Source organism: Candidatus Eisenbacteria bacterium (assembly GCA_005893305.1).
Classification (GTDB): domain Bacteria; phylum Eisenbacteria; class RBG-16-71-46; order SZUA-252; family SZUA-252; genus WS-9.
In genome coordinates this window covers 55,303-112,973 of sequence record VBOZ01000009.1, presented here as the reverse complement: position 1 = coordinate 112,973, position 57,671 = coordinate 55,303, and the positions used below count along the sequence as shown (strand labels likewise).

At 64.6% G+C, this 57,671-nt stretch carries 45 protein-coding genes (1 of these 45 running past the window's edge); 29 read left to right on the top strand and 16 right to left on the bottom strand.

Features of this window, described 5'->3' with window-relative positions; genetic code table 11:
- Nucleotides 1-42 carry the final stretch of a hypothetical protein gene (locus E6K79_02930; protein TMQ66323.1) on the top strand. Its footprint begins 366 nt before the window's first position, so only the last 42 of its 408 coding nucleotides appear in the window; its start codon lies beyond the left edge, outside the window; the stop codon is at nt 40-42.
- A gap of 94 nt (nt 43-136) precedes the next feature.
- Here the strand turns inward: E6K79_02930 and E6K79_02925 are convergent, their stop codons facing one another.
- The gene (locus tag E6K79_02925) at nt 137-814 is read right to left on the bottom strand and encodes a hypothetical protein (protein TMQ66322.1); all 678 of its coding nucleotides are present in this window, start codon (nt 812-814) and stop codon (nt 137-139) included.
- 632 nt (nt 815-1,446) lie between these two features.
- On the opposite strand from E6K79_02925, the gene E6K79_02920 reads away from it, so the two are divergent.
- Nucleotides 1,447-2,721 carry a redoxin domain-containing protein gene (locus tag E6K79_02920; protein TMQ66321.1) on the top strand — a complete coding sequence of 425 codons (1,275 nt, stop codon included), beginning with the start codon at nt 1,447-1,449 and terminating at the stop codon, nt 2,719-2,721.
- Nucleotides 2,722-2,728: 7 nt separating this feature from the next.
- Here the strand turns inward: E6K79_02920 and E6K79_02915 are convergent, their stop codons facing one another.
- On the bottom strand, nt 2,729-4,735 hold the full coding sequence (locus tag E6K79_02915) for an oligopeptide transporter, OPT family (protein ID TMQ66320.1): 2,007 nt from the start codon (nt 4,733-4,735) through the stop codon (nt 2,729-2,731).
- Nucleotides 4,736-4,894: 159 nt separating this feature from the next.
- Between E6K79_02915 and proC the strand changes: the two genes are divergently transcribed.
- Nucleotides 4,895-5,716 (top strand): pyrroline-5-carboxylate reductase, encoded by an 822-nt coding sequence (gene proC / locus E6K79_02910; GenBank protein TMQ66319.1) that lies wholly within the window; start codon nt 4,895-4,897, stop codon nt 5,714-5,716.
- 5 nt (nt 5,717-5,721) lie between these two features.
- Here proC and E6K79_02905 read toward each other — a convergent pair whose 3' ends face one another.
- Complete coding sequence (locus E6K79_02905) at nt 5,722-6,072, bottom strand: hypothetical protein (GenBank protein ID TMQ66318.1); 351 nt, start codon at nt 6,070-6,072, stop codon at nt 5,722-5,724.
- 179 nt (nt 6,073-6,251) lie between these two features.
- Between E6K79_02905 and E6K79_02900 the strand changes: the two genes are divergently transcribed.
- Nucleotides 6,252-6,725, top strand: a complete 474-nt coding sequence (locus E6K79_02900; GenBank protein ID TMQ66317.1) for a GNAT family N-acetyltransferase — start codon at nt 6,252-6,254, stop codon at nt 6,723-6,725.
- Nucleotides 6,726-6,732: 7 nt separating this feature from the next.
- On the opposite strand, the gene E6K79_02895 is transcribed toward E6K79_02900, so the two are convergent.
- The gene (locus E6K79_02895; protein ID TMQ66316.1) at nt 6,733-8,772 is read right to left on the bottom strand and encodes a M13 family metallopeptidase; all 2,040 of its coding nucleotides are present in this window, start codon (nt 8,770-8,772) and stop codon (nt 6,733-6,735) included.
- 98 nt (nt 8,773-8,870) lie between these two features.
- Here E6K79_02895 and E6K79_02890 point away from each other — a divergent pair, with 98 nt between their 5' ends.
- Complete coding sequence (locus E6K79_02890) at nt 8,871-9,755, top strand: hypothetical protein (protein TMQ66315.1); 885 nt, start codon at nt 8,871-8,873, stop codon at nt 9,753-9,755.
- Nucleotides 9,756-9,904: 149 nt separating this feature from the next.
- A complete protein-coding gene (locus tag E6K79_02885; GenBank protein ID TMQ66314.1) occupies nt 9,905-12,076 on the top strand; it encodes a hypothetical protein in 2,172 nt (723 codons plus the stop codon).
- Nucleotides 12,077-12,190: 114 nt separating this feature from the next.
- Here E6K79_02885 and E6K79_02880 read toward each other — a convergent pair whose 3' ends face one another.
- Complete coding sequence (locus E6K79_02880) at nt 12,191-13,798, bottom strand: T9SS type A sorting domain-containing protein (protein TMQ66313.1); 1,608 nt, start codon at nt 13,796-13,798, stop codon at nt 12,191-12,193.
- A 154-nt stretch (nt 13,799-13,952) separates the two neighbouring features.
- On the opposite strand from E6K79_02880, the gene E6K79_02875 reads away from it, so the two are divergent.
- Nucleotides 13,953-14,477: a hypothetical protein gene (locus E6K79_02875; GenBank protein TMQ66312.1), complete on the top strand. Its 525-nt coding sequence runs from the start codon at nt 13,953-13,955 to the stop codon at nt 14,475-14,477.
- 13 nt (nt 14,478-14,490) lie between these two features.
- Here E6K79_02875 and E6K79_02870 read toward each other — a convergent pair whose 3' ends face one another.
- Nucleotides 14,491-16,296, bottom strand: coding sequence for an MFS transporter (locus E6K79_02870; GenBank protein TMQ66311.1), 1,806 nt, complete (start codon nt 16,294-16,296; stop codon nt 14,491-14,493).
- Between E6K79_02870 and E6K79_02865 the strand changes: the two genes are divergently transcribed.
- The 7 genes from E6K79_02865 (at nt 16,086) to E6K79_02835 (ending at nt 26,039) form a co-directional block, all read left to right on the top strand.
- Nucleotides 16,086-18,203 carry a TonB-dependent receptor gene (locus E6K79_02865; GenBank protein TMQ66310.1) on the top strand — a complete coding sequence of 706 codons (2,118 nt, stop codon included), beginning with the start codon at nt 16,086-16,088 and terminating at the stop codon, nt 18,201-18,203. The genes E6K79_02870 and E6K79_02865 overlap by 211 nt on opposite strands.
- A complete protein-coding gene (locus tag E6K79_02860) occupies nt 18,065-18,751 on the top strand; it encodes a YfiR family protein (GenBank protein ID TMQ66309.1) in 687 nt (228 codons plus the stop codon). Before E6K79_02865 ends, E6K79_02860 begins: the two co-directional genes overlap by 139 nt.
- Nucleotides 18,748-20,184 (top strand): HAMP domain-containing protein, encoded by a 1,437-nt coding sequence (locus E6K79_02855; protein TMQ66308.1) that lies wholly within the window; start codon nt 18,748-18,750, stop codon nt 20,182-20,184. Before E6K79_02860 ends, E6K79_02855 begins: the two co-directional genes overlap by 4 nt.
- 15 nt (nt 20,185-20,199) lie before the next feature.
- Entirely contained in the window at nt 20,200-20,661 is a 462-nt protein-coding gene (locus E6K79_02850; protein ID TMQ66307.1) for a response regulator, read from the top strand.
- Between the two features lie 36 nt (nt 20,662-20,697).
- Nucleotides 20,698-22,710: a response regulator gene (locus E6K79_02845; protein ID TMQ66306.1), complete on the top strand. Its 2,013-nt coding sequence runs from the start codon at nt 20,698-20,700 to the stop codon at nt 22,708-22,710.
- Between the two features lie 45 nt (nt 22,711-22,755).
- The gene (locus tag E6K79_02840; GenBank protein TMQ66305.1) at nt 22,756-24,996 is read left to right on the top strand and encodes a tetratricopeptide repeat protein; all 2,241 of its coding nucleotides are present in this window, start codon (nt 22,756-22,758) and stop codon (nt 24,994-24,996) included.
- A gap of 200 nt (nt 24,997-25,196) precedes the next feature.
- Nucleotides 25,197-26,039 (top strand): YncE family protein, encoded by an 843-nt coding sequence (locus E6K79_02835; protein TMQ66376.1) that lies wholly within the window; start codon nt 25,197-25,199, stop codon nt 26,037-26,039.
- A 419-nt stretch (nt 26,040-26,458) separates the two neighbouring features.
- On the opposite strand, the gene E6K79_02830 is transcribed toward E6K79_02835, so the two are convergent.
- Both E6K79_02830 and E6K79_02825 read right to left on the bottom strand, forming a co-directional pair.
- Entirely contained in the window at nt 26,459-26,971 is a 513-nt protein-coding gene (locus E6K79_02830) for a CHRD domain-containing protein (GenBank protein ID TMQ66304.1), read from the bottom strand.
- Nucleotides 26,972-27,470: 499 nt separating this feature from the next.
- Nucleotides 27,471-30,302 (bottom strand): PEGA domain-containing protein, encoded by a 2,832-nt coding sequence (locus E6K79_02825; GenBank protein TMQ66303.1) that lies wholly within the window; start codon nt 30,300-30,302, stop codon nt 27,471-27,473.
- A gap of 867 nt (nt 30,303-31,169) precedes the next feature.
- Here E6K79_02825 and E6K79_02820 point away from each other — a divergent pair.
- A complete protein-coding gene (locus tag E6K79_02820) occupies nt 31,170-32,033 on the top strand; it encodes a flap endonuclease (GenBank protein TMQ66302.1) in 864 nt (287 codons plus the stop codon).
- A 33-nt stretch (nt 32,034-32,066) separates the two neighbouring features.
- Here E6K79_02820 and E6K79_02815 read toward each other — a convergent pair whose 3' ends face one another.
- A complete protein-coding gene (locus tag E6K79_02815) occupies nt 32,067-33,161 on the bottom strand; it encodes a transcription termination factor Rho (protein TMQ66301.1) in 1,095 nt (364 codons plus the stop codon).
- Nucleotides 33,162-33,272: 111 nt separating this feature from the next.
- Here E6K79_02815 and E6K79_02810 point away from each other — a divergent pair, with 111 nt between their 5' ends.
- Entirely contained in the window at nt 33,273-33,806 is a 534-nt protein-coding gene (locus tag E6K79_02810; GenBank protein TMQ66375.1) for a hypothetical protein, read from the top strand.
- A gap of 12 nt (nt 33,807-33,818) precedes the next feature.
- Nucleotides 33,819-35,771: a hypothetical protein gene (locus E6K79_02805; GenBank protein ID TMQ66300.1), complete on the top strand. Its 1,953-nt coding sequence runs from the start codon at nt 33,819-33,821 to the stop codon at nt 35,769-35,771.
- A gap of 86 nt (nt 35,772-35,857) precedes the next feature.
- Here E6K79_02805 and E6K79_02800 read toward each other — a convergent pair whose 3' ends face one another.
- Entirely contained in the window at nt 35,858-36,466 is a 609-nt protein-coding gene (locus tag E6K79_02800; GenBank protein ID TMQ66299.1) for a porin family protein, read from the bottom strand.
- 211 nt (nt 36,467-36,677) lie between these two features.
- On the opposite strand from E6K79_02800, the gene E6K79_02795 reads away from it, so the two are divergent.
- The 3 genes from E6K79_02795 to E6K79_02785 all read left to right on the top strand — a co-directional run bounded on the left by E6K79_02795 (nt 36,678) and on the right by E6K79_02785 (nt 41,050).
- Complete coding sequence (locus tag E6K79_02795) at nt 36,678-37,874, top strand: hypothetical protein (GenBank protein ID TMQ66298.1); 1,197 nt, start codon at nt 36,678-36,680, stop codon at nt 37,872-37,874.
- A gap of 1 nt (nt 37,875) precedes the next feature.
- Entirely contained in the window at nt 37,876-38,667 is a 792-nt protein-coding gene (locus tag E6K79_02790; protein ID TMQ66297.1) for a VWA domain-containing protein, read from the top strand.
- A 184-nt stretch (nt 38,668-38,851) separates the two neighbouring features.
- Nucleotides 38,852-41,050 (top strand): S9 family peptidase, encoded by a 2,199-nt coding sequence (locus E6K79_02785; protein ID TMQ66296.1) that lies wholly within the window; start codon nt 38,852-38,854, stop codon nt 41,048-41,050.
- 31 nt (nt 41,051-41,081) lie between these two features.
- On the opposite strand, the gene E6K79_02780 is transcribed toward E6K79_02785, so the two are convergent.
- From E6K79_02780 to E6K79_02755, 6 genes are all read right to left on the bottom strand, one after another.
- A complete protein-coding gene (locus E6K79_02780; protein TMQ66295.1) occupies nt 41,082-42,224 on the bottom strand; it encodes an ABC transporter permease in 1,143 nt (380 codons plus the stop codon).
- A 46-nt stretch (nt 42,225-42,270) separates the two neighbouring features.
- Nucleotides 42,271-43,287, bottom strand: coding sequence for an ATP-binding cassette domain-containing protein (locus E6K79_02775; GenBank protein ID TMQ66294.1), 1,017 nt, complete (start codon nt 43,285-43,287; stop codon nt 42,271-42,273).
- The gene (locus tag E6K79_02770) at nt 43,284-44,219 is read right to left on the bottom strand and encodes an efflux RND transporter periplasmic adaptor subunit (GenBank protein ID TMQ66293.1); all 936 of its coding nucleotides are present in this window, start codon (nt 44,217-44,219) and stop codon (nt 43,284-43,286) included. Before E6K79_02770 ends, E6K79_02775 begins: the two co-directional genes overlap by 4 nt.
- Before the next feature lie 2 nt (nt 44,220-44,221).
- On the bottom strand, nt 44,222-45,550 hold the full coding sequence (locus E6K79_02765) for a TolC family protein (protein TMQ66292.1): 1,329 nt from the start codon (nt 45,548-45,550) through the stop codon (nt 44,222-44,224).
- Nucleotides 45,547-46,251 (bottom strand): TetR/AcrR family transcriptional regulator, encoded by a 705-nt coding sequence (locus E6K79_02760; GenBank protein ID TMQ66291.1) that lies wholly within the window; start codon nt 46,249-46,251, stop codon nt 45,547-45,549. Before E6K79_02760 ends, E6K79_02765 begins: the two co-directional genes overlap by 4 nt.
- Nucleotides 46,252-46,341: 90 nt before the next feature.
- The gene (locus tag E6K79_02755; protein ID TMQ66290.1) at nt 46,342-46,680 is read right to left on the bottom strand and encodes a hypothetical protein; all 339 of its coding nucleotides are present in this window, start codon (nt 46,678-46,680) and stop codon (nt 46,342-46,344) included.
- A 285-nt stretch (nt 46,681-46,965) separates the two neighbouring features.
- On the opposite strand from E6K79_02755, the gene E6K79_02750 reads away from it, so the two are divergent.
- From E6K79_02750 to E6K79_02710, 9 genes are all read left to right on the top strand, one after another.
- Nucleotides 46,966-47,334, top strand: coding sequence for a VOC family protein (locus tag E6K79_02750; GenBank protein ID TMQ66289.1), 369 nt, complete (start codon nt 46,966-46,968; stop codon nt 47,332-47,334).
- A gap of 54 nt (nt 47,335-47,388) precedes the next feature.
- Nucleotides 47,389-48,771: a hypothetical protein gene (locus E6K79_02745; GenBank protein TMQ66288.1), complete on the top strand. Its 1,383-nt coding sequence runs from the start codon at nt 47,389-47,391 to the stop codon at nt 48,769-48,771.
- A gap of 235 nt (nt 48,772-49,006) precedes the next feature.
- A complete protein-coding gene (locus E6K79_02740) occupies nt 49,007-49,312 on the top strand; it encodes a hypothetical protein (protein ID TMQ66287.1) in 306 nt (101 codons plus the stop codon).
- Nucleotides 49,313-49,376: 64 nt separating this feature from the next.
- Entirely contained in the window at nt 49,377-50,876 is a 1,500-nt protein-coding gene (locus tag E6K79_02735) for a hypothetical protein (GenBank protein ID TMQ66286.1), read from the top strand.
- Between the two features lie 195 nt (nt 50,877-51,071).
- Nucleotides 51,072-52,349, top strand: a complete 1,278-nt coding sequence (locus tag E6K79_02730; protein TMQ66285.1) for an efflux RND transporter periplasmic adaptor subunit — start codon at nt 51,072-51,074, stop codon at nt 52,347-52,349.
- Nucleotides 52,333-53,568, top strand: a complete 1,236-nt coding sequence (locus E6K79_02725) for an ABC transporter permease (protein ID TMQ66284.1) — start codon at nt 52,333-52,335, stop codon at nt 53,566-53,568. The genes E6K79_02730 and E6K79_02725 overlap by 17 nt, the downstream gene beginning before the upstream one ends.
- 20 nt (nt 53,569-53,588) lie before the next feature.
- Complete coding sequence (locus E6K79_02720) at nt 53,589-54,836, top strand: FtsX-like permease family protein (GenBank protein ID TMQ66283.1); 1,248 nt, start codon at nt 53,589-53,591, stop codon at nt 54,834-54,836.
- A 61-nt stretch (nt 54,837-54,897) separates the two neighbouring features.
- The gene (locus E6K79_02715) at nt 54,898-55,581 is read left to right on the top strand and encodes an OmpA family protein (protein ID TMQ66282.1); all 684 of its coding nucleotides are present in this window, start codon (nt 54,898-54,900) and stop codon (nt 55,579-55,581) included.
- Nucleotides 55,529-56,263 (top strand): porin family protein, encoded by a 735-nt coding sequence (locus tag E6K79_02710; protein ID TMQ66281.1) that lies wholly within the window; start codon nt 55,529-55,531, stop codon nt 56,261-56,263. The genes E6K79_02715 and E6K79_02710 overlap by 53 nt, the downstream gene beginning before the upstream one ends.
- Nucleotides 56,264-57,671 lie beyond the last annotated feature (1,408 nt).

Here is a 57,671-nt window from a genome sequence, read left to right as displayed (position 1 = left end):
AGCGATTTCTCGCTGCAGGCGTGCGCCGCAGTTAACCAATAGAGACGGACACACCTCCCGGCCACGCGAAGGGCCCCGGTCCATTCCTCGGATCGGGGCCTTCTCATGCAGGCGAGGTTCACGCGAAGATCACCAACTAGCCGGGGTTGCGCGATCCCTCGCCCTCGGCTTGCCCCTTGTCCTTCGAGTTGCCGCGGTCGCGCTTCTGCTTGTCGTGCCCCTTGCCTTGGCCCTGCCCCTTGCCTTGGCTCTGCTCCTTGCCTTGGCTCTGCTCCTTGCCTTGGCCCTTGTTGCTCCGCATATCCTGGGCGATCCTGCGCCGCTGGTCGAGAGCGCGTCGCTCCTTCGCCTCGCGCTCTTGCTGTGCTTGCATCTCGGCCTGATGGCGTTGTCGGATCTCTTCCGTCGAGGCGCGGTCTTGGCTCTGCCGTTTGAGCTCGCGCTGTTGTTCGCGGTCAAGCTCGGCGCGCTCCCTACGCATGCGTTGATCAAACCGGCGCTCCTGCGTGTCCAGGCGCTGGATCACCGCCCTCGTAGGTGCCGATTGCTCCTGGGTGGTGGGCCTGACGGGCGGATTCTTTGAACCGGAAACTGACGGGCGATAGGCTTCGATCGTCCGACCGAGGATCTTGTCCCCCCGCAGACTCGCCGGTGAGCTCGAATCCAGGACCTGATAGCGTTGAAAGGTGCGACCTGTATCGTGCTCGAGGACCAGATCGAGGCCGCGCTCCGCGGGGCGTGAGTTGACCACGCCATACTGTGTCACATTCTGTGTCCGCGAAATGAACGTCACGTTCCGGCTCGGCGGCAGCACGCTCGCGCGAATCCTCGTAGTTCCGAAAGCGCGGGTCGGAACGAAAGACCAGCTGTCACGGGTGATTCGCTGATCGAGGACGGCCGCGCTCACCGTGAGCCCAGATCCCGTTTGCCACCCGACGTCGGGCGGGAGCGGTGCCCATCCTACATAGCCGTCCCCGTAGCGCCAGGATACCCACGCGGGCGCCCAGACCTCGTCGTCATCCGGTACCCAAAGCCAGCCGTAAGAGTCGTCAAGCGCCCAACGCCCGTAGTGGTAGGGAATTGCTCCCCATGGATCTTGACTGATCCACATCCATCCATAATCGGTGTCTACCCAGTAGCCCTGGGTGTACGGTCGCCAACCGACCGGCACGTCGAGAGGGACCCAGCAGCTCCCGTACGGCGCTACGTCCACCCAGGTGCCGTACCTCGAGATCTCCGTATAAAGGCCGACGTCCCCGGATGCATCGCTGCCCGAATAGTAGGAATCGGGCTGGGAGCCGGCACACGCGCAGAACGACGCCATCGACGCCGTGAACAACAGAAGTAGAAGCCTGCGTCCCTTCATGACCCATTCCTCCACCGTGGTCGTAACCCTTTCTTCACGACAGATGGAACTCCTCCACTAGGAACTACACCGGTACCCGGATCGTGTGGCACCAAAAGGCGTGGATTCCCGTGGCGGTGAGTATCCACTTGGAGTTAGACGCGCACTCGCCCTCAGCGCTTTTAGCGCCGGCGTTCCGCCACAGCGTATACTCCAGAATAGAAGATCGCAGTCCTTTCACCCTTGAACGCGGAGGTGCCGTGTCCCCGCTCCGAGCCTTGGCTCTTCTTCTCGCGGTCGCGCTCATTGCCGCGATCTCGCCGACGCCCTCGTGCGCCGAGTTGACACCCGGCACGCCCGCCCCGGACTTCACGGGCCAGCGGATTTGGATCAACAGCAAGCCCCTCTCGCTCAAGCGGGAGCTGAAGGGGAGGGTCGTGCTCGTCGATTTCTGGGAGTACACCTGCATCAACTGCATTCGCACGCTCCCCACGCTGAAGCGGATCTACGAGCGATACAAGCCCTATGGGTTCGAGATCATCGGCGATCACGCGCCGGAGTTTGATTTCGCTTACAGGTCGGAGAACGTGGCCACGGGCGTAAAGCGGCAGCGCATCCCCTGGCCCGTGATCGTGGATAGCGACTTCTCGACCTGGCGCGCGTACGACAGCAACTCGTGGCCGAACAAGTTCCTTATCGGTGCGAACGGAATCATCGTCCTTCAACACGCGGGCGAGGGTGGATACGGAGACCTGGAGCGGCTCATTCGGAGCGAGCTCCTGAAAACGAACCCGAAGGCGGTCTTCCCGTCGCCGTGGCGGATTCCGCCCGACACGAACGACTTCGACCCGAGCCGCTGTGGGACTACGTCGGAGGAAACGTACATCGGCACGGCGCGAGGATCGCAATGGGGTGGGGCAATTGCGAACCGGGAGGGGTTCCAACCGGGAAAGACGGTGCTTTACGCCAGCCTGCCGCGCACGGTGCCTCGCGGGTTCTACGCCCATGGGCTCTGGAAGAACGAGCCCGATGCTTTCGAACACGCCCGCGCCACCCCGTCCCCGGAGGACTACATTGGGATTCGCTACCACGGTCGTGAGGTCTACGCCGTGATGAATCTGCGGAGCGTATCAGCCGCCCGCGTGTACGTGACGCGCGACGGGAAGCCCTTGCCCGCGGCGCAACGCGGAGTGGACATGGTCGAGGACGCCCGTGGGCGCACCTACATCGACGTTAAGGAAGGCCGCATGTACTACGTGGTGCGGGGCGAGGACGAGAACGAGCACGACCTCCGACTCTTCGCGACCGCGCCGGGGCTAGCCGTCAATTCGTTCACATTCGGGAACCGCTGCCTGGTCAATTTCGATCGTCTGTAGGGGCGAGTCACGAAGATGGGGCTTGGCTAGGACCTTCGCTGCCTGGCGGAGTCTGCCGCGCCGCGGCCGACCGCCGGAGCATCCATCCGTATAGCCAGATGATCACCCCCACGAAGGCGAGCATTCCGAGCCACGGGGCGGGCGCAAAGTTCTCGGGTACGAGGCCTATCGGCGCGTCCTTCGAGAAGCCGACGATGAGGCCTGCGTTGATCACGCCCCACAAGCTTTCGCCGACAATCAATCCGGACGCGACGAGCGTGCCCAGTCGCTCCGCCCGGCCTGGGTTTGGCATCCAGCGGGCGCGTCGGTCATACCAGTGAGAGATCACGGCGCCGACGACGACCGCGAAGGTCGCCGACATCGGGAGATAAATCCCGATGCCGACAGCCAGCGGCGGAACGCGCAGCTTCTTCGTGGCGCCAAGCGCCTCATCGAGCAGGATGAGCCCGACACCAACGAGCGCGCCGATGCCGAGCATCCTCCATTCGAGGTTGCCGCCGATTACGCCCTGCGCGAGGGCGGAGATGAGCGTCGCCTGCGGCGCGGGGAGAGGGTTTGGCGCGAGCACGCCGATGTTCGCGGCCCCGGCGAACCCGTAGGCCTTAGCGAGCAGGTTCAGCACGGAAGGGATCACGGAAGCGCCGGCGGCCACTCCCACGATGAGCGCGATCTGCTGACGCCTCGGTGAGGCGCCGACGAGCTGGCCGGTTTTCAAGTCCTGCAAGTTGTCGTTCGAGATCGTGGCGCACGCGAAAACAATCGCGGTCACGAAGAGAGCGAAGGCGACTAGCGCCGGCCGCGTCTCCGGAGTCGGCGACACGGCGAGGGTGATTACCGAAGCGCAGAGCACGATCGACAGGATTCCGACGCCCGAGATCGGACTGTTCGAGGCGCCGATCAAGCCCGCCATGTAGCCGCAGATCCCGGCGATGAGAAAGCCGCCCAGCAGGACGAACGGTACGGCGATCAAGGTGAGCGCCAGCGCGCTTGGCGCGAGCGCCGTCGACCGCGCGAAGGTGAAGGCGAGGTACGCGGCGACCCCGAGGCACGCGGCGGTGAGCGCGATAATCCACCGGGGTGAGAGATCGCGGTCGAGGTCGTCCCCGGAGCCCCTGGCCCGGGAGGCGGCGAGCGTGCTTACGAGCCCGCCCACCACCGGCTTCGCAAGCCTGGCCAGCGTGTAGATCGCCGCAACGGCGATTGCGCCGGCGCCGATGAACCGCACCTGCGTCCGCCAGATCGCAAGGGTGTGCGCGGCGAGCGTCACGGCATCGGCCGCGGGCTGCATCGAGGTCAAGATCGGCACAGCGATCACCCACGAGATCACCAGGCCCGTCAGCATCGCCATCCCGACCGATAACCCGACCAGATGCCCCGCGCCGAGCAGCGCGAGGGACCAGGCAATGTTGTACCCGCTCGAGGCCATGGTCCCGACACGGAAGAAACCTGCCACCTCCGCGGCGGCGACGCGCGTCGCCGTCACGATGGCGAGCCCTGCCGAGGCGACAGAGCCGAGGATCACAGCGACGAGCCCCTCTCTGGCCTCGCCCGTTTCGTCCTTCGTTTCGCCACGCGTGCCGGATCCGACCTTCAGCACCTCTGCCGCCGCGACACCTTCAGGGTAGGGCAGGTCAGAGGTCGTCACGAGGGCGCGTCGAAGCGGGATCGTGAACAGCACCCCGATCACCCCGCCGCTCACGCAGATGAGAAATGATTGCCAGAAGGGGAAACCCGTCCACCAGCCCACGATCACGAGTCCTGGTAGAACGAAGATAATCGCCGAGAGCGTCCCTGCGGCGGAGGCGACGGTCTGGACAATGTTGTTCTCGAGGATCGACGAATCCTTCACGGCGCTCAGGATGGCCATCGAGATCACCGCGGCGGGGATCGATGAAGCAAAGGTGAGGCCAACCTTGAGGCCGAGGTAGACGTTGGCCGCCGTGAAGATCGTGGTGATGAGCGCGCCGAGGATGAGGCCGCGTATCGTGAGCTCTCTGGGCTTCAAAGGCGTCACGTGCGGAACTTATTACATTCGATCGGGGGTCCGCCAGAGCGAAGTAATCCGGCCGGCGATGGAGGGCTACCAGGGTTTGGTAGTGGCATGCGATAGTTGCGAAGCCCCGCGGCGCAGGTCGCCGGGACTTTCGCGTAGCTGCCCTCGACAGGAGGAAGTGTGCCTCGAACGACCCGATTGGCAATTCTTGGAGCTGGCAACATCGGAGCCGCCATCGCCGAGGGCCTCGTTCAGGCCGGCGGCCGCTCGCCGGCGGACATCACGGTCACTCGACGCAAGACGGAGCTTCTCGAGTCGTTCCGCGGGCGCGGCTTCACGGTTTCGGGAAACAACCGTGAAGCGGTTCGAGGTGCCGTCATGGTTCTGGTCGCTGTCGAGCCCCAGCAGATCGATGGGCTGCTGCGCGAAATTGCTCCGGACCTGAAGCCCGGGGCGCACACGCTGATCTCGGTGGTTTCAGGCGTGAGCATCGCGCAGATCCGTGCAATCGTCGGCACTCAACTTGCCGTCGTGCGTGCGATGCCCAACACGGCGATCGGAATCAGGGACTCCATGACATGCATCACCTCCGACGACTCGACGGGCGGCGCGGTCACCGCCGCCCGGTCGCTCTTCGACGCGGTCGGAAAGACGCTCGTAATCGACGAGGAGCAAATGGTCGCCGCGACGGCGCTCGGCGCCTGCGGGGTTGCGTTCTTCCTGCGCGCCATCCGAGCGGCGTCCCAAGGCGGGATCGAAGTCGGTCTTCAAACCGACGAGGCGCTCCTGATCGCAGCACAGACCGCGCGCGGCGCCGCGTCCCTGCTCCTGAGTCGCGAGGGTCACCCCGAGCGCGAGATCGACCGGGTGACAACGCCGAGAGGGTGCACCATCACGGGCCTCAACGTGATGGAGCACGAGGGCTTTTCCTCGGCCATGATCCGGGGAATCGTGGCTTCGGCAGAGAAGGCGAGCAAGCTGTATCGATCAGGAGATGGGTAAGCGGTTCATCGGCCCGTGCTGTCGAGGGCCCGATCCAGGTAATCAGAACGGATCTGATCCATGAGGCTCTCGGAGGCCTCGGGCCCCACGTGGTTCCTGGTACGAAGCCAGGCGATCAGGATCTTGACCTCCTGTTTCGTGCGTCCGGAGGTGAGCCCCGGCCCGGATCTGTTCTTCGCCTCCCAAACGGCGGCGCATGCGAGATGGAGGAGACGGTCGGAGCTCTGCGGATCTCGTTCCCGCAGGGATTGCGCGAGCGTGCGCAGGGCCCCGGCGAGCATGGTGTAGTTCTCGGGCAGGGAGGGATCCTTCTGGATTTCGGCCTGCGCTGCTCGCACTGCGTCGCTGGGCTCCATGGTCGTGCCTCCAACGCGGCTGGCTTTGCTCGTGCTGGGCGTCTTCGCCAATGGGACCTCCCGCTTGCAAGAAGCACTGCTCCTGCGTGAGTCGCGGCGGCAACTAGTTGTCAGTATTTCGGGTGCGACCCCGATCCCTATGTGGACGCAAGACGTGTGCCCAAGGTATAACCAACGCCATGAACCCGTTCACCATAAGACGAGCCGGCGCTGGCGAGCGAGACGTCGGCCTCATCGCACCGCTCTTCGATTCGTATCGTCAGTTCTATGACAAGCCGCCTGAGCCCCAGCTCGCCGCCGCCTTCATTCGCGATCGCCTCCAGGCAAATGAGAGCGTGATTTTCCTCGCTGAGGCGGGGGGAGATGGTTCGGGAGAGGTTCTTGGCTTCGTTCAGCTCTACCCCTCGTTTTCGTCGGTGGCCGCGTGCCGGATTTGGGTGCTGAACGATCTATTTGTAGCTCCGACCGCTCGCCGGCACGGGGTGGGTCGGGCACTCATGGAGGAGGCTCGCCGGCACGCGATTCAGACGGGAGCAAGGAGGTTGACCCTCGAGACGGTGACGGAAAATCGATCCGCCTGGACACTCTACGAGGATCTCGGATACGTCCGCCACGAGGACTCTACGAGGTTCTACACCCTCGAATTGGGCTGAACCCCCGTCACCACAGCCGCACGCGCTGCTCCGGCGCCAGGTAGAACTTGTCCTGCGGCGTGACGTTCGGAAACGCCTCGTACCAACCATCGTCGTTGCGCACGACCCCATTGACCCGGTACGGGGGAGGGCTGTGTGGATTGGAGAGCAGGCGCTGGCGTGTGGTTTCATCGCGCACTTTCGATCGCCAACCCTGGGCGAACGCGAGGTAGAAGCGTTGATCTCCCGTGAGGCCGTCGAGAACCGGCGCGTCCTTCCCCCCGAGCGAGATGCGGTAGGCCTTATGCGCGATCACGAGGCCCGCGAGGTCGGCGATGTTCTCGCCAAGCGTGAGCCGTCCGTTGATGTGAATTCCCGATAGCGGCTCGTATTGATCGTATTGGTTGGCGAGCGCGGTCGTGCGCTCGTCGAAATTCTTGCGGTCGGCGTCCACCCACCACTGCCGCATCACGCCCATGCCGTCGTACTTCGAGCCCTGATCGTCGAAGCCGTGGCTGATCTCGTGCCCGATCACGGCTCCAATGCCACCATAGTTCACCGCATCGTCCGCTGCCGGGTCGAAGTCGGGAGCCTGGAGGATGCCGGCAGGGAAGACGATCTCGTTGACGGTCTCGTTGTAATAGGCGTTGACCGTCGGCGGGGTCATTCCCCATTCCGTTTTGTCCACCGGGTCGTCGATGCGCTTGAGGTTTCGATTCCATTCGAAGGCGATGGCGTTCTTGACGTCTCCGACCAGATCATCGCGTCGAATCTGGAGCGTGGAGTAGTCGCGCCAGTGGTCTGGGTAGCCGACCTTGACGGTGAACTGATGGAGCTTCTCGAGAGCCTTCTGGCGGGTCTCCGGGGTCATCCACGGCAGCGTCTTCAGGTCCTGCTCATAGGCCTGGAGCAGATTGTCGACGAGCGCCCGCACCTTGGCCTTCGATTCGGCCGGGAAGTATTTTCCGACGTACAACTTCCCAAGCGCTTCCCCCACTCGGTTGTCGAGCAGACGCGCTCCACGGGTCGGGCGATCGAGCTGGCGCGCGCGGCCCTGAAGCACCGTTCCGTAAAAGGCAAAATCCGCGTCGTTGAAGCGGCGGGGCAGGTAGGGAGCGAAGGTGTGCACGTATCGGATCGTCAGAAAGTCCCGCCAGACGGGCACGGGCGTGTCCGCGAAAATCTTCGCGATTCTGGGGAATGCGGTGCTTTCGCCTACGACAACGGTGCGATCCACGCCGTGCGATTTCGGGGAAATGCCCGCCCATTTGAAGAAGGTGTCCCAGGGATATCCGGGCGCAAGCTTCCTCAGCTTGGGTATCGTCATCGGATTGTAGACTTTCTCGGCGTCTCGACGGTCGGCGGCAGCCCATGAGACCACGGCAATCTGGTGCTCCAGCTCATAGACGGCGGCGGCACGCGCTTCGGCGTCCTCCGCGGCCACCGAATTGAGACTCTGGGCGAGGTGCTTCTTGTATGCCTCGCGGGTCGAGACGATCTCCTTGTCGTCGCGCAGGTAGTAGTCGCGATCCGGAAGACCGAGGCCCGATTGCCCCAACTTGACGATGTACGCATCGGGATGCTTGTCGTCCGCGGCGATGAACATCTCAAAGGGTCCGCCGAGCCGAAGGGAGGGCAGGGCCATTTCGCGGGCCACGTCATCCAGCGTGCGGAGCGAAGCGATCTCCGCGAGATCCTTTTCGGCCGGCTTCAAGCCATTCGCCTCAACTTGCCCTTCGTCCATGAAGGCATCATAGAGGTCGCGAAGTTTCTGTTCTTCCGCGGTGAGATTCGCCCGGGTGTGCAGCTCGTCGATGATGGCTTTGAGACGCTCCTCGTTCGCCTTGCTCATCTCGAGCCCTACGCCCGCGCCAGGACGGTCCGGAGGAATCTCGGCCGTCTTGAGCCAGCCACCGTTCGCGTAGACGTAGAAGTCGTCTCCGGGCTTCGCGGCCTGATCCAGGTAATCGAGGTGGAGCCCCCATGGCTGCACCCGAGGGGCGGCTGAGGCCGTGACGGCGAGGGCGATTGCGCAGAGGACTGCCGCAGAGATCTTGAGGACGTTCATCGCGGGCACAATCCTAGCAATGGTTCCCGCCCTCCGCAACTTCCAGCTCTCGCCGGCGCCATGCAGAGAATGGCCGCGACGGGTGTACAGAGGTAGATGTGAACCCCGTCGACAGAAGGCGCCGCGCGGTATGCATTCCCCTGGTTCTGGTGGGTCTCGCGTCCCTTCTCGTGGAGCAGGGGGCGCTGGCGATCCCGCAGCCCCGACTTGGATCGGGGCCGGAGTTCGGCATTTCGGCCGAATTCATGGACACGCCGCGCTATCTGACCAATACCTCGATACTCGTAATGGTATGGGGTGCGCCGCAGTATGACTCCTTGGCGGTCGGGGATGTGCAGGTCGAGCTCCCATCCGGGTTCGCGTTGGTCTCCGGGGACACGCTGCGGCACGTCTTGATCTCCCCATACTCGCGGCGGCCGATGTCGGACCTCCGGTGGGTGGTGACGATTCGGCCCGAGCAGACCGGGCACAAGGAGGTGAAGCTGAAGCTTCGGATCGACGGGGGACCGAAGCAAGGGGTGGACGAGACGGAGTTCGTGATGCCGATGGAGGTTCGGACGGATTCCGTGCGGGTTGTTCAGCCGCCCCACTCGATTCGGTTGGAGCGTGTCCGGGAAGGGAAACGGTATCGCCTCGCCGATGGCTTCCTGGTCCCCATCGATACGACCGAGGCGTTCCTGGAATCCGATATCGCGGTAAAGCCCCGGGTCCTCTCCTCGGCGGTGGCGCCGAGGCCGCGGGGATCGGCGCTCCCTGCCGGAGGAGTGCCGTTCGTCGCGCTGGTGGCGAAGGACGGTCGCCTGTTGGGGGCGGAATTGCTCGAAGCGCCCGAGGGACCAACTTACGATCCGCAGGTAATTGAGGCGGCGCGGAGCTCGATCGAGCGTTGGCGCTTCGCGCCCGCGCAGGCTCGCGGCCGGTCAGTGCCCGACTACCTGGTCGTGCGCGTCCAATTCGGGCCGCCGGAATTGCCCCAGAAATGAAAGAGGGCCCAGCCTTGCCGAAAACACGAGAATCCATTGCGCTGCTGGCATTTGTGGGGCAAATGGGCTATAATCACGGCCGCTTCGCAGGGGTGTAGGGCGTCGGGTGGCGGTGTTGTCGTGCGCGTGGTCCCGAAAGAGTTGACCCGATGACCCGTTTTACAAGGTTGCTTGCTCTGACGCTGGTCACAGCGCTGTTGTGCCTCCGCCATGCCCCGGCCGTCGCGGACGCGCCCTCCTACGAGTTCATCTCACCGATCCCCGGCTCCGGGATGGTTCTTCCAGAGACGAACATCATCCTTCGCCCGGGCGGAATCGTGGACGGGGCGTCCGTCGGGGGCCCGCTCGTCACGGTCAGTGGCTCGATTTCCGGCGCGCACGGAGGGCAGCTTCGCCTGTCCGACGACCGCCAGACCCTGACGTTCCAGCCCAGCGCCCCGTTCACCTATGGCGAGACGGTGATGTGCCAAGTCGGGTCGGGCCTCGCAACCGACACTCGCGGCGTGGTCCCGCCGGCTTCGTTTACGTTCACGGTCGCGGGGCCCGAGCGCGAGACTTTGGGCGACGTTCCTTTTCTCGCGGACGATGGCGAGATCCCTCCGCCTCCGCCCGCCGTGGGGCCGACGCGGGAGATCGGTCTAAGCGCGACCCTGGCGGCCGATTCGCTGCCGCCGGATTTCCCCATTATCCGGTCCGCGGTGTACGGCAAGACGGCGCCGGGGCGACTGTTTGTCGCCGACTTCCGCTTGGGCGTTCCCATCTCCTCTTACATCATGATTCTGGAGAACGACGGCACCCCGTTCTTCCATCGTCAGATCCGGGGGCCGTCGCTCGATTTCAAGATGCAGCCGGACGGCCGGCTTACCTATTTCGACTCGGCCGCCGGGCGCTTCTACGCCCTGAATGCCCGCTACGACGTGGTCGACAGTTTCACCTGCGGAAACGGCTATTCGACCGACGCGCACGACTTGGCCCTCCTTCCGAACGGTCACGCCGTCTTGATGAGCTACGACCGCCAGATCATGGACCTGAGCCAGGTCGTGCCGGGAGGCAGGATCGACGCGAGGGTCGTCGGCCTCATCATTCAAGAGCTGGATCGCGACAAGAATGTGGTGTTCCAGTGGCGCAGCTGGGACCACTTCCAGATCACGGACATCGTTTCGCATGACCTCACCGCGAAGACGGTGGACTACGTCCACGGCAACTCGATCGACGTCGATCCGGACGGGAACCTCATCCTCTCCAGCCGCCACATGAACGAAATTACAAAGATCAGCTTGGCCACCGGAGACATTCTCTGGAGGCTAGGCGGAAGGAATAATCAGTTCACCTTTATCAACGAGCCGATCGCATTTTCCCACCAGCACTGCGCCCGCCGCCTCCCGAACGGGCACATCACCCTGTTCGACAACGGCAACTTCCGGACGCCGGAATTTTCGAGGGCGGTGGAGTACGCGATCGACGAGGTGCAGAAGACCGCGACGCTCGTGTGGCAGTACCGCCTCAACCCGGATGTCTTTACCGTCGCGGCCGGCTCGGTCCAGCGGCTCTCCAACGGGAACACGCTGATCGGCTGGGGTACGTCGACGCCGACTCTCACGGAGGTGGCGCCGGACGGATCGCTTGTTTCCGAGCTTTCATTCGAATCGGGCATTGGATCGTATCGGGCCTTCCGGTTCGAATGGCCGCCGGTCAAGCCCGCGACCGTCGCGATGAATCCCGGAACGCTCAACATGGACTCGAATGGAGGCTCGATCTCAGCGCAGATCCGGCCGGAGGCGGCAAGCTTCTCGATCGTGGACGTGAAGCCCTCGACGGTCCGATTCAACGGGACGGTCCCCGCGGAATCGGTGCTGGTGCTGTACGACGGCGCCAAAATGGATAGCATTGTTGGCCTGAAGGCGAAGTTCGCGCGTGATCGGGTCGTACCTCTCCTCGCAATTGGGCTGAATCGAGTAGAGGTGAGCGGATCGCTCCAGACCGGGGAAATCTTCCGTGGATCCTCAGAGGTCCGTCTATTTCCATCGGACAAGGCCAAGGTGCTCGTGGGTACGCTCCGGGCCGTCTCCGCTCCGGGAGCGATCCCGGTGGTGTTGGCGGTGGGAGGGCCCGGAGGCGCCGGAACGCAGGCGCGGACCTTCGCCGTCTATGACGTGCAGGGCCGTCTCGTGACGCGCTGGCGGACGACGCCGGGCGCGGGCGGAATCGTCACGTGGAACGGTCGCGCGTCGGACGGACGCAGGGTCAGCTCTGGAATCTATCTCGTTCGCCGGGAGGATCTGTCGAACGGGTCCGCATTGAAGGTCGTAATCGCCCGCTAGTTAGCCGCGGCCGAGTCCCCACCGAGTTTCGTCCGATAATCGAGATCCCACCAAAAAGAGCGCCGGCCCGCGAATGCCTCGCGGGCCGGCGATTCAACCGATGCTGCGGAACGCTTACGGCATGACCGTTACGGCGCGGCCGTAGGCCCGGCCGTCCACGATCATCCGAACGAAATACACTCCGGTGCCGACCTGCCGGCCATTCATGTCGCGGAGGTTCCAGCTCACCGAGTGCTCACCCGCGGATACGCGGCTCGTCAGGATCTGCCGCACCAAGCGGCCCGAGACGTCGAACGCCGCGATCCTCACGTTGGCCTCACGCGGCAGCGCGAAGCGCATGAGCGACACGCCGCGGGTCGGGTTCGGTCCCGCGACGAACGAGATGCCCTCGAACGTGGCCTTCCCCGCCGGCTGGATGGAGGCACGGGATGGGGCGGTCCCCGCCAAAGTGGCAGCAGGAACGTCGCAGCTGCTCACGTGGATCTGCATGTTGCCCTTGGTGATGATCACCGGATCCACTGTCGAAGGGTCGCCGTCTTGATCGAGGAGCAACAGCGTGTTGCCTGAGTTGTCGTAGACACGAATGAAATAGCGATCCTTCATGCTGCCGTCGGTCTCGCCGCTGCTTCCCGGCTCGTTGCGATCCTCGCAACGCGCGAAGAAGTTCACGGTGCCGTAGTCCGCCTTGTTTCCGTTGATGCCCTTCAGTGTCCCGGTTCCCGTGAACTCGATGAAGTTGAACGGCGTGCGGGGCGACGTCGAGCCCGGAGGAATGCCTTCCACGTTGCCGCAGCGAACCACGGTGATGGCTTGGCCGTGGAAGTGCAGCCTCAGATCACGGTCGATGTGGTTCCAGCTGCCGCCGTCGCCTGCGGTCGGGCTGCACCCGGGGTTGACGTTGCCGCCCCAGTTGTGCGCCGGACCATGCTCGCCGAGCTTGGTGCCGGTGATCGAGCTGAATTTGGCGCCGCCACCGGTGAGCCAGCAGGCGCCTGACGGTGCCGAGCACGTCGGGCTCGCGATGACGAAGGTCAGCACCGGGTCCGCTCCGGACAAGGTGGTGCAGAAATCGATGTAGCCGGACGCCGGATTCACGGGCGTCTGGCCGGAGCCAAGGACGATCGTCGCGCGGAAGCACTGCGGAACATCAGTCAGGCCGACATAGAAGGAACCGTCGTTGTCGGTCAGGGCCGAATTGGTAAATGCCGCCCCGTCCGTCGAAGCGACGCTGATCTCGACGCCCGCGGCCGGCAGACCGTTTCCTTCACAGAAAACGCGCCCCGACACGTGCCAGGCGAATGCCTGCGCGGCGACCGCGACGAGCAACGTCGTTGCGATCAAGGCGCCTTTCAAAAGTGTTCTCATCGATTGCCTCCTAGATGAATGGCGTGGTTTCAAGATGGGATGCAAGGGTCTCCATCCGGGTATTTTCACGAATGCGCACGACCGTGGTCCGGAACTCCTGCGCCGCGCGGGGAAGCAGTTTTGAGAAGACCTCCTTTCCGAAGACCCATGGAAATGGCCCTCAAGCGCAAGCTGGCCTCCACAGGGCAAATGAAGGCGGAACCGGCTCAGCCCCGGAACGCGCTGCTTCGTCTTCCATGACGATATTGGGGTGGTTTGCTGTGTGCGGGATGCCCCGGCCCCCCCGAGCCCTGGCGTGAGTGCGCGGCCGATTGAAGCCTGCACTCGTAAAGGATTATATACCATGGGGAAGGACACGTCAACAGTGGAGTGTCAGAGGGGTCGCGCCAGATTGATAAAGTGATATGCTTGAGGATGATGGTTGCACGGAGACGCGGAGGTGGCGCCGTGGGTGTCCATGGTTGCCAGCCCGTCCGGCCCGCGATCCATCCGCGCGAAAGGAAGGCTTACAATGAAACGCATCGCGCTCTTCACCGTAACCTGCCTCCTGCTGCTCCTCTTCGGAGCCCCGAGAGCGTCAGCATTCGGCGTGAAGGACGTCCTCAAGATGAACGAGGATGGAGTCGCCGACTCGCTTATCGTTCTGAAAATTGAGAACAGCGGGAAGACGTTTCACTTGGACGCCGACGACATGCACGCCCTGCACCAGGCAGGAGTATCGAATGAAGTAATCTCGGCAATGCTCCGCACCGAGGGCCGGGATCGGGGCCAGGATTACTACGAGCGTGGGGACTACTATTACTACCCCTACCCCTATCCTTACTCGCACGTGTTTCTAGGGTTCGGCTACCGCAATTACTACAGCCCGTATTACCGCGACTACCGGTTTCCCCGGTACCGCTCGTATTACGGTCATCCGTACACTGGGAATTTTGGCAACTCCGGGAATTACGGCAATTCCCGCTACCGCGGCTCGTACGGAGGCGGCCGGCGGCCCGACGCGGGCGCCGTCGGTAGCCAGTATCGTCGCCGCTGAACGTGGCCGACGCTTAGTGCGAGAGGCCGCCCTCTGCGTGCGTCTTTCGAAGTGGGATTTCCTTCAAGAAGAGTGACACCAGAAACGCGATCCCCATGAGCACGCCCGCGATAAGGAACGTCTCGGCGATCGAGACGGCGAAGGCGGCCCGAGCCCGCGTGACGAATGCTTGAAACGCGGCTTGCGCTTGCGGCTGCAGCCCAGTCGGGAGGTGCGCGAGTTGGGCCTCGAGGGCCCCGCGCCCAGGCTGCGTGAGAATTCCCTGCAACGAATTCGCGTCCGCGTTCTCAAGGTGGATCTGAGGGGAGACGCGGGCCGCCAGGCGGACGAAAGGGTCGGCCGCGAGGTTCCCGAGCTCGCGCGCGAGGCGAGCATTGAGCACGCTGCCTAACACCGCCGTTCCCACCGTGGCACCAATCGTTCGAAACAGCTGCGACGATGCGGTCGCGATCCCAAGTTTCGAGTGGTCGAACGCGTTCTGTACCGCGAGCGTGAAGATGGGTAGCGAGGCGCCGATTCCGAGCCCGGTCGCCACCATCCGCACGATGAGCGATGCCTGGGACGTCGAGGCGGTCATTCGCGACATGAGGAACAGCGAAATCGTCGCGATGGCGAGACCGACGACCGCCAGCGTCTTGTAGCGTCCCGTACGTGAAGACATCTGCCCGGCGGTAACGCTCCCTGCCACGAACGCGAGCGTGAGCGGCGTGAGAATCGCCCCGGAGCTTGTCGCGGTGATTCCCAGAACGAGCTGCACGAACAGCGGGATGAAGACGATGGCGCCGAACATCCCGATTCCAACCAGGAAGACAGCGGCCATCGAGACCGAGAAGATCTGGTTGGTGAACAGGGAGAACGGAAGAATCGGGTCCGCCGCATGGGTCTCCACGAAGGCGAAGGCGACGAGGCTCATTAGGGCGGCCGCGAAGAGGCCCAGGATGACCGGTGAGCTCCACGGATACTGGGCGCCTCCCCAGATCAGCGCCAAGAGAAGCGAGACGAGACCTGCGGTCAAGAGCACAGCACCGGCGTAATCGATCGATCGGTCCTTCCGGTCCGGCGCGATGTGGGGGAGCAGCGAGGCGACCGCGACGAACGCCAGGATGCTGGTCGGGATATTGATGAAGAAATTCCACCGCCACGAGGCGTGATCGGTCAGCCAGCCGCCAAGCGTTGGGCCGATAATGGAAGAAACGCCGAACACACCGCCGAGGAGGCCCTGCCATCGTCCGCGCTCGGCCGGTGCGAACAGATCTCCCACCACCGCGAACGCGTTCGCGAAGATGGCGCCCCCGCCCAGTCCTTGGATCCCTCTGAAGATGACCAGCTGGAGCATGTTCTGAGACATTCCGGAGAGCACGGAGCCGACGAGGAACAACACGATCGCGGAGAGAATGAAGGGCTTGCGACCGTAAATGTCGGAGAGCTTGCCGTAGATCGGAACCACGACCGCCGAGGCGAGAAGATAGGCGGCGATCACCCAGCTCAAGTGCTCGAGGCCGTGGAACTCCTGAACGATGCGGGGGAGCGCGGTGGCGACGATGGTCTGATCGAGCGCCGCCAGGAAGAGCGCCAACATGACGCCCAGCATGACGAGGAGCTTTCGGGATTTCGGGATATCGGCGAGCACGTGCATCCGAGATTCGCCTACCTCGACACGGGCGTCAAGTAACGCGGCTGCTTCCAGATGCGCCCGCGAATCGGCATAAAGGACCGGCCTCGAAATGCCGATCCACCACACTGTTACCCGAAGTGGCCGGGGCTCGCGGCGACAGGGACGTCCGCGTGAGCTCGGGTCCTGAATTTCGCGGAGGCCCATTGAAACAAATCCGAGAGATTCTCGTCGTCGCTGCGCTCGCGCTCGCGACGCTCCCAGCCGCCTCGCGGGCGGAAACGCTCGCGGAACCTCCCGAGGCACTCAAGCAGCTGAGCCTCGACGAGCTATTCGACCTGGAGGTGACCTCGGTTTCGCAGAAGCCGGAGCCGGTCTCCAAGACGGCGGCCGCCGTACACGTGGTTACCGCTGACGATCTGCGTCGGATGGGCGTCGTCAGCATTCCCGAGGCGCTGCGATACATCCCGGGCGTCGAGGTGGCCCGCGTCGACTCGCGGAGCTACGCAATCACCGCCCGCGGCTTCAACGGCACCGTGGCGAACAAACTGCTGGTCCTCATGGACGGGCGAAGTGTCTATACGCCGCTCTATTCGGGGGTCTTCTGGGATGTCCAGGACGCGTTCATGGAGGACATCGAGCAGATCGAGGTGATCCGGGGCCCGGGCGCCACGGTGTGGGGGGCCAACGCGGTCAACGGGGTCATCAACATCATCTCCAAGAGCGCGGCCAGCACGCAGGGATTTCTGGTTACCGGAGGCGGGGGCAACAGGGAGCGAGGCTTCGGAGGCGCCCGCTACGGCGGGACCCTCGGCCCGAAGGCCTTCTTCCGCGTCTACGGCAAGGATTATGACCGCGGACCCTCGCTGCGTCCGAACGGCGACGAAGCGGGCGATGCATCCCGGCTGTGGCAAGGGGGCCTTCGGACCGATTGGGCTCCGACTCCGGCCGACGGCGTCACCGTCCAAGGGGATATCTACGGGAGCTCCATCGATCAACGGAACCGCGACGCGACGGAGATGTCAGGCGGAAACGCTCTCGCGCACTGGACGAGGCGCTTCTCGGAGCGTTCCAGCTTCCAAGTCCAAGCCTACTATGATCGCACCAAGCGAGACGTCCCCTCCGTTTTCGGCGAGACGCTCGACAGCTACGATCTGACCCTGAACCACCGCTTCGCTGCGGCAGCGCGTCACGACGTGGTGTGGGGGCTCGGGTACAGGCTGACGAGCGACGACGTGCGCAACTCCCCCGGTTTGGCGTTTCTTCCTCCAAGGCTGACACACCGGTTGTACACGGGCTTCGTTCAGGACGAGGTCACCCTGTCCGCGAACCGGCTCTTTCTGACCGTGGGCTCGAAAATCGAGCACAACGACTATACGGACTTCGAATATCAGCCCGGCGTTCGCCTCGCATGGACGCCGACCCCGACGCAGACCATCTGGGGCGCCGCGTCGCGGGCGGTGCGGGCGCCGTCGCGCATCGACCGCGATCTTTTCGTGCCGAGCCAGCCGCCTTACTTCCTGGCGGGCGACTCCTCGTTCGTATCCGAAGTGTTGATAGCCTACGAGCTCGGGTACAAGGCGCAGCCCACGAGCGATCTGACGGCCTCCGTCTCGACCTTCTACAACACCTACGACAAGTTGAGGAGCCTCGAGATGGCGAGCCTCCCTCTTCTCCTGGGCAACGGCCTCGAGGGTCGCACGTACGGCGTCGAGGCGGAGGCCACCTGCCAGGTGGTCAGCCGCTGGCGCCTGAGCGCCGGCTATACATTCTTGAGGCTCATTCTGGACGTTGATCCCACGAGCACGGACACGCAGCAGGAGAGGCAGGAAGGGGATTCCCCGCGCCACCAAGCGTTCCTTCGATCCTCGCTCAAGCTGCCGCATGCACTGACCTTCGATGCGTCGGCACGCTTCGTGGATAGGATCCCCAATCAGAACGTCCCCGGAAACACGATCTGTGACGCCCGGCTCGCCTGGCAGCCGACCAAGACCGCCGAATTCGCCGTCGTGGGGCAGGGGATCTTCGACTCCAGGCATCCCGAGTTCGGTATGCCAAGAACGCGCCGCGAGGTCGGGCGCAGCATCTACGGCAAGCTCTCGTGTTGGTTCTAGCCCGCCGCGTTCTGATCCTGGCGCTCATCGCCGTCCTCAACTCCTCGACGGCGTTCGGCGCCGGCGCCAAGCTCACGCAGGAGTACGATCTCAAGGCGACGTTCCTCTTCCATTTCGCCCAATTCGTGGAATGGCCCGCCGAGACCCTGCCCGACAAGGCGCCGTTCACGATCGGCATCATCGGCAATGACCCCTTCGGCAAGAGCCTCGATGAGATCGTTGCGAACGAGACCATCGAGGGTCACAAGCTCGTGATCCGCCGCTTCCAAGACGTCAGCCAGATCGACTCGTGCCAGATCCTGTTTATCGCTCCGTCGGAGGCGAAACGCTTGGACCAGCTTCTCTCGCACCTCAACCGCCGTAGCGTGCTCACGGTGGGTGATAGCAGAGATTTCGCTCTGCGCTCCGGGATCATCGGCTTCGTCATCTCCGACAAGCGGCTGCGCCTCGTGATCAATCTCGCGGCAGCCAGCGCCGCCAAGCTCACGATCAGCTCGAAGCTTCTGCGACAGTCGGAGATCGTCGGCCCCGCACCGGTACGGGAATGAAAGCCCCGCGGACCACCATCCGGAACAAGCTCGTCAAGGCGATGATGTTGACGAGCACCACGGTCCTCCTGCTCATGGGTGGACTGTTCGTCGCGCACGACATCGTCAGCTTTCGCCGGCTCTTGGTTGACGCCCTCGTCACGCGGGCGAACATCCTGGCGGCCAACTCGACGGCAGCGCTCGCGTTCCGAAACCTCGAGGACGCGACGCAAGTCCTGGACGCTCTCAAGACCGACCCTCGGATGATCGCGGCCGCGTTGTACGACGAGCGGGGACATCTCTTCGCGATCTATCCCGCAGGCGCCCCGTCCGGGACGGCCCCATCGGAAGCGGGTCCAACCGGTCATCGCTTCGAGAAGTCGGATCTCATCGTCTCCCAGCCCGTCGCCGAGGAGGGGCGGCCCGTGGGAGCGATCTATCTCAAATCCGACCTGCGGGAGCTCGAAGACCGCGTTCGCGTCGACGTGATGGTCGTGCTTCTTGCGGTCCTCGGCTCCATCGGCGTCGCGTTCGCTCTTTCGACGTGGCTGCAGCGCCGGATCGCGCACCCGGTGCTCGCCCTCGCAAACGTGGTGCAGAGCGTCTCCGAGCACAAGGACTACTCGATCCGCTCGAAGGGTGTCGGGGACGACGAGGTCGGTGTCTTGGCGGAGGCATTCGACGAGATGCTCCAGGAGATTCAAACACGGGACAAAGAGATCCGACTGCTCAACGCGGATCTGGAGCGGCGGGTGGTCGCGCGCACGGCTGAGTTCGAGGCAGCCAACAAGGAGCTCGAGGCCTTTTCGTATTCCGTGTCCCACGACCTCCGTGCTCCGTTGCGGCACATCGACGGCTTCGTCGAGCTCTTGACCAAGCATGCGAGCTCGACGTTGGACGAGAAGGGGCGCCGTCACCTCGCGACCATCTCCGGCGCCGCGCGGAAGATGGGAGCCCTGATCGATGATCTCCTCGCGTTCTCCCGCATGGGACGGGCGGAAATGCGCAAGACCTCGGTGAACCTGGCCTCGCTCGCGGAGGAAGTCGTCCAGGATCTCAAGGTCGACGCAAAGGACCGCCGCGTGGACTGGAAATTCGGCCCGCTACCGACCGTGCACGGCGATCCCGCCATGCTGCGCCTTGTTTTTCAGAATCTCTTCTCGAACGCGATCAAGTACTCCGGCCCCAGGGACGCTGCGCGGATCGAGGTCGATGCCCAACCTCAGAACGGGGAGATCGTCGTTTCCGTGCGCGACAACGGCGTCGGGTTTGACCCGACGTACGCGCACAAGCTGTTCGGAGTGTTTCAACGGCTGCACGGGCCGACGGAATTCGAAGGAACCGGGATTGGTCTCGCCAACGTACGTCGAATCGTCAGTCGCCACGGTGGAAGGACCTGGGCCGAGGGAGCGATCGGCCAGGGCGCAACCTTCTACTTTTCCCTTCCTAAATAGAAACGAGGTGCTCTCATGACCACGCTGAAGCGAATCTTGCTCGCAGAAGACAATGAAAACGACGTGGAGCTCACGATGACGGCTCTGGCCGAGAACAATCTGGCCAACGAAGTCGTTGTCGTGAGAGACGGTGCGGAGGCCTGGGAGTTCCTGTGCCACGAAGGAGCCTTCGCGAGCCGCAATGGGGGAAATCCGGCCGTCGTCCTTCTCGACCTGAAGATGCCGAAAGTGGACGGCCTGGAGCTTCTCAGGCGGATGCGCGAGGACCAGCGATTCCGGACGGTTCCCGTGGTGGTGCTGACCTCCTCGCGCGAGGAGTCGGACATCGTCCAGAGCTACCAACTTGGCGTCAACGCGTTCGTCGTCAAGCCCGTTGCGTTCGAGGAATTCATGCAGGCCGTTCGAAACCTCGGCCTCTTTTGGGCGGTCTTGAACGAGCCGCCGCCCGACAAACATCGGTCGCCTTCGTTGGCGTAGCGGACCACCCATCGAGCAGACCGGGGGTATGAGGGGATGAGCGATCGAGACGAAGCCGAGGTCAAGCCTCGGATACTTCACCTCGAGGATGATCCCGCCGATCGCGAGCTGATTCGCGAGGCGCTGGGGGCCGAAGGAATCCCGCTCGAGCTTGTCCAGGTGGACCGCAAAGCGGAGTTCGAGGCAGCACTCGCCAGCGGCAGCGTCGCGCTGGTCCTCTCCGACTTCGCGTTACCCCACTTCGACGGTTTCTCAGCGCTCGACATCGTGCAGAAGGAGAAACCGAACCTCCCATTCATTTTCGTTTCCGGGACGATGGGTGAGGAGGCGGCCATCGAGAGTCTCCGTCGGGGGGCGACCGACTACGTCTTGAAAGAGCGACTGTCGCGGCTCGGGCCCGCGGTGCGCCGGGCCCTCGAAGACGTCGCGGTGCGTCAGACGCGCCTCGAAGCCGCAGAGGCCGCCGCCAACCGTCAGCGGTTCATGAACGCCATGTTGGACAGCCTGGATGCCGGCATCATGGCGTGTGATGCCGCCGGCGTGCTGACGATGTTCAATCGTGCCGCCCGCGACATGGTTGGCCTGGCGGAAACGGCTATCCCGCCCGAACAGTGGGCCCAGCACTACAACCTCTATCACCCGGACGGAAAACGGCTGTTTGAGAAGGAGGCCCTTCCGCTGTACCGCGCGCTTTGCGGTGAGAAGGTCCGGGATGTCGAGGTCCTGATCCGCCGGCGCGACGGGCACGCGCGGATGGTCCTGGCGAGCGGACAGCCGATTCTTGGCATTCATGGGCAGACCCTGGGAGCCGTCATTGCGCTCCATGACATCACGGAGCGGAAATTGCTCGAAGACCAGCTCCGCCAGTCTCAGAAGCTCGAAGCGGTCGGGAGCCTCGCGGGGGGCGTCGCGCACGATTTCAACAATCTGCTGACGGTGATCGGCGGGTACAGTCAGATGATCCTGCAGCAGATGTCCCGGGACGATCCCAAGTATGTGAGCGTGGAGGAGATTTCGAAAGCTTCGGAGCGCGCGGCGGCCCTGACGAGGCAGCTTCTCGCCTTCAGCCGGCAACAGGTGCTCGAGCCCAAGGTTCTCGATCTCAACAAGATCGTCTCCGACATGGAGAGGATGCTCCACCGACTCCTCCCCGCGAACATCGAGTTCGTGACATCGCTCAGCAAGGAGCTGGGCCGGATCAAGGCCGACCCGGGCCAAGTCGAGCAGGTCCTCCTCAATCTGGTCGTCAACGCCCGAGACGCCATGGCGGAGGGAGGGCGGTTGATCGTGGAGACCGCCAACATCGACGTGGACGAAACGTATCGTCAAACGCACGCCGAGGTCTCTGCCGGTCCGTACGTCGTGCTGACCGTCAGCGACTCCGGCTCCGGAATGAGCGCCGAGACCCAGGCGCGGATCTTCGAGCCCTTTTTCACCACGAAGGAAGTCGGAAAGGGAACGGGCCTAGGGCTCTCGACGGTCTACGGAATCGTGAACCAGTCGGGCGGCGCGGTCGGGGTCCATAGCGAGATTGGCTCCGGCTCGGCGTTCCGGGTTTACCTTCCGAGGATCGAGAGCACGCCGGTAGCGGAGCGCCGCCAAGACGGGACCCCGGCCCACGCGCGGGGGACAGAGACGATCCTGATCGTCGAAGACGACGCCAGGGTGCGCGAGCTCGTTCAACGCGTCCTCGAGGCCGTCGGGTACACGGTGCTTTCCGCAGCCGATGGGCAGGAGGCGCTCGATATCCTCAAGGAGCGCCCCGGACGCATTCATCTGGTCGTCACCGACATCGTGATGCCGAGGATGAGCGGTCCGGAGCTTCTGAGCCGGATCCGTCAGGAGCATCCGGGGTGCAAGGGGCTCTACATGTCCGGCTACTCGGACAAGGCGCTCTTTCCCGGTCAATTCCCACGATCCGAGGCGGCGCACCTCCAAAAGCCCTTTTCACCCGGCGCTCTGGCCATGCGCGTCCGCGAGGTTCTGGAGGCTCCCGTCGCTGCCTCATCCGGCACCCGGTCCGGGACGGCAGGCCCGCAGGCATCGTAGCTCGAGACTAAAGACGTTCGTTCGGGTTCGTCGTATCCTCGAAGGGTGATCGGCCAACAGCTCTCCCACTACCGCATTCTCGAGCCGCTTGGGGCCGGCGGCATGGGCGAGGTGTACCGCGGGCACGACCTCCACCTCGACCGCGACGTAGCGGTCAAGGTGCTCCTGCGCGGCTCGCTCGCGGACCCGGCCGCTCGCGAGCGTTTTCGCCGCGAGGCGCACGCCCTCTCCCGCCTGTCCCACCCCGGCGTCGCGACAATCTTCGATTTCGACACCCAGGACGGCGTGGACTTCCTGGTCATGGAATATGTCCCGGGCGGGACGCTCGAGTCGCGGCTACGAACAGGCCCGCTCGATCTCGACGAGGTGATCCGAATCGGAGCGGAGATCGCCGATGCCCTTGACGACGCCCACCGGCGCGGGATTCTGCACCGCGACCTGAAACCCGGCAACATCGTGCTGACCACCTCCGGAACCGCGAAGATCCTCGACTTCGGCCTCGCGGGTCTCCTCAACGCATCGAACACCGTGACCAACCTGACGAAGGCGGGCACGATCTTCGGCTCGCTCTCGTACATGGCGCCCGAGCAGTTGCGCGGCGACGCGGACGATTCCCGCACGGATATCTATTCGTTCGGGGTGTTGCTCTACGAGATGGCCACCGGACGGCGGCCCTTCGAGCGGGATCGGCCCGAGGCGTTGATGTTCGAGATCCTGCACGGGGCCTCGCGCCCGGTGCGCTCGCTTCGCTCCGACGCGCCGACGGAGCTCGACCGCCTGATCGAGGGTTGCCTGAGCAAGGACCCCGCGCTGCGTCCCGCCTCCGCGGGGGCCGTGGGCCAGATGCTGCGACGGGTCCGCGAGCCGGCGGCGCGCGGCGTCGATGCGGAGCCGGCGCGGCAGGTCATCCGCTCGCTGGCCGTGCTACCGCTCGAGAACGTCTCCCGCGATCCGGCCCAGGAGTACTTCGCCGACGGCATGACCGAGGCGCTGATCTCGGAGCTCGCGGGACTCAAGGCGCTGCGGGTGATCTCGCGCACGTCGGCCATGAAGTACAAGGGGATCCAGAAAGCGCTTCCCGAGATCGCGCGTGAGCTGAGCGTGGACGCGATCCTCGAGGGATCGGCGCTATTGGTCGGCAAGCGAGTGCGCGTCTCGGTGAGGCTCGTCTCGGCCAGGGCGGACGAGACGCTGTGGGCGGACCGCTATGACGGCGAGATCGAGGACGTGCTCGATCTGCAGAGCCGTGTCGCGGAGAGCGTGGCGAAGGAGATCGCGGTCCAGGTGACGCCGCGCGAGGCAACGCAGCTCGCGAAACGACGCCCGGTGAACCCCGAGGCTCATGTCGAGTACCTGAGAGGCCGCCACACGGCCGCTGCCGCCTCCCCGCAGGCGATCGAGCTGGCCCTGCGGTACTACCATCGCGCGCTGGAGTTGGACCCGATCTACGCTCCCGCGTGGGCGGGGATCGCGGGCTGCCACATGGTTCGCGCCAACCGAGGCATGGCTCTGCCCGTCGAGGCGAATGCGCAAGCCCGGGAGGCCGCGATGAAGGCACTCGAGCTGGATGATTCTCTCGCCGAGGCCCATGCGGCGCTGGGTTCCATCGCGGCGAACGAGATGGATCTCCCCGCCGCGATCCGTTCCTGGCAGCGCGCGGTCGAGGTGAATCCCGGCCTGACGAGCGCGTGCACCGGCCTCGGTCGCGTCTACTACTGCGTGGAGCGCCATCGCGAGGCGCAGGAGGCAATGCTCAAGGCGCTCAGCCTCGACCCCTTGTCGATGCTGATACACACGACGGTCGGGGACGCCTATTACTACGCACGCGAATACGAGCGCTCGCTCGTCTACTACCGAAAGGCGGTCGAGCTCGATCCCCGCTTCGACGGCGCCCACACCGATCTTGCCCGCACTCTCGAAGCGCTTGGTCGGTTCGACGAGGCCCGCAAGGAGTACGAGGAGGGCCGGCGGTTGAGCGGCGGCGTGGCGGGACCGTCGTTCGGTCTCGCCCACCTCGAGGCGAGCAGCGGAAACGCGGCCGCGGCGCGACGCATCCTCCAAGAGCTGATCGAGGCTCGCTCGCACCGCGTGGTTTCGGCGTGGGGCATCGCCGCGCTCCACTCGAGCCTGGGCGACGTGGACGAGGCCTACCGGTGGCTCGATGTGGCGGTCGAGGAGCACGCCACCGGGCTCATTTTCCTTCGTGTCCACCCGCGCATCGATCCGATCCGTCAGGACCCGCGCTTCAAGGCCCTGGTGCGGCGGGTAGGACTCGACGCCGTCTGAGGAGGTATTTCGTGCGGGTTCCGGCTTGGCGCACCCGATTCGCGATCATCGCTGCTCTCGCTCTGCTCTCTGGCCCGGCGGCGGCCGCCTCAGCCACGCACTTGCTCCAGAGGGTCGTCCTCGGGGGAGAAGGAGGGTGGGATCTGCTCTCGCTCGACGGGGACGGCCGGAGACTCTACGTCGCCCGGTCCAACCGGGTCATGGTGATCGATGCGGATAGCTACAAGCTCATCGCCGAGATCCCCAACACGCCGGGCGTGCACGGCGTCGCCATCGCCCATGACCTGGGGCGCGGATTCACCACAAATGGAGGCGACACCAGCGCTACGATTTTCGACATCCGAACGCTCAGGCAAATCGGCCGGGTCGTAACCGGCATTCGTCCGGACGCCATCGCGTACGATTCGGCGTCCGGCCGTGTCTTCACCATGAACGTCGGTAGTGACGACGCCACGGCGATCGATGCGGCACAGGGCAAGGTTGTCGGCACCGTTCCCCTCGGTGGACGCCCCGAGTTCGCCGTGACCGACGGCCGGGGCCGCTTGTTCGTCAACCTCGAGGACAGCTCCGCCGTCCAGGTCCTGGACACCCGTACCCTGAAGCCGGTCGCGCGCTGGCCCCTCTGGCCCGGCACAGAGCCCACAGGGCTCGCGATCGACCGGGAGCGCCACAGGCTGTTCGCGGTGTGCGCCGACAGTCTGATGATCGTCATGGACTCGGAGAACGGCCGGGTGATCGCATCGTTGCCGATCGGGCGCGGCGTGGACGCGGCGGGCTTCGATCCGGCGACGCGGAGGGCATACAGCTCAAACGGCGTGGGTAGCCTGACGGTGGTTCAGGAAGAGAGCCCGGACAGTATCCGCGTCCTCGAAAACGTGGCAACCCAGCCCGGCGCGCGGACCATGGCGTTGGATGAGAAGTCGCACCGCGTGCTCCTGGTGAGCGCGAATTTCGGTCCACCGCCCGCGCCCACGCCGGAGCGCCCCCATCCGCGGGGCCCTGTCTTGCCGGGGAGCTTCGTGTTGCTCGTCTACGGGGAGTGACCAGGCGGGGGACCCCGCAGCGCTCCAGTAGGTGATTCTCTTACTCGGGAATCCGAGTCGCACCGATGGCGCCGGAATCCAAGACGATTTATCATCATCGAGGGGTTGGGGATGACTAAGGCCATACCCACCCCTGGCACGCTCGCATGGGGCGACGCAAACACGGGAAGACGGATTGTCCTGCTATGCGAACGAACCGTGCAACGGGTCGAACCGGCGACGATGTCGGCTGTGGCGCATGGTGGGGCGGTCACCGGAAGTTCTGGTGACCGCCCCGCAGCATTTGTGGGCCTGCGGGATCTAGCAAAAGCCCAGCCCCGACGGCATACGCCGCCGGAGCTGGGTGGCCTTCGAACCCGGAAGAGTATCTGTCTTACTTCAGTTGGCTGCTGATCGCTGCAACTTCAGCTCGCTCCTACTTACTGGATCTGACCGCGGATCTCTCCGGTCGAGAAATCGCCCGGCTTCTCATCCGGCGCTCCCTGGCCGTCGTCCGTGAGAACGCTCACGTACGCGGTGCCGGCCTTCATAGCGGCGATCAGCTCGGACATCGGCCGGCCAGCAAGGCTGCCGACGAGGTTCGAAGCGGTGATCGTTCCCGTTGCCAGAACGCCGGTCTTCTTGCCGCCGGCTGGCGCAACGGGCCCGTAGAGGGTCGCGACGATCGCCCCATTCTCTCCGGGCGCGCCGAGGAAGATGTGAGCCGCAACAACGTTCTCAATGTTCGTCACGGTGACGCGGAACTCCACCTGAGCCTGATCCTGGCTGACCGCGAAGTGTGCCTGCCCGTTGGCCTGGGTCACCCTCGCCGGCACCACTTGGTCTCCGGTTAAGTGAGCCCTGAACACCTTCGTTTCGGCATGAGCCATGAGCGGCACACCAACCAAGAGCAAGGTTGCAACTACCAAACCGAGATTGCGGATTCGAGACATTGTTCCTCCTTGAACCAACCGATCTTCTCGATCGAATGATTACGCCGGGTTCAGCGGCCTTTCGTCGATCGGAACCTCGTGAGTCCGCGAGATCGGAGCCCGCGAGTTCCGGGGCGTGGACTTTGCAAACGTCGTGCCGCGCGGAAAAACGTTCGCGTATATATGTGGAAGGATTAGCGCCCGGCGAAGCGGTGGGTGTGATGCGGCGATGAAGAGTGTACGCGAATGATCGATCCGTCGCGACGACGCACGCGTCCGCGTCCGCACGTTTCCGGATTCCTACTGGAAGGAAACGCGATCATCCTCGAAGCGCGAGCGATCGCGCGAGCAGGGTCGCGCACGTACGAAAATGATCGGGAACTCGGGTCGCTCCCGCGGGGTTCGCGCCGGCCGCGGTGCGGCGATTCAGAGAAATTGTCTCCGCGTCGGGTGTCGAAAGATCACGCCGTCAGACGGAGCATCACATAGCTGGGTCAGTGACCGCCGGAGAACGCGCCGTCTACCGCGTCAACGGGATCGCGGATCGAACGTAGACGTAGCGGCCGTTGTATCCGAAGGGCGAGGCCGCCGCCCACGGGAACGTGCCGCCATTGTTGTTGGCGTCGTCCAGGGGATGGTCCGGATACGTGTCGAAGAGGTTGCGCGCTCCGATCGAGAGATCCATCGAGCTGAATTTGTATCCCACCTCCGCGTCGACAAGCGTCTTGGCTCCGTACGTCTCGCGACAATCGTCGCAATAGCCTGGCTGCGCCGAGGCGAAGCGGCCGTAGTAGGAGCCCCGTCCGAGCGCATGAAACTCTCCGTCCGAGAAGTCGGCCGTCAGCGTTCCTCTCCAGTCCGGCCGCTCCTCTTCGATCGCGACACGCGTCACAACGTCCAGCAGCCCGGTTTCCGCCGAATTCGCGAGAACGGCGGGAAGCGGATCGACGCGGGTGATCTTGTTCTTCGTGTAGTTGGCGCCGGCCGCGATCCCGAGCTTCTTGGTCCCGCCTAGGGGGAGGTGGAGATCGGCGTTCACGTCGACGCCTTGGGTGCGGGTGTCCAGGCCGTTCGTAAAATACTGGACGCCGGCGATACCGGAGTAACCGCCGCGCCCCAGGATCGCGAGCGTCGAGTCGTCGTCGAATGTGGCTCCGAGCAGAATCCGGTCGTTGATCTTGATATTGAAATAGTCGGCTGTGATCGTGAGGTTGTTACGCGGGCTCACGGCGAGGCCCGCGCTCAGGTTCACCGAGGTCTCCTCCTTGAGCGGTTTGGAGCCGAGCAGGCGCGAGGCGGGGTGATCGACCGGGAAGATCCCGATCTCCTCGGGGACGCCGCCGATGAAATTGGTCACGACCTTGCTGAAGTGAATCTGGCCGAGGCCGGGCGCTCGAAATCCGGTGCTGGCCGCCGCGCGAAGCGTGATTCGTTCCGAGGGCTGAAGGCGCGCTGCCAGCTTTCCGGTGACCACCGAGCCGAAGTCGCTGTAGTTCTCGAACCGCCCCGCGGCGTTCGCGAGGAGTTTGGGCGTGAGGTTGGTTTCGAGGTCCGTGTAGACGCCGACGTTATTTCGACTCGCCTTCGCCTCGTCGGAGGGCGCGAAACCCGGAAAGACCTGCGAGCCCCCAGGCGCGTCCCCGCCGAATTGCGTGGTGTCCCCGCCGTCGACATAGGACGCGAACTCTCCGCGTTGGATTTGGTACTTCTCGTGGCGATAGGCGGCGCCGACAGCGACGTTGAGCGCGGAAGGGAGTCCAATGTTGATGGCGCGGGATGCGTTTACGGACCCTATGGTTTCGTCACGCTTCAATCGCCCGGCGAAGAATGAAGTCTTGTTCGGGATGCCCGGGTCGTCCGCGGTGCCCAGGATGCTGTCCGCTCCCGGTGCGCACGGTGCGTCGAGGCACGGTCCAAGGGATACGTTGAGGGTGTTACGCAAGTTGTACTCGAAATCGTTGTGCCCGAACGAGGCGCCCGCATCGACAGCCCAACCCGCGGGTCGAGCCCGGATTCCGGTCACGGCGGAGTAGTCCCTCACGTTCGGATCGAATTCCGGCAGATAGCCCAGCGGATAAATCTGGGGCCAGTTCCGATCGCTGTCGGCGTAGCGCCTGTACCCGTCACCCGTCCCCTTGCGGAAGCTGTACCCCCCGTGGGCGTAGAACTGGCTCGAGGCAACGCCATTCAGCGGCAAGAGAAGGTCGCCGTAGGTGAGCACGTCTTTCTCGAGGCCGTCTCCCCAGTGATAGTTTGGCTGGGGAACGGGGTTTCGCTTGATGACGACCTGCCCGTCGCTGTTGACGGAATCGGCGAGGCCGTTCCCGCTCGTGTCAAAGCGGTCCGCCCAGGCGCGATTGGTAGGCTGCCGGTCGAGAAATTCTCCGAAGAGTGCGAGCGAGCCGGACCCGAGGGCCAGACCCCACCCGCCGTTTACGTCCACCGTCGTCCCGTCATCCGGGTAATCCTTCGGCGTGTATCGCCCCGCGGCCACGTTCACGAAGGGCGTGAATTGCCCTTTCCTCGTGACCACGTTCACGACGCCCGCGATGGCGTCGGAGCCGTACTGGGCGGACGCCCCGTCCCGCAGGACCTCGATCCGGTCGATGGCGCTCGCCGGGATCGCGTTCATGTCGACGCCACTCGACCCCGCGCCGGTGCCGTAGGCGAACGTGTTCACGAGAGCGGTCTGGTGCCTCCGCGAGCCGTTGATCAGGACCAGCGTATGATCCGGGCTCAAGCCCCGCAGCGTGAACGGCCGCACCACGTCGGTCGCATCGGTGACGCTCTGGCGGGGGAAGTTGATCGACGGCGACAGGGACTGTAGGATTTGAGTCGTCTCGCTCGCGCCCTGCTTCACGATCTCTTCCGAATTGTAGACGTCGACAGGCACCGCCAGCTCATCCGCGGCCGTGTGCGGGGCGCGCGATCCGACCACGACCTCGGTCGCCGGGATGAGGATGGGCGCGCGCGAAAGGGCGAAGTCCGCGGTCACGGTTTCGCCCGGGCCGACGGTGACCTCACGACTCGCGGGCTTGTATCCGATCAGGACCGCGCGCAGCGTGTGCGTCCCCGCGGGGACTCCCTCGATCCGGTAGAAACCGGAGGCGCCGCTCGTGGCCCTGAGGGAGGTGTCGTCGACGCGGATCACCGCGGACGGAAGCGCTTCACCGGTGCTGTCGGCGATCGTACCGGTGATCGTCGCCGACTGTGCCGATGCGATGGGAGCCGCGAACGGCATCGAGACCCAAAGGACGATTCCTGCAATGCACCACACGAGCTTCATCATGCCCCCCTGCGATGAGCGGTGTTGGCTGAGGACGACGGTAGCCCTGACAGCGCCAGAGTACATCCAGTGGGGCAGCCGGGCCGCGTGAGTTTCATACGGCCGCGATCTGAAAGGTGCCGGTCCGCCACAGGTGGGGACAGCGAACCGCACTGATGGCACGCCGGTGGGGAGCGGGTCGCTCTATAACAAACACATTGGCAATAACTTAACGGCTCGATTCCAGCTGGACGTGCTGGCACGCGTGTTGCGTATTTGGGAAGGTGGCAGGGGGTCCAAAATCGACATGAAACCAACCAGGGAGGAACCCATGAAACGCTTGCCCATTTGCATCGCCGGGCTCGTCGCCGCGTGCTCGCTCGCGGCCGTCGCGCCGGCCCGCGCGGGGACGAGCGTCGACGTCCAGTTGCACGTCGGCGATCGATATCCCGGCACCGACATCGTGTTCCATCGCGAGCCGGACGTCGTTGTGGTCCCGGACAGCCGGGTCTACTACGTCCGCGACTATGACCACGATCTCTATCGCTATGGGAGCCGCTGGTACTACTGCGACGGCGTGAACTGGTATCGCGCGCGATCGTACAACGGCCCATTTTTCTTCATCCAGTACTCGAATGTGCCCAGGGCGGTCTACACGGTTCCGGTCCGGTACCGCCGGCATTGGAGAGATTGGCCCCCGGGACACGCGTACGGCCACTACAAGTCCGAGCGGCGCGAGGCGATCCATGAATACCGCCACGATCGTCGCGAGGATCGGCGCGAAGACCGCCGCGAGGACCGGAGAGATGCTCGCCGCGACGAGCGGCACCACGGCAAGCACGATAGATAAGTAGGCGAACAAGCAGAGCAATGCCGGGCGCCTTGCTCGGCACGAGCGCCGGTTGCCGGGGCCAATTCCCGGCGCCGGCGCATTTTCGTCTATGATCTTCCGCCATGCGCGTCCACTTGGTCGACGGCACGTACGAGCTCTTTCGGCATTTCTACGGCGGCCCGGACGCGAGGAAGAGCGAGCCCGCCGCCGTGATCGGTGTCGTGCAATCCATCATCGGAATGCTCGAAGGAGGCGCGACGCACGTCGGCGTCGCTACCGATCACGTCATCGAGTCCTTCCGGAACGGCCTCTACGCGGGGTACAAGACCGGAGAGGGCATCGACCCCTTGCTCTGGGCGCAGTTCGAGCCGCTGGAAGCCGCCCTCGCGGCGCTCGGAGTCGTGGTGTGGCCCATGGTGGAGGTGGAGGCGGACGACGCCCTCGCCGCGGCCGCCGCCGCTGCCGCGGCAGACACGCGGGTCAAGCAGGTGTTCCTCTGCACGCCGGACAAGGACCTCGCGCAATCCGTTCGCGGCAATCGGGTCGTGCAGCTCGACCGGCGAACCGGCGAGGTCCGGAACGAGAGCGGCGTCATGGAGAAATTCGGCGTGCCACCGGCCTCCATCCCCGACTATCTCGCCCTCGTGGGCGATAGCGCCGACGGTTATCCCGGGCTGCCGGGCTGGGGACCCAAGGCTGCTTCCGGGGTCCTCGCGAAGTATCAGCGCCTCGAGAAGATTCCCGCGTCGGCCGCCGACTGGAAGGTGACGATGCGCGGCGCGGAGCGGCTTGCCGAAACCCTTCGCGAGCGGCGGGACGATGCCTTCCTTTTCCGGACGCTCGCGACGCTCCGGACGGACCAGCCCGTTGTGAAGGTGGACGACTTGCAGTATCGCGGGCCCAAGCCGGGCTTCGAAGCGCTCGCGTCGGAATGGGGCCGGCCAAAGCTATTCGCCCGCGCCGAAGCCATCGCCAAAAGCGGGTAACCGAGACGGCCCCGGCGGCGCAGGGGCCCGCGCTCATTCGATGTGCTGCAGTAGCTCCTCGTTCGTCGGCCACCGCTCCAGCGCCTTCAGCAAGTCTTGGATGGCTTGCCTCGGCGGCATGTCCAGCAGCCGGCGGCGCAGGCGATTGATCGCGGCGTTCTCCTCCTTGGAATAGAGAAGCTCGTCGCGACGAGTGCCGGTCTTGGCGATATTGATCGCCGGGAACACCCGCTGATCCGCCAACGATCGATCCAGCACGATCTCGCTGTTCCCGGTTCCCTTGAACTCCTCGAAGATCATGTCATCCATCCGCGACCCGGTTTCGACCAGCGCCGTCGCCAAGACGGTGACCGATCCGCCGTTCTCGACTTTCCGCGCCATCCCGAAAAATTTACGCGGGATTTCCAGCGCGCGGGAGTCCAATCCGCCGCTCATGGTTCGGCCCGAATCGGTTCCATGCGAGTTGAATGCCCGGCCCATGCGGGTAATGCTGTCCACGAGCACCACCAGGTCATGGCCGCACTCGAGCTCGCACCGCACCTGGGCCATGCACATGTTCGCGACGCGGACGTGGTCGGACAGGGATTGATCGCTGCTGCTGGCCAACACCGTCGCCGGAACCCTGCGCCGGAAATGCGTCACCTCTTCGGGCCGCTCGTCGATGAGCAGGACCACGACGCGATTCTCGGGCGCGTCCGCGTGGATCGCGATCGTGAGGTCCTCGAGCAGCTGCGTCTTCCCGGCTTTGGGCGGCGACACGATGAGTCCACGTGTTCCGCGGCCGATCGGCGCGATCATATCCACGATCCGCATCGAGACGTTTCCACCTCCGCCCAGGCGGAAGCGCCGGTCGGGGTTCGTGGCCACGAGATCGGCGAACGGCGTGCGCTGGCGATACGCCTCGGGCGAGAGTCCACAAATCGACTCCACGTCTTCGAGGCGAGGGCCCTGCTTTCCCGGTTGGACGGGGCCGGAAACCAGGGCGCCGGCCGGCAGGGCGAAGCGTTTGATGATCAGGTCGGGGACAAATGCATCCGCCGGCCCAGGCTCGAAAGAACGGGCCGGGTCGCGGAGGTAGCCGCCACTCCGATTGATTACTTCGAGAACTCCGGATGCAGTCGCGGGCACGGGGCGCGGGGTAGCTTGGCCGCTGGACTCCTAGAACGACCGATTCCGAATTGTCAAACGACGCAGCATGGTGGCTCCCTATGTGACCTTCGGGCGACGACAGGGTAGAGAATCGAGTGGCGAGGGAGCAAGCGGGATGGCTCCCTGAACCCCCATTCTACCCCCAGCGGGGCGACAGCGGAACAGGTCATTGCTGAGGGGGAGACCCCGGATGTACACTCTACGTTGACCGTCTGGTGTCGTTGGAAGGGGGGCTCCGTGCGTGCCACCTGCGCTGGCTTATGCCGAGCGCTTGCGTTATTGGCTCCGATAGTCCTCTTCCAGGCCGGTTGTGGCGCCGGCGACATTACAAAACCATCCCCCAGCACTTCCGAAGTCGACAAGGCCCCAGCTCCCGTCACTCCCGATGTCTCCTTGAGCCTTCCAGTTGTGCTGCCGGATCCTGGCTCCCTGACGCTGCGGATTTTTAACATGGAAGGTCACGTCGTTCGAGTCATCACAGTGACCCTTGGGGCTGGCACGCAAGAGCTGACATGGGATGGCCGAAACAACGCCGGATTCCCGGTCGGGAGCTCGGTCTACGTTTACCAGCTCGTGATGCCAGGTGGAGAAGTGATCGTGGGGAGATTGGTACTCGCACGGTAGAGGGGCAATGACTTGACCGCTTCAGCGATGCGATCGGCGATCACCGTCTGCACCGCCGCATTCATGCTGTTCTCGATCGGCGGATCACCAAGGCGCGCCTCCGCACAGTCCGAGAGCGGCGCGCAATCGCTCCTGATCGATCCCTCCATCCGCGCATCGGCGATGGGCGGCGCTTCGACCGCGGTCATCTGGGGAGGGGACCCGAACTACTGGGCGAACCCCGCTCTCCTCCCCTACCAACACGGCATCCGCTATGAGCGGGGCCGCACGCACTTGGTTCCGGACCTCTCTCCCAAGGTGTCCTTCAAGACGAAGCGACTACTCGTGGGGTACGGCGGCGTGACGATCTCCCTCGCCGGAAAGCCTCTTGGTGGCGTCGGTAGCCAGCGACTCAATTACGGCACCAGCGAGGCGACCGACGTGGATGGGAATCCGATCGGAACGTTCACGTCCTACGAAGACATCGAATCGTTCGGGATCGGCTTGAGCCCACTCGAAATGGCGCGGACTGTCGGGCTGGCCTTTGGAATTCCGGGCTTCAGCTCCATTACCCGATACGGCGACGTTTCCATCGGTCGGACCACGAAGACCACGGATGTCTTTCTCGCACCGGCTTCGGTCACGCTCGACGGTCGCGACGCGCGCGCGAAGGTAACGACCTACGACTCGGGAGTCCTCTTCCGAGCCACCCCTTACAACTCGATCGACTATCCGGGCATCATCCCGGGGGTAGATCGGATCGCTGCCGTCAGAGTGGACGTGACCCACGGCAGATCGACGCAAAACTATAACGACGCGAGGATTTCCTACAGCGATCCAACCCAGGCCGATCCGGTGGCGAGGATCTCGCGGCGCGGATGGGCATCTCGTATGGCCTTGGACCTTCCGGGGGAGCTGCGCCGCCACCTTCGGGCGGGAGTGTTTGGGTGGGCACTCGATTTCGTGACGCCCCTGATTTCATGGAGCAAAGCTTGGGACCGAATGGTCCCCACAGTGCACGATCTTGGCACCGGATCACGCATGGAAAGGACGAGGGTGGTCCGTACCGGGTGGGAGCTCGCGATCGCGAACAGCGTTTCGATCCGGCGCGGCCGCGTGGACGACCCGGAGAACGCGATTCATGGCCGCACCTCCGGTTGGGGATTGGGGTTGAACTGGGGGGACGCGGCTGGGGTCCGCTTCGACCGAGCGACCGTGCCTCAGTCGGACTTCCTAACGACGATCGATCGGGACGGGCTCACGGTCTACGCGGATCCGATCCGGCTCAGACAGAAGATTCGACCGACAGGGGAGCCTTCATCGAGGGGGCCGGCGCGCGTCGGACTGGCGACGTTCGGAGGCTACCAAACGTATTCCATGTCCGACGTGAACGAGGCGATCGCGAGCCCTGGCAACTTCTTCCCGGGTGGCACAGCGGAGACCGACGATATCAAGGGTGGCGGGGGATATGGCCTCGGCCTTCGCCTCTGGCCATCAGAGCGGATCTTGCTGTCATTCGACGGGTCGCGATTGCTTGCCAAGACCACGGGGTCGGCCGTATTCGCGGGGACTCCGTACGGCGGGGAATTGAGCGTTCCCGCCACGGCGATAACCGGCACGGTAAGCTACATTTTCCCCGTCAGTGACCGGCTAGGACTCGGGGTGGGAGCCGGCGGGGGCTACTACGTCTCCAGCGGGAAGGCGACAGCGACCGGCTCCGGCCAGGCCTACAGCTCCGAATTGAATGGATCGGGCCTGGGCTTCCACGCCCTCGGGGTCGCCGACATCCCACTGACGCACCGGCTTCACGCCGAAATTGGGGCGGGCTACCGCCGCGCGAAGACCACGGACGTCGAGCTTGCGGGCGCCACGCTCCACAATGCCGACGGCTCCAAGTCACAGATCGACTGGAGCGGATTCATGAGCAAGGCTGGGCTCACGATCTACTTCGGCCACGCACCCTCGGGCGCGGCCCGGCCCCTCTAGCCGTCAGAAAGGGGAAACCCCGGCGGCTTGCTGCCACCGGGGTCCCTCATTTGCGAGTGTCAGGTCTTGCCTTGCCGCGAGGCGCCCTACCGATTCATCCGGAACGCCAGCCCGACCTTCATCGTGAACTCATTGATGTCGGCGACGGTGTACCACATGTCACCGAACAAGTCGGCCTTCGGGCTCACCGGCGTGAGCACGCCGCCGCCCAGATCCCAGCCAAGCTTCGTCACCGTATCCTCGACCGTGAAACCAGGGATCCCCGCCTTCATGTGGAAGAAGTGGAGCCCGAGGCCCGTACCCACGTAGGGCTGCAGCTTCGGCGAGGAAACGTGGAACATGTACTTGGCCCGCGCGCCGAGGGAGATGTCCCGGATCGAAGCTTCCGCGCCGAACGCGTTCTCCGACTTGGACCAATATCCCAGGTGCGAGGAGAGCCGGACGTCGCGCGCGATGTTCCCGAGGTTTGCGAACGCGCCGAAGCCGATCGTGCTGCCGGCCGCTTCGGGGTCGACCAGGCCGGCTTCCACGCCGAGCGCGGTCAATCCAAGGCCCGAAGAATTGGATTCCCTGTGGACCTTGGCCGGCTTGGCGGCCTTGGCCGGTTTGGTCGTCTTGGCCGGAGTGGCCGATGCATTCTGCGAAGACGCGATGCAAAACACGAAGACGGCTAGAACGATGATTGCCTTTTTCATGATTCCCCCCTGAGTGGCCACCCGACGGATTTCGAGTCGGTTGGCGGCTTCGGAACCTTCCTGGACCACCAAAGTCGCGACAAAAAGGCGCAAGTAACGTACCGGGGCCGCGGAACCGGCGTTCTAAATCGGACGGCGGAACGCTAAAGAGACTGCCGCGCCTCGCCGATAAGGCCAAGGTATCGGGGGCCCTTACCGGAAAGGAAATTCCATGAGCCTAGAGACACAATTCTGGATCGAGACCATCGCGCTTTGGCAGCCGGTGAAGATCGCGTTTCTCTTCGCCTGGGGAGCCGGCGACCCGCTCTGGCTTCAGGTGTTGAAGCGGATCTTTCTCCTCATGCCGCTCGGCGCTATCGTCCTGGGCTACTGGACCAGTGTCCTCAGCCTACCCACAATCATCGTGCGCCACAAGCGGCGTACCTTCGTCAGCCTCCTTCTCGTCACGTGGTGGGATCTGGCGCGGGCCATCTTCACCTTCTGGGGTGGCGTGTTCCGCTACCTGATGCAGCTGGTCGTCTCGGTGTTGGGCCTGGTTCAAGTTCTCCTGGTCGGCACCTGGGCAATCATCCAGGAGATCATCGCGTTGCCCATCCGCATGATCCGGAGCGTCGGCAGCAACGTGCTCAATCCGGGCGTTCCCTGGATCGCGGTGGCGATGACCTTCTTCTGGTGCGTGTTCGAAGCGACGATCTTCACCTACGTGATGACGTCCCTCGTCATCGATACGCTCTCGAATCTCGCGGGAACGGAGATGACCGAGACCGCGGTGCGGATCCCGCTCTTCCTCTTCATGTTGTTCATCGTGCTCGGGAGCTACGCGGTGCTATCGACGTGGGCAGCGGCGCTCCGAAGCCGTGATTGGCCCACGATCATCAAGATCGGCATCGTCGAGCTGGTCGCCATGTTCGTCGAGGTTGTTTTCCTGTATCGGGAATTCGTCGACGCCCTGGTGCCCTGGTTCGCCCAGCACGCCAACGGGAACTTCGACCTCGGGATCGCCGGCACGCTGGGGATCGCGGGCGTCACCTGGCTCGGCCTCCGCAGCTTGACCTGGTTCCTGTTCGCCTCCGCCGGGACCCCGACCATGATGGCGATCATTCAGGGCCAGGGAGTCGGGAACCGGGACATCGTCGGCCAGGCTCAGCCCGGGTTCAGGTTCTTCTCCGAGACCTTCACGGGGCAGCTCCAGAAGGAATTCCAGTGGGTCGGCGCGGAAGGGCAGCGCCTCCTGGACGCGTTCCTCGTGCCGCCGATGCAGGTCGTCGCGGCCGCGATCAACTTCGTCACGCTCCTCGTCGGCAATCGACATCTCCTCGAGCTGCCGCTCCATTCCGTTCAGGACTTCAAGGATGCGCGATCCCTGGCCGTGGAGCTCAGCACCGCGCGCCCCAGGAAGGCGGCCTGACATGCGCGGCGTATCCATAGCGGTTCTCATCGCGATGCTTCTGGCGCCGGCGTGCTTGGCGGCGGACGTCCCCGCCGGCATCAAGGACGCGGCGGACGCCCCGAAGGCCGGCCGGCTCGTCATGTTCATCGGGGTCGACATCAGCGGCTCATTCATGAGCAGCAAGAATTTCGATAACTCGATCGAATTCCTCGCGCATTACATCCACGCGCACCTGAACGGGCTCGGCGGCATGGAGATTCCGAATGCCCTGTTCGTCGGATCGATCGGCGGCGTGACGAAGGGCGAAGCGAAGACCCTCTTCCCGATCCAGACATTCCAGGACCGCAGCATCGAGGAGATCGACGCGCAGCTGCGAGTCCTCTTCCCGAGGAAGCAGGAGAATCCGTTCACGGATTTCAACGCCTACTTCGCGCAGGTCGCCGAGATGGTCGACGCGAAGAAGCTCATCCTGAAGCCGATATCGATCGTATTGATCACCGACGGCCAGCCCGACCTGGGCGGGATGAGCCGGTCGGCGAAGTTCCGGAGCATCAAGCTCAAGCCGCTCGAGAACCTCTCCCGAAATATCACGCTCCGCGTCCTCTACACGGACGCGGTCACGGCGAAGAGCTGGCGGGACGAAGTGCCGCGCAAGCGCGTCAAGGTCTGGACGCAGGACGCGATCGTGATGACCGAATGGAACAGCCCGAAGACGCTCGTTCCGGGCAGATCGCCGGCCGAGCAGCAGAGGTTCTTCTCGTGGGTCAAGGACAACGTCGACTTCCAGCCGCGTTTGCGCCGCGTGAACTAACGCGATAGCACATAGGCTGCAAGGGACCCCGGCGACAAGCGTTGCCGGGGTCTTCTGTTTTTGCCTTTCGCTTCGAGAGCGGCCGCCGGACGGTCGTGCTGAGATAACGCCGTCGGGGCCGCCCGAGTCTGCTAGCATTACCTCCCTGAGCAGAACCCCCCACGCATAACCTCGGAGAACCGCCATGCCCCGTCGACTCGGGTCCACCGCGCTTTCGGCATTACTCTTCCTTTGCCTCTTCAATTCCGCGGTCGCCGGTACGGCGAAGTCCGCCGGTCCAGAGCCACCCAAGGCGCCGAAGCACCCGATGGTCGACACCTATTGGGGCGAGAAGGTCACCGACGACTACCAATACATGGAGAACGTCAGCGATCCGCCGGTGGCGAAGTGGGTGAAGGGCCAGAACGCCTACACGCGCGCCTGGCTCGACGGCCACCCCGAGCGGAAGGCGATCCTGGACCGCATCGTGGCGTTGACCCACTCCGAGTCGCCCAGGTACTACTCCGTCACGTACCAAAACGGCCTCTACTTTTTCATGAAGGACCAGCCGCCGAAGCAGCAGCCGTCGTTGGTCGTCCTCACATCGGTGAGCGATGTGGCCTCCGAGCGGCCGGTCGTGGATCCGAACACGATCGACCCCACGGGCGGAACGTCGATCGATTTCTATTCCGCTTCCCTGGATGGCAAGTACGTCGCGGTCTCCCTTTCCAAGGGGGGCAGCGAGGACGGAACGCTCTACTTCTACGAGACCGCGACGGGCCGTCGCCTGGACGAGGTGATTCCCCGAGTGAACGGCGGCACGGCGGGAGGCAGCGCGACGTGGAACGCCGACGGGAGCGGGGTGTACTACACGCGGTATCCGCGCGAGGGAGAGCGTCCGGCGGCGGACCTGCCGTTCTACCTGCAGATCTATTTTCACAAGCTGGGAACGCAGGTCAGCGCGGACCCGTACGTGCTGGGGAAGGAATTCCCCAAGATCGCCGAGATCCAGCTGTCCACGAGCCCGGATGGCCGGTCCATCCTCGCCGACGTGTTCAATGGGGACGGAGGCGAGCATTCTTACTGGCTCCTCGCTCCGGGAGCGGCATGGACCCAGGTCACGCGGTTCGAGGACGGCATCGTGCAGGGGAAGTTCGGGATGGATGACGCGCTCTATCTGCTGTCCCGAGCCGGCGCACCCCGAAGGAAGATCCTGCGCCTCCCGCTCTCGACGCCGACGCTCAGTGCCGCCAAGGTCCTGGTCCCGGAGACGGAGAACGCGATCGAGGGATACACGCCGACCGCTTCCAGGCTCTACGTCACCGAGATGATCGGAGGACCGACGCAGATCCGCGTGTACGATCTGTCCGGGAATGCGATGGGGCTCGTGACGATGTCGGAGATCTCCCTGGTCGGACAGGCGGCGCGCACGACGGGCGATGACGTCCTGGTCCGGAGCCAGAGCTACACGCATCCACCGGCCTACTACCGGCTCGGCCCCAACGACACCCAGTTGAAGCCGACCGCGCTCGCGCAATCGTCTCCCGCCGATTTCAGCGATTGCGAAGTGCGCCGCGTCTTCGCTCCCGCCGACGACGGCACGAAGCTCCCGATCAACATCATCATAAAGAAGGGCGCCAAGCTCGATGGACAGTCCCCGACGCTGCTCTACGGTTACGGGAGCTACGGAATCAGCGAGCAGCCCTATTTTCAACCCGACCTCAAGGCCTGGATCGAGCAGGGCGGCATCTACGCCGACGCGAGCGTTCGGGGCGGGGGAGAGTTCGGGGAGGAGTGGCACCAAGCCGCCCGGCTTGGAACGAAGAAGGTCTCGATGGATGACTTTGCGGCGTGCGCCCGGTATCTCGTCAGAGAGGGATATACGAAGAAGGAGCGGCTCGCGATCGAAGGGGGAAGCGCGGGCGGGCTACTCGTCTACGGAACCGTCGTCCACTACCCGGACGTGATGGAAGCCGCGATCGCGCACGTGGGCTACGGCGATGTTCTTCGCACCGAGCTTGCGCCCAACGGTGAGTTCAACACGACGGAATTTGGAACGGTGAAGGACTCGGTCCAATTCCGCGGCATGTACGGCTACTCTCCCTACCACCACGTCAAGAACGGCAAGACCTACCCTTCCATCCTGGCGCTCACGGGCGTGAACGACCCGCGCGTTCCCTCGTGGGACACCTACAAGATGGTCGCCCGGCTGCAAGCCAGCGGATCGCCCAACAAGGTCCTGATGCGCGTGAGCTACGACTCAGGCCACGGTATCGGAACCGCGCTCTCCGAGCGCGACCAGCAGCAGGCCGACGCGCTCCTCTTCCTCTTGGATCGCCTCGGCGTGAAGTACCAGCCGATTCAAGGCAAGCAATCGGCGGGGAAGTCGGGGCCCAGCCTGTAGCGGGCCGCCCCTCTCCAGATCCTCCTCCGCCTCAGAGCGTTCGCTTGAAGAGAAGCGACGCCAGTGCCAGCATGATCATCGCGAAGATGGCCATCGCCGCGAAATCGGGCAAGACCGCATGGAGACCGACCCCCTTTAGCAGGAGATTCCGGAGCGCGTTCACGGCGTAGCGCATCGGGAAGATCGCCGAGAGCGCGCTGAGCCATTGGGGATAGCTCTCCGTCGGATAGAGCGCGCCGCTGGGGAAGAAGGTGACGACGTTCAGAATTCCGAAGAGCGCGCGAGGCATCAGCGGATTCGACACACGCGCCATCAGCGTGAAGACGAAGAGAATGAGGCCCAAGGCAAGCAGGAAGAGCGCCGCCCCCGCCAGGGCGATGGTTCGGAATCCCCCCAGAAGGTGCAACTGCGCGATGAGGATCGAGGAGCTCAGGACGACGGTGCCGATGATCATCGAGAGCGTGACCGCCGATAGGGTGAGCCCGCCGATCACGTCGAGCGCGGAGAGAGGCGTGACGAAGTAGCCTTCGTGGATCCCGCGGGCGCGGTCGTCCACGAGGATGATCCCTCCGGCCAGCATGGCGACAAAGAAGAGCGAGAGAGCGATGACGCCGGGCACGAGGTACTGCATGAAGTCCCGGTGCCCGTAGACATCGACCCGCTCGACCTGGATCCCGGGGATCGCGGCGAGCTCGGTCCCGGCGTTCGAGGGGCCGCCGTAGCCGGGGCCGCCAAACGCGCGGCGCAGCTCGGCCTCGATCACGTTCGCGGTGGTGTTGTCGGTGTTGTCCACCACGATCCCGAGCGATGCCCGTGTCCCCTTGGACACGTCCGCGCTGAATTCCGGAGGTAGGATGACCACGGCGCGGTAGTGCCCTTGCCGGAGCTTCGCGACGGCGGTGCTCGGATCGAGCTCGTCCGAGAGGCGGAATAGCTCCCGGCTCTGCTCGAGCGTGCGGAGCCTGTCGCGGACCACCACCGCGGAGGAGCCGCGGTCCTGATCCACGATCGCGACCGGGAGGTCGTGCAGATCTCCACCCATCACCTTGCCCAGGATCACGAGATAGGTGATGGGCATCAGGACCATGGGGACGAGAAACGCGCTGTTTCTTCGGAATCGCCGCAGGTCCCGCTCGGCCACGGCGAGCATTCGGCTCGGTTTGAATTCGAACATTTCGATTCTCCCTACGAGTCTCGCCGCGGGTCCGCGCCGGCGGCGGTCATCGCATCATCGTCGGTACGGCGTAGGTGTATTCCTGCGTCGCCGCGTCCCGCAGCCCTCGACCCGTGTAGTGGAGGAAGACGTCCTCGAGCGTCGGCTCCAGGAGCGACATGTTCTTCACCTTGTCGCCGTGGGCCCGAGAGACTTCCGCGATCGCCTCGAGAGGGACCACGTCGCCCCCGAGAATCACGCGCGCGGTGTGGGCCTCCTCCCGTCCGGCGTCCCTTACGTTGGGGAGCCCCTTGAGCGCCGCGAGCAGCTCGTCGCTGACTTCCTTAAAGAATTGCACCGTGAGGATGTCCTGACCGGGGACGCTCGACTTGAGCTCCCGAGGCGTCCCCAACGCGACGATCTTCCCGTGGTCGATGATGGCGAGACGGTCGCAGAGCCGGTCCGCCTCATCCATGTAGTGCGTGCAGAGGAGAATGGTGAGGTCCCCCTGGGAGCGCAGGCCCTCGAGGAGCTCCCAGATGACGCGACGGCTCTGCGGATCGAGGCCCGTCGTCGGCTCGTCGAGAATGAAGACATGGGGCCGGTGGATGAGGCCGCGCGCGATCTCGAGCCGTCGCCGCATCCCGCCCGAGTACGTGCCGGCCGGCCGATCCTTCCACTCCGTGAGTCCGACCGCCTCTAAGAGCTCGGTCGCGCGCTGCCGGCGCACCTTTCGCGGCAGGCTGTAGAACTTGCCGTAGATGTCGAGGCTCTCCCACGCGGAGAGGTCCTGGTCCACGGTATTCGCCTGCGATATCACGCCGATCTCCTGCCGCACCGCCGCCGTCTCTTTGGCGACGTCATGTCCCATGACGCGGGCGATGCCCGATGTCGGGGTGATCAACGTGTCGAGCATGCGAATGAGCGTGCTCTTCCCGGCACCGTTGGGTCCGAGGATCCCGAAGATCTCGCCCTGCGCCACGGTGAAATTGAGATCGTCATCCGCGACGAATTCTCCGAACCTTTTCGTCAGGTGCTCCACGACGATCGCCGGGGGCTTGCCGTTTCCCGCTTGCCGATTCACCGTCGAGCCCCCGCCATCCGCTTGACGTCCGGGCTCACCGTGATCGTGACCTCGGCCGTCATGCCGTCCTTGAGCAAGTGTTCCGGGTTCGGCATCCGGGCGATGACGGTGAACGTGCGGATGTCGCGGCGCTCCGCGCCCCAGTCCTTCCGCGTCGCGAAATCGCCCGCCGGCTGAATCTCCGTCACCTCTCCCAAGAATTCCCTCCGGTCGAACGTGTAGACCTTCACGCGCACGCCGTCCCCGATTCGAATGGCTCCGATTCGCGTCTCGTCCACCGCCGCGCGCACCTTCACGGTGTCGACCTGCGCCAGGGCCAGGACCGGCGTTCCGACCATGACCATCTCTCCAGGACGGTGGATCACCTCCGAGACCTGGCCCGCCGAGGGCGCGCGTAGCTCCGCGTACGATCGCTGGAGCTCGGCCTGCGCGAGGGCGCTCTCGGCCTGGCGCACCTGAGCGTCCCCGGCGCGCACTTGGGCCGTGGCCATGTCCGCGCCGGCCTTCGCGGCGTCCATCTGCTGCTGCGTGGTCGCGTCGCTGCTCAGAAGCTCTCGCTGGCGCTCCAGGTCGCGCGCCGCCTTGTCGAGGCCGGCGCGGGCTTGCGCGAGGGACGCCCTCGCTCCCTCCAGCGTCGCGCGGGCCGCCTGCACCTGGACATCGAGATCGTCCGTTTCCATCCGACCGACGAGCTGCCCGGGCTGAACGTTGTCGCCTTCCGTGACGGGGATGCTCGCCAACCGTCCGCCGACCTTGTACCCAAGCTGGACGTGGATCGCGTCGATGGTTCCGGTCGTCGTGACGTCGCCTCCGGTGTAGCCCTCGGTCCGTGTCGCGCTCCGCCACACGAAATACGTAATGGTCCCGATCACGAGCGTCAGCACGACCACCCGCACTCCGACCGGAACGCCCGAGCGCTTGCTCTCCACCATCGTCAATTTCCTTTCTTCACTGTGGCGCCCGTCGCGTGATCGAGCGACGCGCGTGCAATCCAGCAATCCATGAGCGATAGCGCTTCCTCGGCGCGGGCGTCGGCGAGGGCCGACTCGGCGTCGCGCACGTCGGTGGCCGTCGAGGAGCCGCCCTTGTAGCCCGCCTCCGCGGTCCGCAGAGCTTCACGCGCCGCGGCGACCCGGCTGCTGTCCGACTGCCAGACCGTGAGCGCGACGCGAAGATCGGAAAGCGCGCGGCTCACCTCGCGCCGGATCTCCAGCTCCGCCTCCTGGCGGTGGGCGAGAAGGCCTTGGCCTGTCGCTTCCAACGCTCCGGCGCGGGCGCTCGTGAGCCCGCCGTCCAGGATCGGCATGCTGACCCCGATCCCGGCGTAGAGCTTGTACGTCTTGAGCCCGGGCTCATCGAGCTCCCAATAGGAGTCGTCGCGATTGGGTCCCAGGTATTCCGCCGCGGCGTTCAAGTTGACCAGGGGGCTGCGGGCCGCCCGCGCGGCGCGCGCGCGATGCGCGTTCTCGCGGATCGCTTCGTCGTAGGCGGCCAGCTCGGGGCGCGCCCTGAGGGCTTGCTCGGCGGTAGCGGAGTCCGCGGGCGTATCGAGCGCCGGCGTGCCAGGCTCGACCAACCGCTCAGCCGGGTCGAGCGGGACCCCGATCGCCGTCTCGAGGTCGACGCGCGCGAGATGGACCGCCTCGCTCGCCTTCACCTTGGCGGTGGTGCGCGCCGCCAGATCGACGTGGGCTTGGAGCGAGTCAAGGCGAGGAGCCGCGCCGGCCCGGACCCGGGCGGCGCTCGTCCGGCGGTGGGCCTCGGCCGAGGCCAAGGCGTCGTCGGCAGCATCCTCCAGCCGCCCGGCGGCGATGACGCGGTAGAAGGCCTGGGAGACCCGCAGCACGAGATCCGCGTCCGCCTGCTGCCTCCCGTGCAGCTCGCCCGAGCGCGACGCCTCGGCCGCGCTCACCAGTGCGCCGTTTCGCCCTCCGGAATAGAGGGTGAGCTGCGCGTCGGTTCGCACGTCCAGGGCGCCGGCGCTGCCGACACGCACGACCGTGGTCGACCCCGTGACGGGGTTGGGGAACACGGTCTTTGGCGCTTCGTTGTTCCGAACGTAGCTCGCGCCGAGCCGAAGCGTGGGGGCGAGGGCGGCGCGGGCCTCGCGAATGCCGTGCTCGGCGCGCGAGACGTCCGCGTTCGCGACGCGGATGGCGGGCGCGTGCCGGCGCGCCAGCGCAACGCACTCGTCGAGCGTTTGGGCCGACGACGGCGTCGCGAGGGCGATGCTCAACGCCAGGAACAGTCCATGGGGCTTCATTTCGGGACCTCAGGCAGGTAGATGTTCACGATCGCTTCGGCCGTTGCGCGCGGATTGGAGGGCAGGGGCTCGACCCGCACGATCGCCCCGGCCAGGTTGTAGAACATCAAAGAACCGTGAAAGGAGCGCGCGACGATCGCCGGGTTCACGCCGGCCGCGGGAAGGAGATCCTTTCTCTCCGCGAACGCGCGCTCGAAGAGGCGCGTCTCGAGCGCGAGTAGGCGCGAGAGAAACTTCTGGTAGAACTCCCGCGCGAGGTGGGGCGTCTCCATGATTCCGAAGAAGACGACCCGAAACAGGTCCGGGCGCTCGCGAAGGTTGGTCAGCAGATGCTCCGCGATCGCTTGCAGGGCCTGGCGGGGCGGCATGTGGACTAAGTGCGACTCCATGAACTGGATGCGCTCCTCGAAACCGACGTCGGCGAGGATGGCTCGGATGAGATCCTCTTTCGTGGGGAAGTGCCGGAAGACGAGCGCCTCGCTCACGCCGGCACGGCGGGCCAGCTCGCGCGTCGAAGTGCCGTGGAAGCCATGCTCCGCGACCACCTCGAGCGCCGCGGCCACGATCTGGGACCGGCGATCGCGAGCCTTGAGCCTGGGCCTTCGTCCGGGCCGAGGCGACTTTCCAGCCTTCGTCTTGGTGGTCACGATGGCGGTCTCCGATGAACGCAGCCGGGCAGAGATTAGTAAGTACTCACTCATTTTTAAGCAGGAAAACGTCCAAAGTCATCCAGAATCGTCCTGGAAAGTTTCGAGCGTATAACATATTCGGTAACAATTAGTTGCAGTGCACTAGTTTGGCGCGCTCAACGCGTGATGGCGAATCAGGTCCGCTCGGAGCTTCTCCTGCCAGTTTCGCGATGCCTTTTGAGATGCGCCCTTCGCGAGACCGAACGCCGGGTTGTGCGCGATGCTCTTCCGGGACGCGAGGCCCGCTTGGAAGACGACAATCGTTCGATCAGCGTTCAGCGGCCGAACGATCACGGCGCACCGCGCCTCGATCTTGCCGGCGACGAGCCTGACCAAGGCGTGCTGGATGGGTTTCCACTCGGTGACGACGACGCCGTTCCGCGGATCCTTCTTCTGAATGCGCCACTGCTCGGCCGCGAACGTTCGTTCCACCGCCGGCATGACAACGCTCTGCGGGGCCGGAAGCGTGTCGGCGCAAGGCTCCCCGAGGGTCACATTCCACCCGCGCCGCGTCCCGATCTCATGCGCCGTACTCGGCGGCCCCGCACCGCGCCCGCATCCTGAAATGAGCGCCACGACAATCGCGAGGAAGGACGCGAGCGTCAGGATCCGGAGACGCGATCTGCGACCGACACACTCTCGAATTCCCATCGCGAGCGCATTATGCTGAATCGCAACCGGAGCTACGGAAATTTCTGTCGAGCGCGGAGGAGGAGAGGCACTCGAATGATCGCGTTTCGGTATCTCGTAAGGGACGTGGAGCGGGCGAAGTCTTTCTACGTGGGGCTTCTCGGTTTCGAGCTGGTCAAGCAGTGGGGTCCGGCCTTCGCGGAAGTGGAGCTCGATGGGGTGTCCGTGTGGCTGAGCGGACCCCAGACGTCCGCGGCGAAGCCCATGCCGGACGGCCGGAAGCCCGAGCCCGGCGGCTGGAATCGCGCGGTCGTGATCGTGGAGGATCTGACGACCCGCGTCGAGGAGCTCAAGGCGGCCGGCGTCACGTTCCGGAACACCTTGCTGTCGGGCCCCGGAGGCTCCCAGATCCTCGCCGAAGATGGCGTGGGCAACGTAGTTGAGCTGTTCGAGCCGCGGGATTAGATCTCATGTTTCCCTGGTCCCCTGCCGATATTGGTTGGACGAAGGGGGGCCCCTATGATGCTGCGAAGACTCGCGCCGTTCCTGCTGGCGATTCCAATTCTGATCAACAGCTGTTCTGGTCCGTCCAAGCTCACGGAGAAGAGCGAACAGAAGCTCGCCGGCGGCGACGCCTGGCGCGCCTGGCAGCTCGCGACCCGTGCGCTCGACAAGGAACCCGGCAACCCGCGTTCCCGCGCCGCCGCGACCGCGGCCGGCACCGCGATCGCCCAAGAATGGCAGCGGCGCATTCATTCGCTCGCCGAAACCGACAGCTTGAAGGCGGCGGCGCAGGTCCTGGATCTGACCGAATTCCGCGAGAACGCTTCGCGGTACGCGACCATCCCCATGGGCGCCGAATGGCCGGCCGAGGAGCGCACCCTGCGCCAGATGGCCGCCCGCACGCATTTCCAGCGCGGCAGGGAAGCCGCCGATTCGGGCCGTCCCAAGAGGGCATACTCCGAATTCACCGAGGCCGAGCTCTATGTCAGCGACTATCGCGACGTGGCGAAGCGCGCGGACAAGGCTCTCGGTCAGGCGCTCACCAGCGTGGCCGTTGTGCCGTTCCGCGCCCGCTCCGCCGAGCCCTCCCTAGGGATCCAGGTCGCGCAGGCGTGGCGGGACAATCTGGTCCAGGGTCTCGCGCCCCCGGCGGCCCGGTTCACGCGCATTCTGGGCGGCGACGCGATCGAGCGCACCATGACGCTCTCCGAGCTCGAGGACGTGACGCGCGAGGAAGCGGTTCGCCTCGGCAACGAGATGGGCGCCAACCGCGTGGTCTGGGGCTCCATCGGCGCGGTCAAGTCCTCGACGCGGCTCAATCTGTTCAAGGACACCGTCTGCCGGCGCGTGATGGCTCGGGACGCCGACGGGCATGAGTCGGCGCACTGGGTGGACGTTCCGATCGAGGTGGTCGCCCGCGTTCGCGACGTGACGGTCGGCGTCGACTACGAGGTGATCGCCATCCGGAGCGGAGCCACCATCGCGCGCCGGCACGTCGACCGGTCGACATCGGCCCGCGTCGTGTGGACCTCGTATCAGCCGGAGGGCGATCCGGCGTCCTACTCCCTCGTATCGGAGACCGTTCGATCGGCGGATCCGAATCGCGCGAGGGATGTCGAGACTCGCTGGAAGTCGGTGTGCGGCGATGCCACGACGCTGGTCCAGGTTCTCGAGGCCCGGCGCTCGGCGGGATCGTCCGGGCATTACGTACGCGAGGCGCTCCCGCGCTTCGTTGCCGGCGCGGCGTTCGTGTTCCTCGAAGATCTGCCCCCGGCCGAAGATCTCGCCCTCACGACGCTCTCACGAGGCTCGGCGCCGCTCCAGGACGACCTGCTCCGACTGGATGACATCGACGACGTCGATCTCTACGCGGACAAGCCCGACGCCACCTCGCGCTAGCGCGAGTAGCGGCCCGCCGCAGACGTAGGCGCGGGGGCAAGCGGATTCGATGACGGGGCCCCGGTAGCTTGAGCTGTCGGGGCCTTCGCATTTCGGTAGACGCCTCATTCGGCCTGGCGGTATCCTCCCCGATGTCCTCCAAGGATGGTCCCCGAAACACTCCATCGTAGGCTGGTTGCTCGCCGGCAGCTTGGCGTAAGAACGTCTCCGGGCAGGGGAAGGCGAAATCGACATCATGCCGCGTCGGATCGCTCTATTAGCCTTGGCGCTCGTGATCACCCTGGGTGCGGCGTACCTTGCCGGCTGCGCCAATTCCGTGAAGCCCCCTCTGAAACCCGCGTCGTTGGATCCCGAGACCGAGCTGACCTATGCGCCGGTCGAAAACGACACCACGTCGGTCCACGTTCAACTTTATTGGAATGGGTTTGATCGCGACGGAGAGGTGGTGAAGTTCTACTTCTCCGTCGACGCGGACACCGCGCTTCCAATCACCGAGTGGAAATCGACCACGGCGAAGGACGCTTCCCGCTCCGTACGATGACTGGAGGTGGGTCGGCATTCGGGCGAGTGGGAAGCGCTTTTCGAATGTGGGGCCCGGCGAGTACGTGTTCGTGGAGCGCGCGATCGACGGGGCCGGCGCGATCGAGAAGCCATTGAAGTTCGTGACGAACATTCGCCATTTTACGGTCGCCCCGGCGAGCCCGCCCGTGGTCGGTCTCGGGCCGAGGCTAACGATCTTTTGCAGCGTGCTGAACCGATCCATCAACGCATCCGGCCCGATCGACGTTCCCAGGGACGCGATTCAGGTTTTGGAGGGGGAGACAATCTACTTCTCCTGGTCGGCAAGCAGCGATTCCTACGGCGGGGTCGTGGTCGGGTACGCCTACGCCCTCGATGACACGACTCACCTGCCCAACCCGAATCCATTCGCCACCGGCACGACGCTCACGCCCGGCCAGCTCTACTCGGGTGGACACACCCTGTTCATCAAGGTGATCGACGACGTGGGTCTCGTGACGAACGCGGCGATTCCGATCCTCGTCGTGCATCCGACCTTCAAGGATCCCGGCGCAGCTCGGGAGATTCTCTACGTCGATGATTCGCTCGGTCCAGGCAGCACCCCCAGTAGAGTCGGGAATTTCCCCTCCGATGAGGAAGAGACGAGCTGGTGGACCCTCACATTGCTCCCGAACCTGCGTGTCCCCTTCACGGAATGGGACACCTATCTGGCCGGCCAGGGTGACGTGGAGGGGAGAAAGCCGCCCCCGCTGAACGAATTGTCCAGGTACTCAACGGTGATATGGAACGTAGATTTCAATAATGGACCCATTCCGACGGGACTTCACAAGACTCTATTCGAGAACACACAGAGCTCCCTCGCGGCCTACCTCCGCGGGGGAGGGACTCTCATCCTGACCGGGTTCGCGATCGGCAGCAACGTCAGCAGGCCGTTGACCATTCTCTATGGGAACGCCACAAACGGCATATGCGCCGGTCTCGGGCCCGGAGAGGCCTACAACCTCACATACTTTTCCAGGAACTTCATGGGGGTTGATGGCGCGCGGGCAAACTGGGACGGCCTTCGCACGCTCGGGGCCCGCGACTTCGTCGCCGCGATTCCAACCACCGCGGGCATTGCGTCCGGCTACGACTCGGCGCTCGTCGATCGGGGCCCGCTCGGAAGCGGGGCCAAGTGGATCACATATCCGGGTTCCGGCGATCCGAACAGCAACAGCTCGCCCGGCCTGCCCCAGGTGGACGGCCTGATCATGGCGCAGAACTTCGGCTGCGAGCCGAACGCGCCCGCGGTTTTCAAGCCCGAGAATCCCTCACAGCCGATCGCCCAGCCGGTCCTCCTCTATCACGGTGTGAACGTTGGCATCAACGAGGATGGAAAGCCCTCACCACGGGAGGGCACGGTGGTCGGGGTCCAGGTGCAGGCGCACGGTCTCGGACAGGGTTCGGCGCAGACATTCGACCCGAACCGCTCCGTCGGCCGCATGGCGCACCTCACGTTCCCGCTCTACTTCCTCCGTGACCCGGACGCGGTCCGAATCCTCAGGGCGGCCTATTCATACGTGAGCGCCTCACCGACCCTGCCCTAGCAGGCACGCGGCGCCCAGTAAATCTCATTTGGACAATTGGTTGAAGCTACGCCTGGTCGCAGGCCCCGCGCCCGTTCGATCTCCCCACATTTCGCCCGAGAGTGGTAACCTTTTAACCTCTCGCGCCGTATTCGTGTCGTGGATCGGAGTAGCGCGTAACACTTTGACCCCGAAGTAACTGGAGGCAGCTGGGCAATGGCACTGAAGAAAAAGCACTATTGGATCGGGGCCGCCGTCGTCGTCGTGGGCGTCGTCATCGCGCTCGCGGCGTTCCGTGGCCGCGGCGACAAGACCCTTGCAGTTCAGACGGCCAAGGTCGATCGACAGAAGATCGTGCAGAAGGTGAGCGCCACCGGGAAGATCCAACCGAAGACCCAGGTCGAGATCAGCGCGGACGTGAGCGCCAAGATCATCAAGCTGCCCGTCAAGGAAGGGCAGTGGGTGGAGAAGGGCGCCCTCCTCGTGGCATTGGCCCGCGAGCGCTACGTGGCGGCCGTCGAGAGCGGCGAGGCGAACGTGAGCTCGGCGCAGGCGAACGCGACGCTCGTCCGCGAGAACATGAACCGGACCGAGAAGGAGTTCGCGCGATCGAAGGAGCTCTTGGCCACAGGATTGGAATCGCAGTCCGCCTTCGAGGCTAAGCAGGCTGAGTATCAGGTTGAAGTGGCGCGCTACAAGTCCGCGACCGATCAGGTCGAGCAGGCCAAGGCTTCGTTGAAGCAGGCCCGCGACGATCTGTCCAAGACGACCATCTACGCCCCGATGTCGGGCACGGTCTGCGCCCTGAACAAAGAGCAGGGCGAGATCGCGCTCGGCTCGCAATTCCAGAAGGACGTGATCATGATCGTCGCCGATCTCTCGGAGATGGAAGCCCAGGTGAACGTCGACGAGAACGACATCGTCTCGATCGCGGCCGGCCAGAAGGCCGAGATCGAGGTCGACGCGATGCTCGACAAGCCGCTGACGGGCGTCGTCTCCGAGATCTCCAACAGCGCGAACGTCGCGGGCCAGGGCACCGCCGAGCAGAAGACCGAATTCGAGATCAAGATCAGCATCATCGATCCGCCCAAGACCCTGCGGCCCGGCATGACCGCCAGCGCCGAGATCGTCACCAAGACTCAAGACAACGCGCTCAGCGTCCCCCTCCAGACGGTCGCGGCCAGGACGGTGGATCAGCTGACCATGAAGGGTGAAAAGCGGAAGGACGCGGAGAAGCGCTACAAGCCCGACAAGGATGGGTTCGTGGAGATCGTATTCACCGTCGTGGGGGGAAAGGCCGTCGCGAAGCAGGTCAAGACCGGCATCCAGAGCGACGCGCTGATCGAGATCGTGGACGGATTGAAGGAAGGCGAGGTCGTCGTCACGGGGAGCTACCGCGCGATTTCCAAGGACCTGCAGAACGGAGCGGTGGTGACCGTCGGCAAGGAGCCAAAGTCGGGCAAGGGGGCGCAGGCGAGTGAAGCTGGCGGTTGATCTAAGAGAGTCGTTTCACGTCGCCATCGCGGCCATCCGCGCCCGGAAAGCGCGCGGCGCCCTGACCACGCTGGGAATCATCATCGGCATCGTCGCCGTCGTCCTGACGATGACGGCGGTGAACGGTCTGCAGAACAGATTCCGCGAGAGCTTCTCCTCCATCGGCACGGACGTGCTCTACGTATCGCGCATGCCTTGGATCGTCATGAATGACTTCTTCCAGTTTCGCAATCGCCCGCCGCTCGATCTCCGCGAAGCGCGCGAGCTGGAGAAGAACATGCGCGGCCGGGCCGTCGTCAATCCCACCATGGAGGGGCGGCAGGACGCGAAGTACCAGGCCGAGACCATGGAGGGAGTGCCAGTCATCGGCACCACCGAAAAGCAGACGATCCTGTCGAGCGCCGTACCGCAGACCGGACGATTTCTACAGTCGTACGACGTTCGATACAAGAAGTACGTTTGCGTCATCGGAACGGACGTGAAGGACGCCCTGTTCGGATCCACGAACCCCCTCAACAAATCCCTGAAGGTCGGCCGGACCCTGTTCCGCGTCATCGGCGTCATGGAGAAGCAGGGGGGAAGTTTCATGGGAGGCCCGAACTTCGATCGGCAGATCTTCGTCCCGATCACTTCCTTCGTGGGCGCTTTCGGAGGCGGCCGCGGGCAGGACGTCAACGTGGCGGTGAAGGCGCCCCGCCAGGAGACCTTGAAGGATACCGAGTACGAAGTCATCGGGGAGATGCGAAAGATCCGCAGGCTGCGTCCGGTTCAGCCCGACAACTTCTCGATCAACAAGCTGGACACCCTCGTGGGCACGTTCAGCAACCTGATGGGCGTGGTGCTTGTGGTGGGGCTCATCGTAACCAGCATCTCGCTCTTTGTCGGCGCCGTGGGCGTGATGAACATCATGTTCGTCTCCGTCACGGAGCGGACGCGGGAAATCGGGGTGCGGAAAGCCATCGGCGCGACCAAGCGCGTGATCCTCTCCCAGTTCCTGATGGAGTCGTGCACCATCTGCCTTCTCGGGGGAGTGATCGGAATCGTCTTGGCGTCGATATTGACCGCGGTCATCAACGCCGTGCTGATGCCCGCGACGGTTTCGTGGCCCATCGTGATCGTCGCGGTCACGGTGTCGATGGGAGTCGGAATCGTCGCCGGCGTGGCGCCCGCCTATCGGGGCGCCAAGCTCGATCCGATCGAAGCGCTCCGGTATGAGTGACTCGCGGGGAGGGAGCCTTCATGCGCCTGCGTGACACGCTCCACATGTCGATGGGGACCCTCCTCAGCAACAGGCTGAGGTCCATCCTCACGCTCGTGGGAATCGTCGCGGGGGTGGCGTCGATCATCGCCGTGATGACCGCGATATCCGTCGTCCAGTCGACAATGGAGAAGGAAATGAGCGTCCTGGGCGCCCAGACGTTCCAGGTCCAGAAGTGGCCCGCGGGCGGATTCGGTTCGGACGCGGATCGCCGTCGGGCCATGCGCCGGCCCCCGCTCACGCTGAAGGACGCCGCCGCGATCCGGGAACACGTCGAATCCGCGGACCTGGTGGGGTCCGAGCTCTGGGACTTCGGGTTCGTCGTGGAGTACAACGGTGAATCGACGAATCCGAACGTCTCCATCTGCGGCGGGACACCCGAGTATCCCCAGAACAATACCCATTACGTCGGACTCGGGCGGAACATCTCGCCGATCGACGTCATGAGCGCGCGCAACGTGGCCGTCATCGGCTACGCGCTGGGGAAGAAGTTCTTCCCCTTCGTGGATCCCATCGGAAAGATGATCCGGGTCGACAAGCGCAAGTACGAGGTCGTGGGCGTATTCGACGAGAAGAAGTCGGCATTCGGGGCGGGCTATGACAACTACGTCCTGATTCCGGTTTCGACGTTCATCAAGACCTACGGGCTCACGGATCGAAACGGGTTCTCCCGCTCCGTCAACATCACGGTGCGGGCCAAAACCCCGCAGCTGATCGGGGATGCGATCGAGCAGACGCGCCAGGTGCTGCGGAGCGAGCGGGGCGTCAAGCCCAACGAGGTCGATAACTTCGAGTTCTTCAACAGCGAAAGCTTGATCACGCGATTCAATGAGATGAGCATGAGCGTGAAGATCGCGGCCTTCGTTATCGGGATCATCGCGCTGCTCGTGGCGGGCATCGGCATCATGAACATCATGCTGGTGGCCGTGACCGAGCGGACGCGTGAGATCGGGATTCGGAAGGCGATCGGGGCCAAGGGCATCACGATCCTGACGCAGTTCCTCCTGGAAGCCGTGATCCTCTGTAATATCGGCGGCGTGATCGGCGTGATCGTGGGATTCGGGCTGGGGAACCTCGTGGCCCTCTTCGCCCACTTCGACGTGAACGTGCCGATGCAATGGGCCGTGATCGGGTTGGTGTTCTGCTCCGCCGTGGGGATCGTCTTCGGTCTCCTGCCCGCGATCCGCGCCTCCCGACTGCACCCCATCGACGCGCTGCGCTACGAGTAGAGGGTTGCGCTGAATCCCGCGCACCCGCGATAATCCCGATCTCTCATCTCATGGAGGGATTATGGGAAACCACCTGAATTCTGCGATTCTCAGGGCGTCCGTAGCCGCCCTCGTCGTTACGGGCGCGGCCGGATGCTCGTCGCTGACCAAGGAGCAGAAGGGCGCGATCATCGGAGCCGCCGCCGGCGGCGCCGCGGGCGGCGTCATCGGAAAGCAGACGGGATCGACCGCGCGGGGCGCGATCATCGGGGCCGTCGTGGGCGGCGTGGCCGGCGGGATCATCGGGCATCAGATGGACAAGCAGGCGCAGGAGCTCAAGCAGAACATCCCGGGAGCCGTCGTCGAGCGCGTGGGCGAGGGGATCCAGATCACGTTCGCGTCCGGGCTGATGTTCGAGTTCGACTCCGACGTCGTTCGGGGTGACGCGCGGACCAACCTGAATACGCTCGCGAGAAGCCTGGATAAGTACGACAAGTCGGATCTGATGATCGTCGGCCACACGGACAACGTGGGAACCCGCGCGTACAATCAGGACCTCTCGGAGCGCCGCGCCAATTCCGCGGCCCGATACCTGCACTCCCAGGGAGTCACGCGTCGCATCGCGACCCGGGGGCTCGGCGAGGACGAGCCGGTCGCAACGAACGATACGGATTCCGGGCGCCGCAAGAATCGCCGCGTCGAGGTAGCGATCTATGCGAGCGAGGCGTGGCAGGCGGAGGCAAAACGCCAGGCCTCAGCGCCCTGAGAGACCTTCCCGCGCCGTCCGATTCGTCGTACCTTTCCAAACGGTGCCCGGCCAAGCATCCGGGCGTGATGTGGTCGCGGAGTCCAGCCCATCCAGACACGCGGAGGTGACGATGCTCGCACGTACGCTAGCAGTCTCGCTCTCGGTCGCGCTCTTGACCCTTCTCTCGGCGACGGGGGCCAGCGCCGGAAGCTATCCACACGAGCGCGACGGCATGGTCCTCGGATTCAATGTGGGCGGAGGTAGCGCGGGGATCAGCGCCACCGGCTTGGACAGCAACCGCGAGGGTGGATTCGGCGGGAACTTCCGGGTCGGCTACGCCTTCTCACCCCAGGTTGCCGCGGGCCTCGAGGGCAACCTGTGGACGAAGAGCGTGGACAACGAAACCTGGACGTTCAGCTTCGGCGGCCCCGCGCTGACCTACTATCCAGGCGCGACGGGCTTCTTCGTCCGGGGTGGCGTCGGGGTCGGAACCGCCGATTACAGCGTCGATCAAGGTGGTGGCGTCACGACCTCGGTATCTGACGACGGGTTCGGCTTCCTCGTCGGGACCGGCTACGAGTGGAGATTGGGTCATAAGTTCGCGCTCGGTCCGCAATTCGACTACGCGCACGCCAAGGTGAACACCGATTTCTCGGTGAATTACTTCAACTTCACCATGGGCCTAAACTGGTACTTCTAGATCGAGTCCGCTGTAGCCGCCTACGCCGTCTGACTTGACCCGTTCCGGTACTAAGCGGACCACGGTCCCGCGCCCGCCCTGGCGTCGTCGGACGGTGGGTTGGGGTCTCGCGGCGCCCTTCATCGTGGCGATCGCGGCGATCGCCACGTACATTCCGGCGCTCTCCTTTCAATTCCTGAACTGGGACGACAACGTCTATGTCCTGAGCAATCCGTGGATTCGTGCGTGGTCGAGCGCGAATCTGGCGCACATCTTCACGGAGCCTTACTACTCGAACTTCCTCCCCCTGCACCTCGTGTCGTACATGGTGGACTACAGTCTGTGGGGGCTCAACCCGACGGGCTATCACCTTCAATCGATCGTTCTCCACGCTCTGAACGCCGCGCTGGCGATGTTCGTCGTGAAGCGCATGCTGGGCAGCTCGGTCGTCGCCTTTCTCGCCGCGCTCCTCTTCGCCGTGCATCCTTCGCACGTCGAAGCCGTCGCGTGGATCTCGATCCGGAAAGACCTCCTCTCGACTACGTTCGCTCTCCTGACGGTGTACTTTTACCTTCGCGCCTCGAGCGGGGCCCAGATCCGACGGCCCTCCTACGCGGCATCGATCGTCTGCTTTGCCCTGGGCCTTCTCTCCAAGGTGAGCATCGCCACTCTTCCACTCTTCCTGTTGTCCCTGGATCGCTTCAAGGCGGAAGGGGAGCCGCGAAACCCCTGGGTCAAAGACCTCGCGAGCAAGATCCCATACGCGCTCGTGGGTCTATTTCTTGTGTGGCGGAATACCCTCGCGCAGGCCAAGGCGACCGCGCCCTACGCGCGGGATGCGCTCAGCTACGCGATGGTCAAAGGGCACGCCGTGTGGAATTACCTGGGGCTCCTCCTTGGGGTTCTGCGTGGGAGCCCGGACTACGACGCGCCCGTATTGGGCAAGGACCTCGCCACGGTATTCGTATCCATGGCCGGCCTGGCGTTTCTCCCCGCGGCGGCTTGGATCGCCCTTCGATTCCGGAACCGGACGGCCTTCCTGGGCGCCGCGTGGATCTTCGTCACTCTGTTGCCGGCGCTCGCCTTTCCCCTCGTCACGTACATGGCGGACCGGTACCTCTACGCGCCCTCCCTTGGATTCTGCTGGCTCCTGGCCGCGGGTATTGTTGGCTTGAGCGGCCGTGTCGGCCGGCCACGCCTGAGGGCCGTCGCCCTGGTCGCTCTCACCTTGGTGCCGCTCGTCGCGTTCCTGGCTCGGACTCGGGAGAGCCTGCCGGTCTGGCGCGATTCGGAGTCTCTTTGGACCTATGCGATCACTCGCTGTCAGGACTTCCGCGCTTACACGAATCTCGCGGAGGTCCGCCTCGGGCAGAAGCGGTATGACGAGGCGGAGCGGCTCCTGCGCCTCAGTGCCCGAGCCGACGATGCC

Excerpts from the sequence above, each read along its gene's own strand:
- E6K79_02835 (TMQ66376.1), top strand. The coding sequence starts at position 25,197 with ATGGTGATCGATGCGGATAGCTACAAGCTCATCGCCGAGATCCCCAAC.
- E6K79_02790 (TMQ66297.1), top strand. The coding sequence starts at position 37,876 with ATGCGCGGCGTATCCATAGCGGTTCTCATCGCGATGCTTCTGGCGCCG.
- E6K79_02780 (TMQ66295.1), bottom strand. The coding sequence starts at position 42,224 with ATGTTCGAATTCAAACCGAGCCGAATGCTCGCCGTGGCCGAGCGGGAC.
- E6K79_02710 (TMQ66281.1), top strand. The coding sequence starts at position 55,529 with ATGCGAGCGAGGCGTGGCAGGCGGAGGCAAAACGCCAGGCCTCAGCGC.
- E6K79_02715 (TMQ66282.1), top strand. The coding sequence starts at position 54,898 with ATGGGAAACCACCTGAATTCTGCGATTCTCAGGGCGTCCGTAGCCGCC.
- E6K79_02905 (TMQ66318.1), bottom strand. The coding sequence starts at position 6,072 with ATGGAGCCCAGCGACGCAGTGCGAGCAGCGCAGGCCGAAATCCAGAAG.
- E6K79_02900 (TMQ66317.1), top strand. The coding sequence starts at position 6,252 with ATGAACCCGTTCACCATAAGACGAGCCGGCGCTGGCGAGCGAGACGTC.
- E6K79_02760 (TMQ66291.1), bottom strand. The coding sequence starts at position 46,251 with ATGAGTGAGTACTTACTAATCTCTGCCCGGCTGCGTTCATCGGAGACC.
- E6K79_02800 (TMQ66299.1), bottom strand. The coding sequence starts at position 36,466 with ATGAAAAAGGCAATCATCGTTCTAGCCGTCTTCGTGTTTTGCATCGCG.
- E6K79_02770 (TMQ66293.1), bottom strand. The coding sequence starts at position 44,219 with ATGGTGGAGAGCAAGCGCTCGGGCGTTCCGGTCGGAGTGCGGGTGGTC.
- E6K79_02750 (TMQ66289.1), top strand. The coding sequence starts at position 46,966 with ATGATCGCGTTTCGGTATCTCGTAAGGGACGTGGAGCGGGCGAAGTCT.
- E6K79_02720 (TMQ66283.1), top strand. The coding sequence starts at position 53,589 with ATGCGCCTGCGTGACACGCTCCACATGTCGATGGGGACCCTCCTCAGC.
- E6K79_02785 (TMQ66296.1), top strand. The coding sequence starts at position 38,852 with ATGCCCCGTCGACTCGGGTCCACCGCGCTTTCGGCATTACTCTTCCTT.
- E6K79_02740 (TMQ66287.1), top strand. The coding sequence starts at position 49,007 with ATGCCGCGTCGGATCGCTCTATTAGCCTTGGCGCTCGTGATCACCCTG.
- E6K79_02730 (TMQ66285.1), top strand. The coding sequence starts at position 51,072 with ATGGCACTGAAGAAAAAGCACTATTGGATCGGGGCCGCCGTCGTCGTC.
- E6K79_02895 (TMQ66316.1), bottom strand. The coding sequence starts at position 8,772 with ATGAACGTCCTCAAGATCTCTGCGGCAGTCCTCTGCGCAATCGCCCTC.
- E6K79_02885 (TMQ66314.1), top strand. The coding sequence starts at position 9,905 with ATGACCCGTTTTACAAGGTTGCTTGCTCTGACGCTGGTCACAGCGCTG.
- E6K79_02830 (TMQ66304.1), bottom strand. The coding sequence starts at position 26,971 with ATGTCTCGAATCCGCAATCTCGGTTTGGTAGTTGCAACCTTGCTCTTG.
- E6K79_02765 (TMQ66292.1), bottom strand. The coding sequence starts at position 45,550 with ATGAAGCCCCATGGACTGTTCCTGGCGTTGAGCATCGCCCTCGCGACG.
- E6K79_02755 (TMQ66290.1), bottom strand. The coding sequence starts at position 46,680 with ATGCCGGCGGTGGAACGAACGTTCGCGGCCGAGCAGTGGCGCATTCAG.
- E6K79_02745 (TMQ66288.1), top strand. The coding sequence starts at position 47,389 with ATGATGCTGCGAAGACTCGCGCCGTTCCTGCTGGCGATTCCAATTCTG.
- E6K79_02825 (TMQ66303.1), bottom strand. The coding sequence starts at position 30,302 with ATGTACTCTGGCGCTGTCAGGGCTACCGTCGTCCTCAGCCAACACCGC.
- E6K79_02855 (TMQ66308.1), top strand. The coding sequence starts at position 18,748 with ATGAAAGCCCCGCGGACCACCATCCGGAACAAGCTCGTCAAGGCGATG.
- E6K79_02870 (TMQ66311.1), bottom strand. The coding sequence starts at position 16,296 with ATGGGCCTCCGCGAAATTCAGGACCCGAGCTCACGCGGACGTCCCTGT.
- E6K79_02795 (TMQ66298.1), top strand. The coding sequence starts at position 36,678 with ATGAGCCTAGAGACACAATTCTGGATCGAGACCATCGCGCTTTGGCAG.
- E6K79_02850 (TMQ66307.1), top strand. The coding sequence starts at position 20,200 with ATGACCACGCTGAAGCGAATCTTGCTCGCAGAAGACAATGAAAACGAC.
- E6K79_02875 (TMQ66312.1), top strand. The coding sequence starts at position 13,953 with ATGAAACGCATCGCGCTCTTCACCGTAACCTGCCTCCTGCTGCTCCTC.
- E6K79_02845 (TMQ66306.1), top strand. The coding sequence starts at position 20,698 with ATGAGCGATCGAGACGAAGCCGAGGTCAAGCCTCGGATACTTCACCTC.
- E6K79_02820 (TMQ66302.1), top strand. The coding sequence starts at position 31,170 with ATGCGCGTCCACTTGGTCGACGGCACGTACGAGCTCTTTCGGCATTTC.